The organism is Streptomyces sp. NPDC046727 (assembly GCF_040645635.1).
In the GTDB taxonomy this organism is placed as follows: Bacteria; Actinomycetota; Actinomycetes; order Streptomycetales; family Streptomycetaceae; genus Streptomyces.
Map to the genome: position 1 here is coordinate 1 of NZ_JBEYYR010000007.1, position 55,788 is coordinate 55,788.

The 55,788-nt window shown below is 71.7% G+C and carries 53 protein-coding genes and 3 pseudogenes (1 of these 56 only partly in view); 27 read left to right on the top strand and 29 right to left on the bottom strand.

All coding sequences use genetic code 11. The features are described 5' to 3' along the window. Nucleotides 1–116, top strand: a pseudogene (locus tag ABZ937_RS10445) (IS5/IS1182 family transposase); the annotation flags it as partial. 25 nt (nt 117–141) lie between these two features. Here the strand turns inward: ABZ937_RS10445 and ABZ937_RS10450 are convergent. Further along, nucleotides 142–489: a hypothetical protein gene (locus tag ABZ937_RS10450; protein WP_361688609.1), complete on the bottom strand. Its 348-nt coding sequence runs from the start codon at nt 487–489 to the stop codon at nt 142–144. 124 nt (nt 490–613) lie between these two features. Then, nucleotides 614–1,048, bottom strand: a complete 435-nt coding sequence (locus tag ABZ937_RS10455) for a hypothetical protein (protein WP_361688612.1) — start codon at nt 1,046–1,048, stop codon at nt 614–616. A gap of 256 nt (nt 1,049–1,304) precedes the next feature. Here ABZ937_RS10455 and ABZ937_RS10460 point away from each other — a divergent pair. Continuing rightward, a pseudogene (locus ABZ937_RS10460) lies at nt 1,305–2,054 on the top strand (slipin family protein); the annotation flags it as partial. Between the two features lie 22 nt (nt 2,055–2,076). Here the strand turns inward: ABZ937_RS10460 and ABZ937_RS10465 are convergent. Further along, nucleotides 2,077–3,342: an MFS transporter gene (locus ABZ937_RS10465; protein WP_361688615.1), complete on the bottom strand. Its 1,266-nt coding sequence runs from the start codon at nt 3,340–3,342 to the stop codon at nt 2,077–2,079. 78 nt (nt 3,343–3,420) lie between these two features. Between ABZ937_RS10465 and ABZ937_RS10470 the strand changes: the two genes are divergently transcribed. Further along, nucleotides 3,421–4,431 (top strand): DUF5937 family protein, encoded by a 1,011-nt coding sequence (locus ABZ937_RS10470; RefSeq protein WP_361688618.1) that lies wholly within the window; start codon nt 3,421–3,423, stop codon nt 4,429–4,431. Then, nucleotides 4,418–4,918: a glutathione peroxidase gene (locus tag ABZ937_RS10475; protein WP_361688621.1), complete on the top strand. Its 501-nt coding sequence runs from the start codon at nt 4,418–4,420 to the stop codon at nt 4,916–4,918. Before ABZ937_RS10470 ends, ABZ937_RS10475 begins: the two co-directional genes overlap by 14 nt. Nucleotides 4,919–5,036: 118 nt before the next feature. Here the strand turns inward: ABZ937_RS10475 and ABZ937_RS10480 are convergent, their stop codons facing one another. From ABZ937_RS10480 to ABZ937_RS10490, 3 genes are all read right to left on the bottom strand, one after another. Further along, entirely contained in the window at nt 5,037–5,228 is a 192-nt protein-coding gene (locus tag ABZ937_RS10480; RefSeq protein ID WP_201821208.1) for a DUF397 domain-containing protein, read from the bottom strand. Between the two features lie 189 nt (nt 5,229–5,417). Continuing rightward, nucleotides 5,418–6,275, bottom strand: a complete 858-nt coding sequence (locus ABZ937_RS10485) for a helix-turn-helix transcriptional regulator (protein WP_361688624.1) — start codon at nt 6,273–6,275, stop codon at nt 5,418–5,420. A 229-nt stretch (nt 6,276–6,504) separates the two neighbouring features. Next, nucleotides 6,505–7,260, bottom strand: a complete 756-nt coding sequence (locus ABZ937_RS10490; protein ID WP_361688627.1) for a GPP34 family phosphoprotein — start codon at nt 7,258–7,260, stop codon at nt 6,505–6,507. Nucleotides 7,261–7,441: 181 nt separating this feature from the next. Between ABZ937_RS10490 and ABZ937_RS10495 the strand changes: the two genes are divergently transcribed. Further along, nucleotides 7,442–10,054, top strand: a complete 2,613-nt coding sequence (locus tag ABZ937_RS10495; protein WP_361689433.1) for a D-alanyl-D-alanine carboxypeptidase — start codon at nt 7,442–7,444, stop codon at nt 10,052–10,054. A gap of 211 nt (nt 10,055–10,265) precedes the next feature. Beyond that, on the top strand, nt 10,266–12,170 hold the full coding sequence (locus ABZ937_RS10500; protein ID WP_361688630.1) for an MFS transporter: 1,905 nt from the start codon (nt 10,266–10,268) through the stop codon (nt 12,168–12,170). 34 nt (nt 12,171–12,204) lie between these two features. Here ABZ937_RS10500 and ABZ937_RS10505 read toward each other — a convergent pair whose 3' ends face one another. Beyond that, complete coding sequence (locus ABZ937_RS10505) at nt 12,205–13,047, bottom strand: hypothetical protein (RefSeq protein ID WP_361688633.1); 843 nt, start codon at nt 13,045–13,047, stop codon at nt 12,205–12,207. Nucleotides 13,048–13,137: 90 nt separating this feature from the next. Here ABZ937_RS10505 and ABZ937_RS10510 point away from each other — a divergent pair, with 90 nt between their 5' ends. Further along, entirely contained in the window at nt 13,138–13,926 is a 789-nt protein-coding gene (locus tag ABZ937_RS10510; RefSeq protein ID WP_361688636.1) for an SDR family oxidoreductase, read from the top strand. Nucleotides 13,927–14,037: 111 nt separating this feature from the next. Continuing rightward, nucleotides 14,038–15,603: a sodium:solute symporter family protein gene (locus tag ABZ937_RS10515; protein WP_361688639.1), complete on the top strand. Its 1,566-nt coding sequence runs from the start codon at nt 14,038–14,040 to the stop codon at nt 15,601–15,603. A gap of 16 nt (nt 15,604–15,619) precedes the next feature. Here the strand turns inward: ABZ937_RS10515 and ABZ937_RS10520 are convergent, their stop codons facing one another. Beyond that, a complete protein-coding gene (locus ABZ937_RS10520; protein ID WP_361688642.1) occupies nt 15,620–16,735 on the bottom strand; it encodes an ADP-ribosylglycohydrolase family protein in 1,116 nt (371 codons plus the stop codon). Nucleotides 16,736–16,934: 199 nt separating this feature from the next. Here ABZ937_RS10520 and ABZ937_RS10525 point away from each other — a divergent pair, with 199 nt between their 5' ends. Continuing rightward, a complete protein-coding gene (locus tag ABZ937_RS10525; protein WP_361688645.1) occupies nt 16,935–17,444 on the top strand; it encodes a DUF2165 domain-containing protein in 510 nt (169 codons plus the stop codon). Here ABZ937_RS10525 and ABZ937_RS10530 read toward each other — a convergent pair. The 3 genes from ABZ937_RS10530 to ABZ937_RS10540 are packed head-to-tail and all read right to left on the bottom strand — an operon-like array spanning nt 17,437 to nt 21,535. Continuing rightward, nucleotides 17,437–18,009 carry a hypothetical protein gene (locus ABZ937_RS10530; protein ID WP_361688648.1) on the bottom strand — a complete coding sequence of 191 codons (573 nt, stop codon included), beginning with the start codon at nt 18,007–18,009 and terminating at the stop codon, nt 17,437–17,439. The two genes, ABZ937_RS10525 and ABZ937_RS10530, sit on opposite strands and share 8 nt — an antisense overlap. Nucleotides 18,010–18,058: 49 nt before the next feature. Further along, a complete protein-coding gene (locus tag ABZ937_RS10535; protein WP_361688651.1) occupies nt 18,059–20,644 on the bottom strand; it encodes a bifunctional FO biosynthesis protein CofGH in 2,586 nt (861 codons plus the stop codon). 24 nt (nt 20,645–20,668) lie between these two features. Beyond that, on the bottom strand, nt 20,669–21,535 hold the full coding sequence (locus ABZ937_RS10540; RefSeq protein WP_361688653.1) for an LLM class F420-dependent oxidoreductase: 867 nt from the start codon (nt 21,533–21,535) through the stop codon (nt 20,669–20,671). A gap of 101 nt (nt 21,536–21,636) precedes the next feature. On the opposite strand from ABZ937_RS10540, the gene ABZ937_RS10545 reads away from it, so the two are divergent. Further along, entirely contained in the window at nt 21,637–23,043 is a 1,407-nt protein-coding gene (locus tag ABZ937_RS10545; RefSeq protein WP_361688656.1) for a CehA/McbA family metallohydrolase, read from the top strand. On the opposite strand, the gene ABZ937_RS10550 is transcribed toward ABZ937_RS10545, so the two are convergent. After that, entirely contained in the window at nt 23,036–23,548 is a 513-nt protein-coding gene (locus ABZ937_RS10550) for a PadR family transcriptional regulator (protein WP_361688660.1), read from the bottom strand. The two genes, ABZ937_RS10545 and ABZ937_RS10550, sit on opposite strands and share 8 nt — an antisense overlap. A gap of 111 nt (nt 23,549–23,659) precedes the next feature. Here ABZ937_RS10550 and ABZ937_RS10555 point away from each other — a divergent pair, with 111 nt between their 5' ends. Next, nucleotides 23,660–24,229, top strand: coding sequence for a hypothetical protein (locus ABZ937_RS10555; RefSeq protein ID WP_361688663.1), 570 nt, complete (start codon nt 23,660–23,662; stop codon nt 24,227–24,229). Between the two features lie 281 nt (nt 24,230–24,510). Then, entirely contained in the window at nt 24,511–24,906 is a 396-nt protein-coding gene (locus ABZ937_RS10560) for a nitroreductase/quinone reductase family protein (RefSeq protein ID WP_361688666.1), read from the top strand. 9 nt (nt 24,907–24,915) lie between these two features. Here the strand turns inward: ABZ937_RS10560 and ABZ937_RS10565 are convergent, their stop codons facing one another. From ABZ937_RS10565 to ABZ937_RS10590, 6 genes are all read right to left on the bottom strand, one after another. Beyond that, on the bottom strand, nt 24,916–26,367 hold the full coding sequence (locus ABZ937_RS10565; protein ID WP_361688669.1) for an aldehyde dehydrogenase family protein: 1,452 nt from the start codon (nt 26,365–26,367) through the stop codon (nt 24,916–24,918). Continuing rightward, nucleotides 26,364–28,094, bottom strand: a complete 1,731-nt coding sequence (locus ABZ937_RS10570) for a D-aminoacylase (protein ID WP_361688672.1) — start codon at nt 28,092–28,094, stop codon at nt 26,364–26,366. Before ABZ937_RS10570 ends, ABZ937_RS10565 begins: the two co-directional genes overlap by 4 nt. Nucleotides 28,095–28,106: 12 nt before the next feature. Further along, on the bottom strand, nt 28,107–29,225 hold the full coding sequence (locus ABZ937_RS10575; RefSeq protein ID WP_361688675.1) for an LLM class flavin-dependent oxidoreductase: 1,119 nt from the start codon (nt 29,223–29,225) through the stop codon (nt 28,107–28,109). 98 nt (nt 29,226–29,323) lie between these two features. Beyond that, nucleotides 29,324–30,094 (bottom strand): glucose 1-dehydrogenase, encoded by a 771-nt coding sequence (locus ABZ937_RS10580; protein ID WP_361688679.1) that lies wholly within the window; start codon nt 30,092–30,094, stop codon nt 29,324–29,326. 10 nt (nt 30,095–30,104) lie between these two features. Further along, on the bottom strand, nt 30,105–31,019 hold the full coding sequence (locus ABZ937_RS10585; RefSeq protein WP_361689436.1) for a TIGR03619 family F420-dependent LLM class oxidoreductase: 915 nt from the start codon (nt 31,017–31,019) through the stop codon (nt 30,105–30,107). Between the two features lie 5 nt (nt 31,020–31,024). After that, nucleotides 31,025–32,251: an amidohydrolase family protein gene (locus ABZ937_RS10590; protein WP_361688682.1), complete on the bottom strand. Its 1,227-nt coding sequence runs from the start codon at nt 32,249–32,251 to the stop codon at nt 31,025–31,027. A gap of 200 nt (nt 32,252–32,451) precedes the next feature. Between ABZ937_RS10590 and ABZ937_RS10595 the strand changes: the two genes are divergently transcribed. The 3 genes from ABZ937_RS10595 (at nt 32,452) to ABZ937_RS10605 (ending at nt 36,064) form a co-directional block, all read left to right on the top strand. After that, nucleotides 32,452–35,415, top strand: coding sequence for a BTAD domain-containing putative transcriptional regulator (locus ABZ937_RS10595; protein ID WP_361688685.1), 2,964 nt, complete (start codon nt 32,452–32,454; stop codon nt 35,413–35,415). A 207-nt stretch (nt 35,416–35,622) separates the two neighbouring features. Continuing rightward, entirely contained in the window at nt 35,623–35,811 is a 189-nt protein-coding gene (locus tag ABZ937_RS10600; protein ID WP_361688687.1) for a sigma-like protein, read from the top strand. Nucleotides 35,812–35,908: 97 nt separating this feature from the next. Further along, nucleotides 35,909–36,064: a hypothetical protein gene (locus ABZ937_RS10605; RefSeq protein ID WP_361688690.1), complete on the top strand. Its 156-nt coding sequence runs from the start codon at nt 35,909–35,911 to the stop codon at nt 36,062–36,064. A gap of 62 nt (nt 36,065–36,126) precedes the next feature. Here the strand turns inward: ABZ937_RS10605 and ABZ937_RS10610 are convergent, their stop codons facing one another. Both ABZ937_RS10610 and ABZ937_RS10615 read right to left on the bottom strand, forming a co-directional pair. Beyond that, on the bottom strand, nt 36,127–36,522 hold the full coding sequence (locus ABZ937_RS10610) for an ATP-binding protein (RefSeq protein ID WP_361689439.1): 396 nt from the start codon (nt 36,520–36,522) through the stop codon (nt 36,127–36,129). Next, nucleotides 36,520–36,678 (bottom strand): annotated as a pseudogene (locus ABZ937_RS10615) (ATP-binding protein); the annotation flags it as partial. The gene ABZ937_RS10610 and the pseudogene ABZ937_RS10615, both read right to left, overlap by 3 nt. A 183-nt stretch (nt 36,679–36,861) precedes the next feature. On the opposite strand from ABZ937_RS10615, the gene ABZ937_RS10620 reads away from it, so the two are divergent. The 3 genes from ABZ937_RS10620 to ABZ937_RS10630 are packed head-to-tail and all read left to right on the top strand — an operon-like array spanning nt 36,862 to nt 38,893. Further along, nucleotides 36,862–37,716 carry a helix-turn-helix transcriptional regulator gene (locus ABZ937_RS10620; protein WP_361688693.1) on the top strand — a complete coding sequence of 285 codons (855 nt, stop codon included), beginning with the start codon at nt 36,862–36,864 and terminating at the stop codon, nt 37,714–37,716. Then, nucleotides 37,694–37,900 (top strand): DUF397 domain-containing protein, encoded by a 207-nt coding sequence (locus tag ABZ937_RS10625; RefSeq protein WP_361688696.1) that lies wholly within the window; start codon nt 37,694–37,696, stop codon nt 37,898–37,900. The genes ABZ937_RS10620 and ABZ937_RS10625 overlap by 23 nt, the downstream gene beginning before the upstream one ends. Nucleotides 37,901–37,957: 57 nt before the next feature. Further along, nucleotides 37,958–38,893, top strand: coding sequence for a hypothetical protein (locus tag ABZ937_RS10630; protein WP_361688699.1), 936 nt, complete (start codon nt 37,958–37,960; stop codon nt 38,891–38,893). Nucleotides 38,894–40,282: 1,389 nt separating this feature from the next. Here the strand turns inward: ABZ937_RS10630 and ABZ937_RS10635 are convergent. Beyond that, nucleotides 40,283–41,893: a FadD3 family acyl-CoA ligase gene (locus ABZ937_RS10635; RefSeq protein ID WP_361688702.1), complete on the bottom strand. Its 1,611-nt coding sequence runs from the start codon at nt 41,891–41,893 to the stop codon at nt 40,283–40,285. A gap of 90 nt (nt 41,894–41,983) precedes the next feature. Between ABZ937_RS10635 and ABZ937_RS10640 the strand changes: the two genes are divergently transcribed. The 3 genes from ABZ937_RS10640 to ABZ937_RS10650 are packed head-to-tail and all read left to right on the top strand — an operon-like array spanning nt 41,984 to nt 44,321. After that, the gene (locus ABZ937_RS10640; protein WP_361688705.1) at nt 41,984–43,138 is read left to right on the top strand and encodes a lipid-transfer protein; all 1,155 of its coding nucleotides are present in this window, start codon (nt 41,984–41,986) and stop codon (nt 43,136–43,138) included. Nucleotides 43,139–43,143: 5 nt separating this feature from the next. After that, nucleotides 43,144–43,551, top strand: coding sequence for an OB-fold domain-containing protein (locus tag ABZ937_RS10645; protein ID WP_361688708.1), 408 nt, complete (start codon nt 43,144–43,146; stop codon nt 43,549–43,551). Next, entirely contained in the window at nt 43,548–44,321 is a 774-nt protein-coding gene (locus tag ABZ937_RS10650; RefSeq protein WP_361688711.1) for an enoyl-CoA hydratase/isomerase family protein, read from the top strand. Before ABZ937_RS10645 ends, ABZ937_RS10650 begins: the two co-directional genes overlap by 4 nt. Here ABZ937_RS10650 and ABZ937_RS10655 read toward each other — a convergent pair whose 3' ends face one another. From ABZ937_RS10655 to ABZ937_RS10665, 3 genes are all read right to left on the bottom strand, one after another. Then, nucleotides 44,322–44,873 (bottom strand): hypothetical protein, encoded by a 552-nt coding sequence (locus ABZ937_RS10655; protein WP_361688714.1) that lies wholly within the window; start codon nt 44,871–44,873, stop codon nt 44,322–44,324. A 134-nt stretch (nt 44,874–45,007) separates the two neighbouring features. Beyond that, nucleotides 45,008–47,374 carry a PQQ-binding-like beta-propeller repeat protein gene (locus ABZ937_RS10660; RefSeq protein WP_361688717.1) on the bottom strand — a complete coding sequence of 789 codons (2,367 nt, stop codon included), beginning with the start codon at nt 47,372–47,374 and terminating at the stop codon, nt 45,008–45,010. A gap of 179 nt (nt 47,375–47,553) precedes the next feature. After that, entirely contained in the window at nt 47,554–48,288 is a 735-nt protein-coding gene (locus ABZ937_RS10665; protein ID WP_361688720.1) for a VOC family protein, read from the bottom strand. Nucleotides 48,289–48,422: 134 nt separating this feature from the next. Here ABZ937_RS10665 and ABZ937_RS10670 point away from each other — a divergent pair, with 134 nt between their 5' ends. Further along, a complete protein-coding gene (locus ABZ937_RS10670) occupies nt 48,423–49,058 on the top strand; it encodes a TetR family transcriptional regulator (RefSeq protein WP_361689442.1) in 636 nt (211 codons plus the stop codon). 73 nt (nt 49,059–49,131) lie between these two features. On the opposite strand, the gene ABZ937_RS10675 is transcribed toward ABZ937_RS10670, so the two are convergent. After that, on the bottom strand, nt 49,132–49,584 hold the full coding sequence (locus tag ABZ937_RS10675) for an Lrp/AsnC family transcriptional regulator (RefSeq protein WP_361688723.1): 453 nt from the start codon (nt 49,582–49,584) through the stop codon (nt 49,132–49,134). A gap of 82 nt (nt 49,585–49,666) precedes the next feature. On the opposite strand from ABZ937_RS10675, the gene ABZ937_RS10680 reads away from it, so the two are divergent. Continuing rightward, a complete protein-coding gene (locus ABZ937_RS10680) occupies nt 49,667–50,284 on the top strand; it encodes a LysE family translocator (protein ID WP_361688726.1) in 618 nt (205 codons plus the stop codon). Nucleotides 50,285–50,526: 242 nt separating this feature from the next. On the opposite strand, the gene ABZ937_RS10685 is transcribed toward ABZ937_RS10680, so the two are convergent. Continuing rightward, nucleotides 50,527–51,006 carry a nitroreductase family deazaflavin-dependent oxidoreductase gene (locus ABZ937_RS10685; RefSeq protein WP_361688729.1) on the bottom strand — a complete coding sequence of 160 codons (480 nt, stop codon included), beginning with the start codon at nt 51,004–51,006 and terminating at the stop codon, nt 50,527–50,529. Then, on the bottom strand, nt 51,006–52,190 hold the full coding sequence (locus ABZ937_RS10690) for an acyl-CoA dehydrogenase family protein (protein ID WP_361688732.1): 1,185 nt from the start codon (nt 52,188–52,190) through the stop codon (nt 51,006–51,008). Before ABZ937_RS10690 ends, ABZ937_RS10685 begins: the two co-directional genes overlap by 1 nt. A gap of 75 nt (nt 52,191–52,265) precedes the next feature. Between ABZ937_RS10690 and ABZ937_RS10695 the strand changes: the two genes are divergently transcribed. From ABZ937_RS10695 to ABZ937_RS10705, 3 genes are all read left to right on the top strand, one after another. After that, entirely contained in the window at nt 52,266–53,438 is a 1,173-nt protein-coding gene (locus ABZ937_RS10695; RefSeq protein WP_361688735.1) for an acetyl-CoA acetyltransferase, read from the top strand. Nucleotides 53,439–53,466: 28 nt separating this feature from the next. After that, nucleotides 53,467–54,135 carry a pyridoxal 5'-phosphate synthase gene (locus ABZ937_RS10700; protein WP_361688738.1) on the top strand — a complete coding sequence of 223 codons (669 nt, stop codon included), beginning with the start codon at nt 53,467–53,469 and terminating at the stop codon, nt 54,133–54,135. Between the two features lie 97 nt (nt 54,136–54,232). Next, a complete protein-coding gene (locus ABZ937_RS10705; protein ID WP_361688741.1) occupies nt 54,233–54,739 on the top strand; it encodes a carboxymuconolactone decarboxylase family protein in 507 nt (168 codons plus the stop codon). Here the strand turns inward: ABZ937_RS10705 and ABZ937_RS10710 are convergent. Beyond that, the gene (locus ABZ937_RS10710) at nt 54,720–55,121 is read right to left on the bottom strand and encodes a Zn-ribbon domain-containing OB-fold protein (RefSeq protein ID WP_361688744.1); all 402 of its coding nucleotides are present in this window, start codon (nt 55,119–55,121) and stop codon (nt 54,720–54,722) included. The two genes, ABZ937_RS10705 and ABZ937_RS10710, sit on opposite strands and share 20 nt — an antisense overlap. Further along, nucleotides 55,121–55,570, bottom strand: coding sequence for a DoxX family membrane protein (locus ABZ937_RS10715; protein ID WP_361688747.1), 450 nt, complete (start codon nt 55,568–55,570; stop codon nt 55,121–55,123). Before ABZ937_RS10715 ends, ABZ937_RS10710 begins: the two co-directional genes overlap by 1 nt. 145 nt (nt 55,571–55,715) lie before the next feature. Between ABZ937_RS10715 and ABZ937_RS10720 the strand changes: the two genes are divergently transcribed. Continuing rightward, nucleotides 55,716–55,788: the 5' end (the start) of an NAD(P)/FAD-dependent oxidoreductase gene (locus ABZ937_RS10720; RefSeq protein WP_361688750.1), read on the top strand. The gene runs 1,115 nt beyond the window's last position; only the first 73 of its 1,188 coding nucleotides appear in the window; the start codon lies at nt 55,716–55,718; its stop codon lies beyond the right edge, outside the window.

Sequence of the window (55,788 nt, forward strand, 5' to 3'; positions counted from 1 at the left end):
GGTGCATCAACAAGCTCAAGCAGTGGCGCGGCCTGGCCACCCGCTACGACAAGACCGCCACCATCTACCTGGCCGGACTCCACCTCGCCGCCATCTTCATCTGGTCAGCGAGGTGATCCGAAGGAAACGGCCTAGTCCGTGTCACCACTCCCACAGTTGCCAGAACCACCAGCCCCGCATGACCCCGTTCCTGGCGTAAGCACCTACCTTGAACCCCAGGATCTGGCCGTAGGCCGCTGTTTCCCACGGGTCGAACGTCACATCCGGCCCAAGGCCCACCTTGGTTGCGGACATGATCCCTACCTCTGCGTGCTCAGCCTCGTGGCGAGCGAGCCCCACATGGACGGTGACCGTCCAGCCATCAGGCGGAGAGGGGATGGGGAGCTTGTTGATTTGGACGTTCACCGTCTGGGTGGGATACGCCGTGTAACCTCCGCCGGAGTGGCTGGCGTTTATCACTCCGCCTTGTTCCCAGGTGAGCGTGGACATGGCAGACCTCCCTGAGTAGGCACATGATGAGGCTGGCGTGACCAGGCCATGTGTGCCACTTGGTATCTGCCAAACGGGTGACCAAACGGGTGGCCAATCGGACGTCGCCCGTGTCCCGGAGCGGTCAGGCTGCCAGAGGCAGGGCCGCCGCTATCGCGTTGCGGTCCTTGCGGCCGACCAGCGGGAAGATGATCTTCAGGCCCTGTTCGCTGTCCGGCGAGGAGACGACGAAGGACGAGTTGAGCAGGCGCTCCTTGATCTCCGTGCGGACGAGGCCGGCGCGTGGAATCGTCATCAGGTGCTCTTCCGGCCGGGCGAACGTCGGGTTCGCCCGGAAGACGAAGATGCGACGGTCGGTCATGGCCAGATACATGGGCGCCGGTGCCGGGATGACGGCCATCGCGCCACCGCTCATGATCGCCGAGGCGGCCGCGAACACGGCGGTCCGGCGCACCGAGACCGAACTCAGGTTCACGATGGTCGCCACCTCGACCTGCTCCCCGGGCTCGAGCATGGGGTCGATGGCCGCCAGCAGCAATCGGCGGCGCTTTCCGTTCACGTGCGTAACTCCTGCGAGGTGCGTAAGGACCGGATGCCGCAGCAGGGCCGGTGTGAGCTGTGGCCACACCTTGCCACACGCGGTCCCGGGCACCTCAAGCCCCTCTTCGTCCGGGCGGACGGCTGAAGCGACGCCTCCCCCGCCGGCCCGCGGCCGCCGGTGTTTCTTTACGTTTCCCTGATGCGCGGGCCGGATCCGGCCGGCCTCCCCGCGGTGTCCTCCCCAGTGTCCGGATCGCGTCGGAGAGGGGAGTGCCGTGGAAGGCACCGTCGTGGCAGTGGTGGTCGTCGTCGTTCTCCTGCTGGTCGTGCTGAAGAGCGGAATGCGGGTCGTCAATCAGGTGGAGCGCGGGGTCGTGTTCCGGTGGGGGAAGGCGCTGCCCAGCCACCGGCAGCCGGGCATCACCTTCCTGATCCCGTTCGCCGACCGGATGCGCAAGGTGAACGTGCAGGTCGTGACCATGCCGGTGCCCACGCAGGAGGGCATCACCCGGGACAACGTGTCGGTGAAGGTCGACGCCGTCGTCTACTTCCGGGTGACCGATCCGGTGCGCGCGGCCATCGAGGTGCAGGACTACGTCTTCGCCGTCGGGCAGGTCGCCCAGTCCTCCCTGCGGTCCATCATCGGCAAGAGCGATCTCGACGACCTGCTGAGCGACCGGGAGCGGCTGCACGAGGGGCTGGCGCTGATGATCGACAGTCCGGCAGCGGGGTGGGGCATCCACATCGACCGGGTCGAGATCAAGGACGTACAGCTCCCGGAGTCGCTCAAGCGGTCCATGTCGCGGCAGGCCGAGGCCGAGCGGGAGCGGCGGGCCCGGGTCATCACCGCGGACGGTGAGTTCCAGGCCGCGCAGCAGCTCGCCAACGCCTCCCGGATCATGTCGGACACGCCCGAGGCGATGCAGCTGCGGCTGCTGCAGACGGTCGTCGAGGTGGCCGCCGAGAAGAACAGCACGCTGGTGATGCCGTTCCCGGTGGAGCTGCTGCGGTACTTCGACCGGGCCGTGCAGAAGATCGACGCCGATCTCAGCGTGCCTCGGCCGGGTTCCGAGCAGCACCCTCAGGCCCCGTCCCCGTCCCCGTCCCCGTCTCCCGACCCGGCTCCGGCTCCCGCTCCCGCTCCCGCTCCCGCTCCGGAGAACGTCGAGCGGCCGTAGCCAGCGCCAGCGTCACGCACGCCGAGCCCGCCGCCATCGCGGTCATCGCCGCGGCGGGCGAGGTGAACTGGGCCACCGCGCCGGCCAGTGCCGCGCTCGCCCCCTGCAGGGTGAGCATGCCCGCCGAGTGCAGGCCCAGGGCCTGGCCGGCCAGTTCGTCGGGGGTCAGGGCCATGAGCCGCTCCTGCTGGACCAGGCTCGCGCCGAAGCCCACGGAGGCCACCGTCACGCACACCGCCGCCACGGGCAGCGGCGGGTACACGCAGAACAGCACGAACGGCAGCGCCAGGAGCAACAGCAGCGGGGTCGCCAGGCGGGCGCGGACGGCGGGCGGGAGCAGGCGGCCCACCGTCACGTCCCCGGCGAGCATGCCGAGCGCCCCGCACGCGAACAGGGTGCCGGCCGCGTGCGGGGCGTACGACACGTAGAGCGACTCGCAGCCGACGACCATCCCGTTCGGCAGCCAGAGGCCCAGATAGGTGAGGCGGCGCGGACGGGACGACCACAGCAGGGCGTTGGTGCGCCAGGTCGCCGACGGCGAGGGGCGGCCCAGCGCGCGGGGCGGCCGGGCGGTCAGGCCGAGGCGCAGGACGAGCGCGGCCGTCAGGTACAAGCCCGCGGACAGGAGCAGACAGGCCCGCGGGGAGAGGGTGGCCAGCAGGGCGCCGCCGGTGGCGAAGCCGGCGATCTGCGTGAGCCCGCTCATCATGTTGAACAGCGAACGCCCGGGCAGATAGCCGTCCTTGGCGAGGATCTCGTTCAGCAGGCCCCAGCGGACCCCGCCGCCGAGCGAGGCGACCAGCCCCAGCAGGAGTACGACGGTGAAGAGCGCGCCGGTCGGGAGGCCGGGCAGCGCCTGGGCCGCCGTACCGGCCGCGAACGTCAGCGAGATCGCGGCCAGGGTCGTGCGCGGGGGCAGGCGGTCGGCGCCGGAGAGCAGGAAGGTCGCGCCCAGCACCTGGGCCAGCGACGGACCGAACATGCTCACCGCGGACAGCAGCGGGGAGCCGGTCGCCCGGTACACGAGCGTGGCGAGGGCGAGGCCGCCGACGGTCTGCGCGGCGGTCTGGGCGGCCGAGCCGAGGAAGAGCGGGGTGAACTCCGGGGTGCGGAACAGGGATCGGTAGCTGGGCATGGTCCGGAGTCTCGGCCGGACCGCAGGGGGCTCGTTATTGTTTCGCCGGCACGCGAAAGGTCGACCGGGGCGGGGCTCATGGGGTGGTGGCAGCTCAACGCGGACACTCTCGCCCGCAGCCGGTTCGTCATCTCGCCGCTCGCCGAGACCTTCGCCTGTCTGAAGCTGCTGCACGCGGGGCAGGGGGCGCATCCGGGTGAGCACGCGTGGCTGGGTGCCCATCGGCCCGCCTACCGGGCCCGGCTCGCGGCCGACCCCGTGACCGCCCTGCTGGTCCGGGCGGGGCTGGGGCGGGAGTGGATCGCCGACTTCCTCACCCCCACGCCCCGTGGCGGGGAGAGCCTCGCCGAGGAGGTCGCCCGCGTGCGCGCGGCCGCTCCCGGTGCCGCCCGCGCCCATCTGCGGACCTCCCTGGGCGGGCCGCTCCCGGACGAGCTGGACCGGGACGACCTGCCCGAGCGGGCGGCCGGGCTGCTGGAGTGGGTGTGGGAGGAGACCGTACGGCCGTCCTGGGAGCGGCGCCGGCGGGTGCTGGAGGCCGATGTGGTCGCGCGGACGGCGCGGGTGAGCGAGGGCGGCTGGGCGAGTGTGCTGGACGGGCTGCGGCCGGGCGGGACACGGTGGCTCGGGGACAGCCGGTTCCAGGTCAACCTGCACGAGTATCCGCCCCGCGAGATCTCCGGCGCCGAGCTGGTGTTCGTGCCGGTGACCGCGCAGCGCTCGGGGTGGGTGTCCTGGGAGGAACGGGAACGGTACGCCGTGGTCTTTCCCTGCTCCGGCGTCCTGGCCGGGGCCGGGGGCCGTGCGGTGCCCGCGGGGCTGGGCGCGCTGATCGGGGCGGCCCGGGCCGGGGTGCTCGTGCTGCTCGGCTCCCCCATGAGCACCAGCCAGCTGACCGCCGTGACCGGGCAGGGCCTCGGCTCGGTGGGGCGGCATCTGAAGGTGCTGCGGGAGGCGGGGCTGGTGGAGCGGCGGAGGTCCGGGCGGTCGGTGCTGTACGTGCGGACGGGCGCCGGTGACGCGCTGGTCGAGGCCGGGCGGCAACGGCGCGACCCGGCCGGGCTAGCATCCGGGCATGACGACTGCTGACCACAACGTGCTGAATGTCGAGATCGGGGCCCTCACCGGCGGCTCCGCGAACCTGCCGCAGTACGCCGGCAAGGCCGTGCTCCTCGTGAACGTGGCCTCCAAGTGCGGGCTGACCCCGCAGTACACGGGCCTGGAGAAGCTCCAGGAGCGGTACGCCGAGCAGGGCTTCACCGTCCTCGGCGTGCCCTGCAACCAGTTCCTCGGGCAGGAGCCCGGCACCGCCGAGGAGATCGCGGAGTTCTGCTCGGCGACGTACGGCGTGACCTTCCCGCTGACCGAGAAGGTGGAGGTGAACGGGGAGGGCCGGCACCCGCTGTACGAGCGGCTGGTCGGCTTCGCCGACGCCGAGGGGCACACCGGGGACATCCGCTGGAACTTCGAGAAGTTCCTGATCGGCCGGGACGGGCAGGTCGTCGCGCGGTTCTCGCCGCAGACCGAGCCTGAGTCGGCCGAGGTCGTCACCGCGATCGAGGCCCAGCTCGGCTGAGCGGGGCATCCGGAAAAGGGGAGAGCCCTCTCGGCTAGGACGGCGACTGGTCGAGAGGGCTCATCTGGTGGTGCCTGGTTCCTGTGCAGTTGGTACGGCCAGGGTCAGGGAGAACCCCTTACGCCTTGACCGAGGCCACGAAGGCGTTCCACGCGTCGGCGGGGAAGGCCAGGATCGGACCCTCGGAGATCTTGGAGTCGCGGACGGCGAGTTCGGCGGCGGTGGGCGACTTGACCTCGACGCAGGCGCCGTTGCCCGCGGAATAGGAGGACTTCATCCACGTCTCCGAAGCGCCCTGAATCAGTGCCATGTCCACTCCTGTTGCGAGTTGCAGTAGTGCGGTTCACGCCAACCATGTCGTCTGATTGGCGTGATCGACGCTACCGGGCAACTGCGGCCGACGGAGTAGTCGTTCACTCAACCGGATGGCATATTCCAGGTGTGCCTTCCACTGAAGCCGACCGACGGTGTACGATCCCGCGCCCTCTGTGACCTCGCCTCAGTCGGCGTACTTTTTTGCCACATCTGAGATGTATTGCCGGGATGCCTCCACATTGAGGGACTGTGCCCGCAGATGCTCGTACATCACGGCGTACTTCTGCACGTCCTGCGCCTTCTCCAGGTACAGGTCGCTGGTGACGCCCTCCAGGTACACCACGCTGGAGTCGGCGGCGTCGGCGAACTCCAGGATCGCGTACTGGCCGTTGAGCCCCGGGTGCGCGCCCACCTCGAAGGGCAGCACCTGCACGGTGACGTGCGGCAGCTGGGACATCTCGATCAGGTGCTCCAGCTGCTCCCGCATCACCAGCGGGCTCCCCACGACCCGGCGCAGGGACGCCTCGTCCAGCACCACCCAGAGCCGGAGCGGGTTGATTTCGGCGGTGATACGTTCCTGTCGGCGCATCCGCACCTGGACGCGCTTCTCGATCTCGGCCGTCGACGTCTCCGGCAACGCGCCCTGCACCAGGGCCTCGGCGTACGCGCGGGTCTGCAACAGGCCGGTCACCAGCTGGGGTTCGTACACCCGCAGCGACTCGGCGTCCGTCTCCAGACCGATGTACACGCTGTACGGGATGTCGCCGAAGGTGTGCCACCACCCCTGCTGCCGCGAGTCCCGCGCCATCTCCATCAGCGAATCGACGATCCGCTGGTCCTCGACCTCGTACACTCCGCACAGGTCGCGCACATCGCGCTGACTGATGCTTCTCCGGCCGTTCTCCAGCCGGCTGATCTTCGACTGCGACACGAGCAGCCGTTCTGCCACCTCTTCGGCCGTCATGCCCTTGAGCTCGCGGAGCCTGCGCAGCTCCTGGCCCAGCCGGCGCCGCCTGACGGTGGGATTGACATTGGACGCCACGGGACGTGCACCTCCGGCTGCCTGCCTGTCACTTAACACTTTGCGTATCTGCTGTTGAGCAGACTGCCACCAAGGTGCTTTCTACCGCTGGGAAACGGAGGATATGCGACGCCCGCTCGAACTCCTGTCCTCCCGCACGCAGTCGAGCGGGGCGGCGAGACCACAGGGTCTCGCCGCCCCGCTCGGACCAGCGGCTCCCGAACCGGGTCTGTGGGGACCGGGGTACGGCTCAGTGGGCCACGGCGCGTGCCATGGACCCGCGGTGCGGCTGCATCGGAACCCCGCGTACGGGTTCCGTCGCGGGCCTGGCGCCGGGCGCGGCCTGCCGGCCGGCCGAGGCCGGGCCCCGGCGCGGCTGGGCCGCCGCACCGTTCTGCACGTCCATGACGGCGTGGGCGACGAGCCCGCCCATGGGATCGTGCCGGATCAGATCCCGCAGCCGGGACCGGGACGACCGTCCCTCGTTCCCCGGATACAGGTGCTTGCCGAGCCCGACGGCGTGCGCCAGGGCGGCGAGCGCCGCGGTCCGCGGGTCCGGCGGCACGCCGGTGCGGATCGCGGAGTCCAACCGGGTGCGGATCTCCCGGCTGATGGCGGTGTCCGTCGCCTGGTAGCGCGTCGTCGGCAGCACCCCGCACATCTGACCGGCCACGGCGGCGACCATGCCGCACCGCTCCAGATGCGAGAGGTAGGTCTGCCTGAGCCCCAGCCGGGGCCCACCGATCCAGTGGACGGCACGCACGGGAGCGCCACGCCTTCGCAGCAACTCCAATGCGCAGTCCAGAGTCGGATCTCCTGTCGGCCGTGGCACCACCACGGCGATACGATCCCCGTCTGGGGCTATCCGTCCGGCCAGCGCCAGCTCCACTAGCTGTGCACCGGCCAGACCGAGGTCGAGCGACTGCGGCTGTGCAGTGGTACCCGTGGCCGGGTCCAGTGCCAGCAGCAGAAGCTCCTCCGGAAGTGTTCTGCGGCTCCTGCCCATCCATGCCTCCCCGCGTGGATGAATGACAGGGTGACCCCTCTCACATTGGTCTGTCGAGGGTGCGTGACCGGTTCGTGAGGGAACCGGCAGGTATGTCGTTCTCGTCTACCACAGGGGCCAAGCCCTCACACAGGACACTGGTACATGGTTCGGACAGGGCGCACACGTGGGCGTGCGACGCATGGAGGAGGCATCGGTGGCGGGCGAGTCCCCCGACAGGTCGAAGCAGCGCGAGTCGTCGGCGGAACCGACGTCGGGGAGCGCGGGTTCGGTTCCCGAGGCGCGCGATCCGCGCCTCGCGGTGTCCCGCGAAAAGGATTCCTCGGGCGGCGGCACGGACACGGCGACGAAGGTCCTGACGGTACGACCCGAGACCCCGGCCGAGCCGGAGGAGCCGGCCGACACCGACAACTCCGCGGACTCCGCCGAGGACACCGCCCTGCGCGCGGCGGTGTCGGCGTGGGTACGCGAGCCCCGAACCAACACAACTGCAAAGCCCTCCGGGAAGACCGAGGCGGCAACTGCGGGTGCCGGCAACGAGGCTGAGCAGACGTCTGACGCGGAGGCGGAGGCGGGGGCCGAGACTTCGTCCGGCGCGAGCACCGAGGCCGACACCGGCGCGGGCACGGGAGCCAAGTCCGAGGCGGACATAGACACGAAGTCCGATGCCGACGCGGACGCCAAGGACGGGGCCAAGTCCGACGCGCCCGCGAAGGAGCGGACTGGCGCCAAGAGCAAGGCGGGTGCCACCGCTGACGCGGGCACCGAGGACGAGGCGGACGCCAAGGCCGGCGCCGACACCGAGGGCACGGCCGACGCGGACGCGAAGGACGAGACGGACGCCGAGAGCAAGACGGGCGACAAGGCCGACGCGGACACCGAGGGCAAGGCCGGCGCCGACGCCAAGACCGGCGCGAGCGCCAAGGCCGGCGCCGGTTCCGAGGCCGACGTCGAGTCCAAGGCCAATGCGCATGCGAAGGACAAGACGGACGCCGAGAGCAAGACGGACGACAAGGCCGACGCAGGCACCCAGGACGAAGCCGACGCGGACGCCGAGGGCAAGGCCGACGCCGACGCCAAGGGCGACGCAGATGCCCAGGGCAAGGCGGGCGCGGGCGCCAAGGCCGGCGCCGGTTCCGAGGGCGACGCGGGCGATGGCGCAGCCGAGGCGGAGGACGAGGACGGGTCCGCGGACGCCGATGGCGGGGAAGGGCCGCAGGGGCCACCTGCGGGCGGAGCGGGTGGGAAGACGGGGGCCGACGGCGAAGCCGAGGCGCGGGTCGATCAGCCGACCGCCGTCTTCAAGGCCGTACAGCCGAAGAAGCCCGCCGTGGACCAGCCCACGACCATGCTCAAGCTCGGCGGCAAGCCCAAGCCCCCCGAGTCCGAGTCCGAGCGCACCAGCAAGTTCGTCGCGCTGAAGGACGACATGCGCCCGGCCGGCAAGGCCCCCGCACCGGACGCCACCACCCCCGTCCCCCAGGTCGGCCCCGAGCGCACGACGCAGCAGCCGCTCCCGCCCAAGCCCCCGCTGGACCTGCTGGCGGAGCTGACGAACACGCCGCCGCCCCCGGAGACCCCGGTCCGCACGATCGTGCGCCGGGTCAAGATCTGGACCCCCCTGGTCCTGCTCCTGGCGATCATCCTGGCGGTCGTACAGGCGGTGCGACCCCTGCCGGCCCCCGCGCTCGCGCTCACCGCGGAGGGCACCTACACGTTCGACGGCAGGACGAACCTGCCGTGGCCCGGCGAGGGTCAGGGCTGGATCGACGGCGACGGCATCGGCACGATGGGCAGCTTCGGCAAGCAGACCCCCGTGGCCATCGGCTCCGTCGCCAAGACCATGACCGCGTACATCATCCTGCGGGACCACCCGCTGAAGCCGGGCGAGGAAGGCCCGAAGATCAAGATCGACACGACGGCGGAGAAGGAGGGCGGCTACAACAAGGCCGGTGAGTCGACGCTCGACACCGTCCAGGCCGGTCAGTACCTCACCGAGAAGCAGGCCCTGTCGGCCGTCCTGATCCCCTCCGCCAACAACATCGCCCGGCTCCTCGCGCGCTGGGACGCGGGCTCGGAGGCGGCGTTCGTGAAGAAGATGAACGCCACCGCCAGGGAACTGGGGATGACCCGCACGACGTACACCGACCCCTCGGGTCTGAAGGAGACCACCGTCTCCACCGCCGAGGACCAGGTGAAGCTCGGCCGCGCGTTCGTGAAGGTCCCGGCCCTCGTCGCCATCAGCAGCGCGGCCAGCTGGACCGACCCCTCCGGCAAGTTCTGGCCCAACTACAACGAGCTGCCGTACAGGATCGGCGCGATCGGCATCAAGACCGGCAGCACCACCAAGGCCGGCGGCAACCTGCTCTTCGCCTCCCGCAAGAAGGTCGACGGGAAGACGGTGACCCTCGTCGGCGCGATCCTCGGCCAGCACAAGAAGGAGATCCTCAAGACGGTCAACACGGTCAGCCAGACCGCGCTGCTCGCTGCGCAGTCCGCGCTGACCTCGTCGAAGATCCTGAAGAAGGGCGACGTCGTCGGGTACGTGGACGACGGGCTCGGCGGACACACCCCGATCGTGGTCACCGAGGACGTCACCGCGGCCGGCTGGCCCGGGCTGAAGGTGGACCTGTCCTTCTCCTCCGGGACCGTGCCGCACACCGCGAAGGCCGGCACCAAGGTCGGCACGCTCACCGTGGGCGACGGTTCGTCCGGTGCGGTGAAGGTTCCGGTGGCCCTGCAGAAGGATCTGGCCGAGCCGGGTCTCGGCGCCAAGCTGACCCACCTGGGCTGACCCGTCCGGGCCGACCGCCCGCCCCGAGCCCACCGCGCACCCCGTCGTCGGAGCACCCACCCGGGAGCCCCACGGCGGGGTGCGTGCTAGCGTCACGAAACGGGGCAGGTCGCCGGTCCCGGGACAGGGCCGCGAAACTGGACGGGAAACGGCCGGGGACACCGAGGGACGCGGCCGAGAACAGAAGACGGGATACGGGGAGTGCCTTCAGGTGGCCACAGCGGAGCCGACACGCGCCGACGACGCCGATCCGGGCCTGGGATCCAGCCCGCGAATACGCCTGTCCACGACGGACACCGCGACTGAGCCGCGGGCCGGCGCGACGACCGGCACCACGGCGGGCCGGACGCGGACGACGACCGACACGGAGAGTCGCGATCCCGCGGCGGACAGCTCCGACGGACGGGCCGCCCGGCTGCTCACCGCCCTCGAACCGCTCCGGCAGCGGCTGCTGCGACACCCCGCGCTGTCGATCACGGCGCTCTCCGGAGTGCTGCACATCATCTGGTTCTTCACGTTCGCGAACAGCGGCGGCGATCTCGCGGCCCAGGACGCGTGGGCGGAGTTCGTCGGCCGGCACCCGGACTCGGCGTACAACCTCGCCTGGTACGGGGGCATGCACCCGGTGTCGTACAGCGTGGTGTCGCCGTATCTGATGTCGGTCCTCGGTGTCCGTACGACGATGATGATCGCCGGGACCCTGTCGGCGGGCCTGCTGACGATGGTGCTGATCCGCAGCCGCGCGGTGAAGAACCCGCTGTGGGCCTCGCTCGCCGGTGTCTTCGCGTTCCTGTGCAACGCGATCTCCGGCCGGGTGACCTTCGGGCTCGGCACGATGTTCGCGCTCGGCGCGGTCGCGGCGGTGTTCTGCTGGCCGCACCGGTGGCGGTTCAAACGCTGGGCGAAGGCCCTGGTCACCGCCCCGCTGGCCGCGCTCGCCACGATGGCCTCGCCGGTCGCGGGGCTGTTCGTCGGCCTGATCGCGGCCGCGCTGTTCCTGCAGAAGCGGCGGCCGGGCGCCTGGGCGCTGGGGCTCGCGCCGTCGGCGGTGGTCGCCGTCTCCGCCTGGCTGTTCCCGTTCTCGGGCACCCAGCCGATGGGGATCGGCTCGGTGATCATGCCGCTGCTGTACGGCCTGCTGTGCCTGTTCCTGGTGCCGAAGAAGTGGGTGACCGTCCGGCTGACGGCCGCCGTCTACAGCGTCGGTGTCGTCCTGGTGTGGCTGATCAGTTCGCAGATCGGGTCCAACATCTCGCGGCTGCCCATGCTGTTCGCGGGCGCCACCCTGATCGCGGCCCTGCCGTACACCGTGCCGAAGTCCCGCAAGTGGTACCTGACCGTGCTGGCCTTCCTCGGCTTCGTCGGCTGGATCGGCTTCAAGTCGGTGGACGACATCATCCACACCACCCCGGCCGCGTCCTGGGCGCGGGAGCTGGCCCCGCTCGTCCACGAGCTGCAGAAGGACGGTGCCGAGAAGGGCCGCGTCGAGGTCGTCCCGGCCCGCTCCCACCGCGAGGCCTCCGCGCTCGCGCCGTACGTCAACCTGGCCCGCGGCTGGAACCGGCAGGCCGACATGGAGCGCAACCCGCTCTTCTACGACGACACGCTCAACTCGGCGACGTACCACGAGTGGCTCCAGCGGTGGGCGGTGCACTTCGTGGTGCTGCCCAAGGACAACGTGGACGGGGACGGCGGCGAGCGCGAGCTGCTGCGGCGCGGTATGCCGTATCTGAAGCAGATCTGGGGCGACACCAACTGGCAGCTGTTCAAGGTGACCGATCCGGCGCCGCTCGCCGAGCCGAACACGGTGGTGGACAGCGCCGACCAGGGCGAGATGACGCTGCGGGTGCGCAAGGCCGGGCGGGTACTGATCCGCATCCCGTACTCGCCGTGGCTGAGCGTGGTCGACGAGCACGGCAAGAGCGTGAAGCCACCCCAGGCGTCGTCCGGTACGCCGAAGACGTACCGGAACGTCAACGGATGTCTGATGCAGACGGAGGAGGACGCGAACGGGGACAAGTGGACCGTGCTGCTCGCTCCGCGGGCCGGGACGTACCACCTGGCCTCGCCGTACCAGCTGCCCCGCGGCACCCCGTGCCCGGACGCGCTGAGGTGAGACCGCCGGGCACCCGCCCGCCGGCCCCGCACCGTCAGCCGCGCAGCTCGGTGACGTACGTGTCCGTGCCCGGCACCGTGGGAAGGAACGGTGCCACCAGTTCCACCCTGCCGAGGCCGGACTCGGCCACCTGCTCGTCCAGCCCGCGGAAGTGCTCCTCCCAGCACTCCCGCGGGTCCCGTTCCAGGAACCAGAGCAGTGTGAGCCGGGTGTCCACGCCCTCGACCTGCTTGACGTAGGTCATGCGGTCGCCGGGCAGGGGCGTGGGCCGGAAGACCGTCACCATCGCGGCCGGGGAGCCCGCCGCCCGCCCGGGCAGGTGGCGGGCCCGCAGCCACTCCAGCAACGGCGCCCGGTGCTCCGCCGACTCGGCGTCGATCACCTCCAGGACCAGGCCCGCGTACGGGTGGTCGAGGGCGTGGAAGTCCCGGGGACCCGCCGCGCCGTCCCGGTACACGGTCGCCTCGTGGTCCTGGAAGGCCGTGAAGACGTGGGTCCGGTCCTGGTACACGCGGGCGTCCCGGTTGAGGCGCTTGTTGATGGCGACCGTCCACTTCATGTGGTCGTCGTAGCGGCCGGCGGTGATCCAGTAGGTGGAGAGGTAGCAGCCGGCGGTGACCGGCTGGGCGATCGCCGACTTCTCCGGGTAGCGCAGGAGCTGCAGCTCCCTCGTCGCGACCCAGCGGCGGCCCGCGTACATCCAGGGCATGGCCATCGCGCCGGCGTAGTAGTGGTCGTCCTCGTACCAGCGGTTGTACGCGTACTCGTGGCCGGGGTGCGGCTCGACCATGGTGATCAGGGCGTGGCCGGGGCGGACGCCGTACGGTCCCACGGCGGCCAGCTCGGCGTACTGCTCGGTGCGGGTGTCCTCGCTCATGCGGTTCCCCTTCCGTCCCCTTCCGTCCTCCTGCCGACCGCCATACTCTGACGCTCCGTCAGACAATGCGCCAGAGCCGGGAGGAAGCCCATGTCACTGCTCGCGGGCAAGACCGTCGTCGTCTCGGGCGTCGGAGCGGGGCTCGGCCATCAGGTCGCGGCGGCCGTCGTACGGGACGGCGGGAACGCGGTGCTCGGGGCGCGCACCGAGGCGAACCTCGCCAAGAGCGCCGCCGGCATCGATCCCGGCGGCGCGCACACGGCCTACCGGGCGACCGACATCACCGACGAGGGGCAGTGCGAGGCGCTGGCGGCGCTGGCGCGGGAGCGGTTCGGCGCGATCGACGCGGTGGTGCAGGTGGCCGCCTGGGACTCGTACTTCGGCGGGCTGGAGGACGCCGACTTCACGACCTGGCAGGGGGTCCTGGACGTGAACCTGCTGGGGACGCTGCGGATGACCCGGGCGTGCCTGCCGGCGCTGAAGGCGCGCGGGGGCGGGTCGGTGGTGCTCATCGGGACCCAGTCGGCCGTGGCCGCGCCCTCCCAGGTGAAGCAGGCCGCTTACGCCGCGTCGAAGGGGGCGCTGACCAGCGCGATGTACTCGCTGGCGCGGGAGCTGGGGCCGTACCGGATCCGGGTCAACACCGTGCTGCCGGGGTGGATGTGGGGGCCGCCGGTGCAGGCGTACATCCAGTTCACCGCGCGGACGGAAGGGGTGCCGGAGGACGAGGTGCTGGCCCGGCTGAGCGAGCGGATGGCGCTGCCGGAGCTGGCCACCGACGGGGACGTGGCGGACGCGGCGGTGTTCCTGGCCTCGGACCGGGCGCGGGCGATCACGGGTCAGTCGCTGCTCGTGAACGCCGGGGAGCTGATGAGGTGACCTGATGCTGTTCATGGACATGAACAAGGGTCACCACAACGAACAATTTTACCGCGACTTGACCTTCCCCTTGCTTGTCGCGTTCATGTGGGCGCACTCACGATCGGGCACATGAACAGTCTCGACTGGGCCGTGCTCATCGGCTACTTCGGTGTGATGGTCGCGATCGGCGTCTGGTCGCACAAGCGCGTGGACAACGTCTCCGACTTCTTCACGGCCGGCGGCAAGATGCCCTGGTGGCTCTCCGGCATCTCGCACCACATGTCGGGCTACAGCGCCGTGATGTTCACCGGGTACGCGGGCATCGCCTACACCTACGGCGTCACCTCCTTCATCACCTGGTCCTTCCCCATCGCGCTCGGCATCGCCATCGGCTCGAAGCTCTTCGCGCCGCGCATCAACCGGCTGCGCTCCAGGCTCCATGTGGCCTCCCCCCTTGAGTACCTGAAGAACCGTTACAACCTGCCCACCCAGCAGGCGCTCGCGTGGTCCGGCATGCTGCTGAAGATCGTGGACGTGGGCGCCAAGTGGGCGGCGATCGCCACCCTGTTGTCGGTGTTCACCGGGATCTCGCTGAACCAGGGCATCCTCATCACCGGCGCGATCACCGCCGTCTACTGCACGATCGGCGGCCTGTGGGCGGACGCGCTGACCGAACTCGGGCAGTTCGTCATCCAGTTGCTGGCCGGCATCTCAATGTTCGTCGCGGTCGTGGTGAAGCTGAACGACAAGGACATCGGCTTCCTCGGCGCCTGGAACGAGCCCGCGCTGCACGGCCACGGCAAGCCGCTGGTCGGCCCCTACGGCACGGTGTTCCTGCTGGCGTTCCTGTTCATCAAGCTCTTCGAGTACAACGGCGGCATGCTGAACCAGGCCCAGCGCTACATGGCGACGGGCAGCGCCCACGCGGCCGAGCGCTCGGCCCGGCTGTCGGCGGTCCTGTGGCTGGTCTGGCCGGTCGTCCTGTTCTTCCCGATGTGGATGTCCCCGCTGCTGGTCCACGCGCAGAAGCCGGACGGCTCCGACTCCTACGCCCTGATGACCGAACAGCTGCTGCCGCACGGACTGCTGGGCCTGGTCATCGTCGGCTTCTTCTCCCACACCATGGCCATGTGCTCCTCCGACGCGAACGCCATCGCGGCGGTGTTCACGCGGGACGTGGCGCCGGTCCTGTCGGCGAAGGCACGCTCCTGGAGCGAGCGTTCCGGCCTGATCGCGGCCCGGGTCACGACGGTCGTCTTCCTCGGCCTGTCCATGGCGGTCGCGACCCAGGTCAACTCCCCCGCGTTCAAGGACATCATCACGGTCGTCATCAAGTGGGTGGCCGGACTGATGGGCCCGATCGCGATCCCGATGATGCTCGGACTGCTCCGCCCGTTCCGCCGTTCCGGCCCGACCGCTGCGCTCACCAGCTGGGCGGCGGGCCTGCTGGCCTTCTGGCTGGTCAACTACCCCATCAACGGGAACGTCGACGGTGGCGTCCCGCTCCAGTACCAGGTCTCGATCCCGCTCGCGGTCTCCCTGGTCCTGTACATCCTGATCGGCTGCCTCAAGCCCGAGGACACCCCGGAGCGGCTGGCGATCATCGAGAAGGTGAACACGGACGGAGACGCGGGCGCTGCGCGCGCTGTGCCGGTGACCGCGAGTGCCGGGGACGATGTGGTGGGAGCGCCGTAGGGGTTGCTGTCTCGGCTCAGGCCCGCGGATAGCGGGCCAGCCAGCCCGGTGACGAACCGGCCGGGCCGTGCAGTGCCGGGCCCTGGGTCATTTCCATCGCGAAGTCGTCGGCCAGTTCCAGGACCGTGGGGCGGCCCTCCAGTTCGGCCAGCCAGGCCGGCGGGAGGGCCGTCTCGCCGTGCAGGGCGCCCAGGAGGCCGCCGGTGAGGGCGCCCGCGGCGGCGGAGGGGCCGCTCTGGTTCACCGCCAGGCACAGTCCGTGCCGTACGTCCTCCCCCACCAGCGCGCAGTACACGGACGCGGCCAGCAGCCCGTCCGCCGTGCCGTCGCCGGCCAGCTCCTCCACCCGGGCCGGGGTGGGCATCCCCTGCCGTACGGCGCCGAGGGCGTGCTGGAGGGCGTCCGAGACCGGCTGGTGGCCGGGGCGGGCGGCGAGCAGGGCGAGGGCCCGCTGCACGGCGCCGTCCAGGCTCTCGCCGCGGGCGAGGCCGTGCACGATCACGGCGTACGCGCCCGCCGACAGGTAGGCGAGGGGGTGCCCGTGGGTCTGGGCGGCGCACTCCACGGCCAGCTGCACGACCAGCTGCGGCTCCCAGCCGACCAGCAGCCCGAAGGGCGCCGAGCGGGCGACCGCCTCCGGCCCCAGCTCCCCCGGGTTCTTCGGGGACTCCAGCGTGCCCATGGTCTCGTCGCCGAGCCCGATGAGCAGGGCGCGGCTCGGGTCCCGGCGGGCGTACAGCCACTCCTCACGGGCCAGCCAGCCGTCGTCCTTGCGGCGCTCGTCGGGCCCCCAGTCCCGCTGGGTGGCCGCCCAGCGCAGATACGCCCGGTGCAGATCGGTCGGCGGGTGCCAGGCGCCGGTGTCGCGGCGCACCTGGGCGCGTATCAGCCCGTCCACGGTGAACAGGGTCAGCTGGGTGTGATGGGTGACCGTGCCGCGCCGGCCGTGCCCGAAGGCCAGGTCGAGCAGCCCCTCGCCGCCGTACGCGGCCCGGATCTCCTCCAGGGCCAGCGGGTCGGCCGGCCCGCCCAGCGCGTCGCCCACCGCGACCCCGAGCAGTGTGCCGCGCACCCGGCTGCGGAAGTCCTGCTGCTCACTACGGCCCCAGACGGCGCCGGACGTCGCACTCACCAGACCTCCCCACGACACCGTCCGCCTGTACGACGTCCAGCACTGTAATCGACCGGGAACGGCCCGTTCAGTGGGACAAACCTGCCTCGACGGGGCATTGACGGCCGAGTGGGTCAGCCGTACGGGGTGACGTTGCGGACGTAGTCGCCTGCGGGGCGGGGTAGTTGCCCTCTCCGCACAAGCGGGAAGAATCGCAGGCATGACCACCACCCCCACACGTCACACCGGCCACAGCCTGGCCGCCGGTGTGCTCACCGGCATACTCGCCCTCTACATCGCCCTGGTCGCCCTCGGGAACATCACCGACTTCGGGACCAACCAGCAGTTCGTACGCCATGTGCTGGCGATGGACACGACGTTCAAGGACGACGACCTGATGTGGCGGGCCGTCACCAGTACGGGCCTTCAGGACACCGCCTACGTCGCGATCATCGCGTGGGAGACGGTGGCCGCGCTCGTGCTGATCTGGGGCACCTGGTTGTGGGTGCGGCGGGATCACGACCGGGCCCGGCGCATCTCCACCTACGGGCTGCTGATGCTGCTGCTGCTCTTCGGCGCCGGGTTCATCGCGATCGGCGGCGAGTGGTTCTCGATGTGGCAGTCGAAGACGTGGAACGGACTGGACGCGGCGACCCGGGTGTTCCTGCTCAGCGGGGTCGCCCTCATCGTGAATCACCTGCCGGGCGGCGGCCGGCGGGACGCTAGTTGACGACCGCCACCTTGGTGCCCTGATCGCCGAACGACCACAGCGCGGCTCCGTCCTCCTTGTGGAGGCGGATGCCGCCCAGCTTCTGGCCGTTCGCCGGTGGCGGCGAGGCGCCGTCCAGGGCGTTGGAGAAGGCGACGTTCACGCCGGACACCTTGGTGAAGTACATGACGTGCTCGATCTCCACGCCGTCCGAGCCCTTGAGGGACTGGGTGCGCAGGGTGATCGAGTAGCGGCCGGGCTGCGGGCTCACCGTGCCCGGCCACACCGTGAACGTGCGGGTCGCCCTGCCGGTCGCGTCGACCAGCCACACCCGCTTCTCGCCGAGCGAGTAGACGATCCGGCGGCCGTCGCCGGACGCGTCCGGCAGGGTGGCCGCGTCCGGCGCCTTCGGGGCCAGGGACGCGTGCGGGCTCGCCGACGCCGACGGGCGGGGGCTCGACACGGCGGCCGTGGGATGCGGCCCGTGGTCCGCCTGTACGGCGAGGGCGACGACGACCGCGGTCGCCCCCGCCGTCAGACCGGTGACCCAGGCCCACGAGGGCAGTAGGGCAGCCACGGGACGCATCTCCTCCGCTACGGGGCCCCGTCCAGGATCGGGGGTCGGATCATCGTACTCAGTCCAGGACCGGCAGCAGATCCGGCAGGTGCCCGTCGGACGTCTCGGCGGCCCGCCGCCGCTCCTCGGGGACCTCTCCGTAGAGCGTGGTGCGCGGCCTCGCGGGCCGGCCGGCCGCCTCCGCCACCGCGACCAGGTCGCGGACCGACTTGTACGAGCCGTAGGAGGAGCCCGCCATGCGGGAGATCGTCTCCTCCATCAGCGTCCCGCCGAGGTCGTTCGCGCCGGAGCGGAGCATCTCCGCCGCCCCCTCGGCGCCCAGTTTGACCCAGCTTGTCTGGATGTTGGGGATCCAGGGGTGGAGGAGCAGCCGGGCCATCGCCGTCACCGCCCGGTTGTCCCGCAGGGTCGGGCCGGGACGCGCGATGCCGGCCAGGTACACCGGCGCGTTCGTGTGGATGAACGGCAGCGTCACGAACTCGGTGAAACCGCCCGTCTCCCGCTGGATCCCCGCCAGCGTGCGCAGGTGGCCGAGCCAGTGCCGGGGCTGGTCCACATGCCCGTACATCATCGTGGAGGACGAGCGGATGCCCAGCTCGTGCGCGGTCCTGATCACCTCGATCCAGGTGGCCGTGGGCAGCTTGCCCTTGGTCAGCACCCAGCGGACCTCGTCGTCCAGGATCTCCGCCGCCGTGCCCGGGATGGAGTCCAGGCCCGCCTCCTTGGCGGCCGTCAGCCACTCCCGGATCGACATGCCCGTGCGGGTCGCGCCGTTCACCACCTCCATCGGGGAGAAGGCGTGCACATGCATGCCCGGGACGCGCTCCTTGACCGCCTTCGCGATGTCGAAGTACGCGGTGCCCGGCAGGTCCGGGTGGATGCCGCCCTGCATGCACACCTCGACCGCGCCCACGTCCCACGCCTGCTGGGCGCGGTCCGCCACCTGCTCCAGCGAGAGCGTGTACGCGTCGGCGTCCGTGCGCCGCTGCGCGAAGGCGCAGAAGCGGCAGCCGGTGTAACAGACGTTGGTGAAGTTGATGTTGCGGGTGACGATGTAGGTGACGTCGTCGCCGACCGCCGACCTGCGGACGTCGTCGGCCACCCGGCACAGCGCGTCCAGCGCCGGGCCGTCGGCGTGCAGGAGGGCCAGGGCCTCGGCGTCGGTCAGCTTCGTCGGGTCGTCGGCCGCCGTGCGCAGGGCCTGCCGGACGTCCGCGTCGATGCGCTCCGGGGCCATGCCGGGGGCCGCCGCCTCGCGCAGGGCCTCCCAGTCGCCGTACACCTCGTCGAAGTCGGCGCGCCGGTCGGACGTACGGCCCTCGGTGTCGATGGACGCGTGCAGGTCGGTGCGGCCGGTGGCGGTGAACATCTCCTCCGGCTCCTGCCAGGGGCGGCCCTCGACCGTCGCGTCCGGGCGGGCCAGGCCCGTCTCGGGGTCGGCGAGGGCGGACACGTGCGGGCGCAGCCGCGGGTCCAGCCAGGGCTCGCCGCGGCGCACGAACTCCGGGTACACGCAGAGCCGTTCGCGCAGCTCGAAGCCGGCGGCACGGGAGCGCTCGGCGAGCTCCTCGATCTGCGGCCAGGGGCGTTCCGGGTTGACGTGGTCGATGGTGAGGGGCGACACCCCGCCCCAGTCGTCGATGCCGGCGCCGATCAGCCGCTCGTACTCGGCGTCGACGAGGTTCGGCGGGGCCTGGAGGCAGGCGCTCGGCCCCATGATGTGCCGGGCGACAGCCACCGTCGCGACCAGCTCGTCCAGTTCGGCGTCCGGCATGCCGCGCATCGCCGTGTCCGGCTTGGCGCGGAAGTTCTGGATGATCAGCTCCTGGATGCCGTGGTAGGCCCGGGAGATCTTGCGGAGCGCGAACAGGGACTCGGCGCGCTCCTCGTACGTCTCGCCGATGCCGATCAGCAGGCCGGAGGTGAAGGGGACGGAGGAACGGCCGGCGTCCTCCAGGACGCGCAGACGGACGGCCGGTTCCTTGTCCGGGGAGCCGTGGTGCGGACCGCCGGGCTCGGACCACAGGCGGGTGGCCGTGGTCTCCAGCATCATGCCCATGGAAGGGGCGACGGGCTTGAGCCGCTGGAAGTCCGTCCACGTCATCACGCCCGGGTTGAGGTGGGGCAGCAGACCCGTCTCCTCCAGGATGCGGATGGAGATGGCGCGGACGTACGCGATCGTGTCGTCGTAGCCGTGCGCGTCGAGCCACTCGCGCGCCTCGGGCCAGCGGTCCTCCGGCTTGTCGCCGAGGGTGATCAGGGCTTCCTTGCAGCCGAGGGCGGCACCCTTGCGGGCGATGTCCAGCACCTCGTCCGGGGACATGAACATCCCGTGCCCCGAGCGGCGCAGCTTGCCGGGCACGGTGACGAACGTGCAGTAGTGGCATTTGTCCCGGCACAGCCGGGTGAGGGGGATGAAGACGCTCTTCGAGTACGTGATGACGCCGGGCCTGCCCGCCGCCTCCAGGCCCGCGTCCCGCACCCGGGCGGCGGAGGCGGCGAGGCCGGTCAGATCCTCACCGCGGGCCTGCAGGAGCACCGCCGCCTCGGCGACGTCGAGAGTGACGCCGTCCCGGGCGCGTTTGAGGGCGCGACGCATGGAGTTCTCGGTCGGGCCGGTTCCGGAGGTCGCGGAAGTCGTCATCTCTTGAGCATACGTTCGCGCTGATCACGACCGGGGCGTGCCGCCCGGCAGAAGGGGGGCGTAGGCGTCGAGCGCGCGCAGCACCTCCGCCTCCCCGGCCGGCGGCAGCTGCACCACCACCTCCTCGATGCCCAGTTCGGCGTAGTGGGCGAGCTTGCCGGGGGTGGGCTGCACGGCGTACGGGACGACCTGGAGGGCGGCCGGGTCGCGGCCTGCGTCCGCCCACACCGAGCGCAGCACGGGCAGCGACTCGCCGAGCCCGCGCCCGCCGATCGGCAGCCAGCCGTCGGTGTACTCGGCGATGTGCGCGAACAGCTTGGGTCCGGCGGCCCCGCCGAGGAGCGTGCGGGGGCCGACGACCGGGCCGCGCGGCTTCCGCACGGGCTTGGGGTGCGCGAGGCTGGCCCGTACGCTGCCGAACTCCCCCTCGTACGCCGTCGGTTCCTCGCTCCACAGCGCCCGCATCAGCGCCATCCGGTCCCGCACCAGCTCCCGCCGGGTCCGCCAGGCCACGCCGTGGTCGGCGGCCTCCTCCACGTTCCAGCCATAGCCGAGGCCGAGGGTGAAGCGCCCGCCGGACAGGTGGTCCAGCGTGGCGATCTGCTTGGCGAGGTCGATCGGGTCGTGCTGGGCGACCAGGGTGATACCGGTACCGAGGCCGAGGCGCTCGGTGACGGCGGCGGCCTGGCCGAGGGCGACGAAGGGGTCGAGGGTGCGGCCGTACTCGCGGGGCAGGTCGCCGCCGGCGGGGTACGGGGTGGTGCGCTCGGTGGGGATGTGGGTGTGTTCCGGGAGGTAGAGGCCGGAGAAGCCGCGTTGTTCCAGCTCGCGGGCGAGGCGGGTGGGGGTGATGGTCTCGTCGGTGAGGAAGATCGTGACGGAGATACGCATGGGGCATCATACCGACTGGTCGGTAGCCCGCCAGAGGGTCGTGCGCCGGAGTCGCGTTTTGATATGTCCCGAGCCCCTTCACGGCGCCTACCGTGGCCCTTGTGACGAGCTTGCGCGGCACTCTCGCACCGGGCTCCCCGGACTACGTCTACCTTCCCATCGAAGTCCCGCCGGGAACCGGCGAGTTGAAGGTCTCCTACACCTACGACAAACCCTCCGTCCCACCCGGCACCCTGGGCAACGCCCTCGACATCGGGCTCTTCGACGAGCGCGGCACCGAACCCGGCGGGCGGGGGTTCCGGGGATGGTCGGGAGGTGCCCGGAGCGAGTTCTTCGTGCGCGCGGACGAGGCGACACCCGGGTATCTCCCCGGTCCGCTGAACCCCGGCACCTGGTACATCGCGCTCGGGCCCTACACCGTGGCGCCGCAGGGCCTGTCGTACGAGGTGACCGTCACCCTGACGGAAGGGACGACCGGAAAGACGCCCGAGCCGGTGTATCCGCCCGACCGGGCCCGGGGGCGGGGGCGGGACTGGTACCGGGGCGACTGCCATCTGCACTCCTGGCACTCCGACGGCCGCCGCACCCCGGCCGAGATCGCGGACCTGGCCCGCGCGGCCGGCCTGGACTTCATCAACAGCTCCGACCACAACACGAACGCCTCGCACGCCCACTGGGCCGACGCGGCCGGCGACGACCTGCTGGTGCTGCTCGGCGAGGAGGTCACCACGAGGAACGGGCACGTCCTGGCGCTCGGCACCGACCCGGGCACCTTCGTCGACTGGCGCTACCGGGCCCGGGACGGCCGCTGGGCACACTTCGCGCGGGCGATCCGCCGGGCCGGCGGTCTGGTCGTACCGGCGCATCCGCACGCCGACTGCGTGGGCTGCGGCTGGCGGTTCGGGTTCGCGGAGGCGAACGTCGTGGAGGTGTGGAACGGGATGTGGACACCGGACGACGAGGTGGCCCTGGCCGCCTGGGACGCCCTGCTGGTCACCTCGGTGCGGGCCGGCCGGGGGTGGCTGCCGGCGATGGGCGACAGCGACGCCCATCGCGACCCGGACGTGGTCGGACATCCCCAGACGGTCGTGCTGGCCGAGGACCTGACCCGGCAGGCGGTCCTGGAGGGTCTGCGCGCCGGGCGGTCGTACGTGGCCGAGTCGAAGGCCGTCTCCCTCGCCCTCACCGCGACCGCCGACCGGGGCGGGGAGTACGGGGGCGGACAGGCGGGGATCGGCGAGCGGCTGACGGCCCCGGCCGGGACCCCGGTGACGGTCCGGCTGGAGGTCGCGGGCGCCCCGCGCTGCTCGGTCCGGCTCGTCACCGACCAGGGCGTGGTGTTCACCGGCGCACCGCTGCCCGTCTCGGGCAGCGGTGCGGTGGAGTGGCGCACGAGCATGGCCCACGCGGCCTACGTGCGGGCGGAGTTGCGGCACGAGACGGCCCTGGGGCCGGTGCCCGGCGCGATGGCCGCGTTCACCAACCCCGTGTTCCTCACCGCTACGTGATCTGTTCCGCCGCCCACTCGGCCCACTCCCGTCGCATCGCGTTGAAGCGCAGGCCGTACTCCAGGGCGATCCGGCCGTAGACCGAGAGGCTGTCGTCGTCCCAGTCGATGGAGTCGTGGAGCTGCCGCAGCCGCTCGTGGCTCTCCGCGGACATCTCGATCAGCTCGGTCAGATAGCCGCGCGCCTGCTCGGGCCGCAGCACGCCGAGGAAGAAGACGCGCAGCAGGATGTCGCTGCGGGTGTTGCGCTGGGGTGCGACCTCGGTGAGCCAGTGGCGCAGTTCCGCCATGCCCTCGCCGGTGATCTCGTACTCCTTGCGGCCGCGCGGGCCCTCGGCGGCCACCGTGATCAGCCCGGCGCCCGCCAGCTTGGTCAGCTCGGTGTAGATCTGGCTCTGGGTCGCCGGCCAGACGTTGACCAGCGAGGTCTCGAACGTCTTCAGCAGGTCGTAGCCGCTGGCGCGTCGTTCCGAGAGCAGGCCGAGCAGCGCGTGTCTGAGGCTCATGCTCCCACCTTACCTTCCACAGTTGACATGTCGAGCGTAGACCTTCTACTTTTGACATGTCGGAGGGGGAGTACAGACCGCCGACCCAGACTCAACCAACCGGGGGACCCCATGTCGTACCTGCGCACCTTCCTGCCGTGGATCGTCTTCGCCGTCATACCCTCGCGGGACTGGCAGTGGGGCGCCCTGGCCGCCCTGGTGGCGGCCGTCGCGATCATCGCCCTGGAGAAGCGGTCCGGCGCCGGCTTCGACGCGCTGATCATCGAGACGGGCTCGGCGGTCTTCTTCGCCGTCCTCGCCGCCGTCGCCTTCGCCGACCCGCACTCGGGCGTGCACGGCTACTCCGCCGCCCTCTCCTCCGGCACCCTCGCCGTCATCGCCGGCGTCTCGCTGGCCATCGGCCGGCCGTTCACCCTGGGCATCGCCAAGCGCACGACCCCGCGCGAGCACTGGGGCCTGAAGCCGTTCATCCGGACCAACGTCGTCATCACCGCCGTCTGGACCGCCGCGTTCGCCCTGACCGCCGTCGTCCTCGCCGCCCTGGCCCACGCCGGTGACGCCCACTCGACGCCCGCCACCCTCGTCCAGATCGCCGGCTTCGCCGTCCCGATGGTCTTCACCGTCCGCTACGTCACCCACGTCCAGGCGAAGTCCGGGGCCGCCGAGCAGGCGGCCCGGTAATCCCGCCCGCGCCCCGGCCTCCGGTGTGCCGGCGGCCGGGGCGGCGCCGCTCGGCCCGTCGCACAGCACGGCCGCCGGCCCGGACATACCGGACCTGACCGTGCAGCCGCCCGAAGACGCGCCCGTCAGGCTCCCCCGTTGCGCTGGATCACGGCCGCGCGGGAGGCTGACACGCGTCGGTCGTACGGCCGTCCACGCATCCCATGCCCCGCACGGGGCCGCCACACCATCCACGCGGGGCGCTCCCACCCGTGCCTGGAGAGAGCAGGAGAGCCGCAGACATGTCAGGCCGCGCAGACCGCAAGCACCGTCTCGTGACCCGCTTCCAGCGGTATGTCGCGAACCCGCTCAACCGGCGCCTGCCGTTCCAGACCCTGCTGGAGACCACCGGCCGGAAGTCCGGTCTGCCCCGGCAGACCCCGGTCGGCGGACGCCGGGTCGGGAACTCCTTCTGGCTGGTGTCCGAGTTCGGCCTCCGGTCGCAGTACGTGCGCAACATCCAGGCCGACCCCGCGGTCCGGGTCCGCCTCGCCGGCCGCTGGCACCACGGCACCGCCCACCTCCTCCCCGACGACGACGCCATGGCCCGGCTGCGCGCCCTGCCCCGCTTCAACAGCGCGGCGGTACGGGCGTTCGGCACCGACCTGCTGACGGTACGGGTGGACCTGACGGACTGAGTCCTCCGCTCACCCCGGCCACACGATCGCCTGCACCTCGCTGTACGCGTGCAGGGCGTAGGAGCCCACGTCCCGGCCGACTCCGCTCTTCTTGAAGCCGCCGAAGGGTGCCTCCATGTTGCGGCCGACCGTGTTGACGCCGACACCGCCGGCCCGCAGCCGCCGGGCCACCCGGAAGGCGCGGGCCACGTCGCCCGACCAGACGTAGTCGATGAGGCCGTAGTCCGAGTCGTTCGCGAGGGCCACGCCCTCGTCCTCGTCATCGAAGGGGATCACGGCCACCACCGGCCCGAAGATCTCCTCCCGGGCCACCCGCATGTCGTTCGCGCAGTCGGCCAGGAGGGCGGGAGCGACGTAGAACCCGTGCTCCAGAGCCGGGCGTTCACCGCCCACGACCACCGTCGCGCCTTCCTTGCGCCCCAGATCGACGTACGACTCCACGCGCGCCCGGTGCTCGGCGGAGATGAGCGGACCCACGACCGTGTCCGGCTCCCTCGGGTCCCCCACCTTCAACCGGCGCGCGTACCCGGCGAGCTGCTCCACCAGCTGTGCGTACACGCCCCGCTGGGCCAGCACCCGGGTCGGGGCGGTGCAGATCTGGCCGCTGTAGAAGGAGAACGTCGTACCGATCCCGGCCACGGCCGAGGCGAGGTCGGCGTCGTCGAAGACGACCGCCGCCCCCTTCCCGCCCAGCTCCATCAACTGGCGCTTCATGTCCCGCCCGCACACCTCGGCGATCCGCCGGCCGACGGCCGTGGAGCCGGTGAAGCTCACCATGTCGACGTCGTCCGACTCCACCGCCGCCTCGCCCACGGCCACCGAGCGCCCGGAGACGACGTTCACGACCCCCGGCGGCACCCCGGCCGCCTCCAGGGCCTCCGCCATCCGGTAGACGGAAAGGGGGTCCTGCGGGGCGGGCTTCACGACCACCGTGTTGCCCATGGCCAGGGCCGGGGCGATCTTTCCGGCCGGGTTGGCCCACGGGTTGTTGTACGAGGTGACGCAGGTGACGACCCCGACGGGCTGCCGTACCGCCAGCGCGCCCATCACGCCGGCCTTCCCCATCGGCCCGGCCTCGTTGATCTGCGGGGCGACGGCCCACTCCGCGGGCTCGACGCTCGCGTACCGGCGGAAGCGGGCGGCGGCCACCCCGACCTGCATCGCGCGGGCCGTCCCCGTCGTCGCGCCTGTCTCGGCCCGCGCCAGCTCGGCGTACGGGACGAGCCGGCCGCGGATGATCTCCGCGGCCCGCCCGAGCACCGCGGCCCGCTCCTCCGGACTGGTCCGCGACCACGCCCCGAACGCCTCCCGGGCCGCCGCACAGGCCGCGTGCACCTGCTCCACGGAGGCCTCCGGCGCCTGCCCCACCGTCTCCTCGGTGGCCGGGTCGGTCACCGGGTAGTACCCGCCGTCCGGCGCCACCCACTCCCCGCCGACGAACAGCGGCTGCCCCTCGCTCACCGCGTGCTCACCGTCCGCGTGTCCCGCCCGGAGCGCAGCACCCGGCCCGGTACGGCCCCGGTCACCACGTCGTCCCGGATCGCCTCCACCCCGTTGACCCACACGGCCCGCACCCCGATCGCCCGGGAGTCCAGCCGGGGACTGTCCCCCGGCAGGTCGTGCACCAGACGGGCCTGGCCGGCGTCGATCCGCTCCGGGTCGAAGAGGACGAGGTCCGCGTGCCAGCCCTCCTTCACCCGGCCCCGCTCGCGCAGCCCGAAGAGCCGCGCCGGGTCGTCGGTCAGCATCTTCACCGCCTGCTCCAGGCCGACCAGCTTCCGGACGCGCAGACAGTCCCCGAGGAACCGGGTGGTGTACGGGGCCCCGCACATCCGGTCCAGATGGGCGCCCGCGTCCGAGCCGCCGAGCAGGACGTCCTCGTGCTGCCAGGTCTCGGCGCGCAGCGCCCAGGAGGCCGGGTCGTTGTCGCTCGGCATGGGCCACAGCACCGTACGCAGCTCGTCGGCCGCGCAGATCTCCACCAGGCAGGCGAACGGGTCGAGGCCGCGCTCCTCGGCGATGTCCCGCACAACCCGCCCGGTGAGCCCCCGGTTGGCCTCGCTGTAGGTGTCCCCGATGACGTACCGCCCGAAGTCCGCGAGCCGCCGGAACACCCCGGCCTCCTTCGACCGGGCCCGCCGCAGCATCTCCTCCCGTACGCCGGGATCCCGCAGCCGGGCGATGCGCTCGGGCACCGGCAGCCCCAGGACCGGCCCCCATCCCGGTATCAGGTTGAGGGCGCAGAAGGTGCCCAGGGACATGTTCATCGGGGTGAGGATCGGCATGGTGAGCGCGACCACGCGCCCGCCCGCCTTCCGGGCCCGCTCGCTCGCGCTCAGCTGCCGGGGCACCCGCTCGGGGACGGCCGCGTCGACGGTCAGGACGTTCCAGTTGAGCGGCCGCCCGGCCACCGCGCTCATCTCCACCAGCAGATCGATCTCGTCGTCGCTGAACTGGTCCAGGCAGCCCGCGACGATGGCCTCGATCTGCGTCCCCTCGTGCTCCCCGACGGCCCGGGACAGCGCCAGCAGCTCCTCGGGCCGCGCGTGCCGGGAGGCCACGGGCTCCCCGTCCCCGTCGGAGTGCGTACTCGACTGGGTCGTGGACAGGCCCCAGGCGCCGGCCTCCATGGCCTCGTGGAGCAGCCGGAGCATCCGCTCCAGCTGCTCGCCGCTCGGCTGCCCGCCGACGGCCGCCGGCCCCATCACATACCGCCGCAGCGCGCAGTGCCCCACCATGAACCCGGCGTTCACGGCGATCCGCCCCTCCAGGGCGTCCAGGTACTCCCCGAACCCGTGCCAGCTCCAGGGCGCCCCCCGCTCCAGCGCGACCAGGGACATCCCCTCCACCTTGGACATCATCCGCCGCGTGTAGTCGGCGTCCTCGGGGCGGCCGGGGTTGAGGGGCGCGAGGGTGAACCCGCAGTTCCCGGCGGCGACGGTGGTGACGCCGTGGTTGAGCGAGGGCGTGGCGTACGGGTCCCAGAAGAGCTGGGCGTCGTAGTGGGTGTGGGGGTCGACGAAGCCGGGGGCGAGGACGAGACCGGCGGCGTCCTCGGTGGTGCGGGCCGCTTCGCCGGTCTTCCCGATGACGGCGACACGACCGTCCCGGATGCCGACGTCGGCGGTGTAGCCGGCGGCGCCGGTGCCGTCCACGACGGTGACGCCCTTGATCAGGTGGTCCAACACGCCAGGAACCCCCTACACAGCCTGCCGGAACCGGGACGTCCGGTGCACCGGATCCGTGTCGATCTTCGGGATCACCTGCTCACCGATGAGCCGGATCGTCTGCAGCGTCTCCTCCTTCGGCACGCCCACCGGCAGCCCGAAGCTCAGCTGATCGGCGCCGGCCTGCTCCCACCGCTTGCACTGCCGCAGCACCTCGTCCGGATCGCCGCAGATCAGCAGCTCCTCCTCGACGAGGAGTTCCACGAACTCGGGTGTGTACTGCGGCAGCGTCTCCGGCCAGACCGGGAAGCCCTCGGGCCGCGGGAACGTGTCGTGGTACCGGAAGACCAGCGAGGGCAGATAGTGCAGCCCGCCGTTGACGGCGATCTCGATCGCCTCGGCGTGCGTCGGCGCGCAGATGGCCGTGGTCGTGACCATCACGTTGTCGTTGACGAAGTCCCCGACCGGCTCGGCGTCCACGATCGCCGTCTTGTACTGCTCCAGCACCCACTCCATGTCGGAGACCTTCTGGATGCTGAAGCCGAGCACCCCGAGCCCCTTCTTCGCGGCCATGGCGTACGACGGCGGGGACCCGGCCGCGTACCACATCGCCGGGTGCGACTTCCCGTACGGCTTCGGCAGGACCTTCCGCGGCGGCAGCTGCCAGTGCTTGCCCTGGAAGCCGGCGTACTCGTCCTGGAGCCACATCTTCGGGAACTCGGCGATGGTCTCCTCCCAGATCTCCTTCGTGTGGTTCATGTCGGTGATGCCGGGCAGGAAGCCGAGGATCTCGTGCGACCCGGCTCCCCGCCCGCTGCCGAACTCGAAGCGCCCCTCGCTGAGGTGGTCCAGCATGGCGACCTTCTCGGCGACCTTCACCGGGTGGTTGACCTGGGCGAGCGGGTTGAAGATCCCCGACCCCAGATGGATCCGCTCCGTCGCGTGCGCCAAGTACCCGAGGAAGACGTCGTTGGCGGAGAGGTGCGAGTACTCCTCCAGGAAGTGGTGCTCGGAGGCCCAGGCGTACTTGAAGCCGGACTTGTCCGCCTGGATGACGTACTCGGTCTCCTCCATCAGCGCCTTGTGCTCGGCCAGCGGGTCGGTCTCGGCGCGCTTGCCCACGTACCCCTGTACAAAGAGCCCGAATTCCACGGCGGTTCACCATCCTCAGTTTTCTGACGCCCCGTCAGCTCTGCTCTGTCGGCCGACTGTCGCACCGGCCGCCGTGACCGTCAATAGCTGACGGCCAGTCAGATAACCGAGACCCCCGCCAGCCATCCGCCGTCGATCACGAACGGCTGCCCGGTGATGTACGAGGAGTCGTCCGAGGTCAGGAAGAGGGCGAGCCGGGCCACCTCCTCCGGCTGCCCGACCCGGCCGAGCGGCACGAGCTTGCGGTACAGCTCGTCCAGGGCCCGGCTCATCTCCTCCGGGTCGGCGTCCGGATCCAGCCGGGCCGGATTGGACATCGCGGTGTCGATGGCACCGGGGCAGACGGCGTTCACCCGGATCCGCCGGCCCGCCAGCTCCAGCGCGGCCACCCGGGTCAGCCCGAGCACGGCGTGCTTGGTCGCGGCGTACGTGCCCACGGCCGCCATCCCGGTGAGCGCGGTGTAGGAGGCGGTGTTGACGATGGTCCCGCCGTCCGCCATCTCCGGCACCACGGCCTTCATGCCCAGGAAGCAGCCGACCTGGTTGACCTGCACGACGTGCATGAACTCGTCCAGCGGGGTGTCCACCAGGGCGTTGAAGCGCAGGATGCCCGCGTTGTTGACCAGCCCGTCGATGTGCCCGTACGCCTGCTTGGCGGCGGCCACGGCGGCCCGCCAGCCGTCCTCCGTACCCACGTCCAGATGGACGTACAGCGCGCCTATCTCCTTCGCGAGCGCCTCCCCCTGCTCGTCCAGCACATCGGCGACGACGACCCGCGCGCCCTCCGCCCGGAAGAGCCGGGCCTCCTGCTCGCCCTGCCCGCGCGCCGCCCCGGTGACGATCACGACGCGTCCGTCCAGCTTGCCCATGCCGTACTCCTCAGAGGTCAGGGGCCACTTCGGCTCCGAAGGCCGCCATCTGGTCGGTGAGTTCGGCGCGGCTCCGGCTGCGGAACCGCACCTGGATCTGGTCCACGCCCAGCGCCCGGTAGGCGCGCAGCGACTCGGCGATCTCCTCCGGCGGCCCGGTGAGGGTGCGCCGGCCGGGGTTCCAGCCGGGCCGGCCGACGTACAGCGGCTCGGCGATGGCGCCGATGGTGCAGGGCGCCTCGATGCCCGCCTCCTCCCGCAGGGCCTTGAGGCGGGCGATCTGCGCGGGCAGCCGCTCCCGCGGATCCCCCTGCGGCAGCCAGCCGTCGCCCTTCAGCGCGGCCCGGCGGACGGCGGCGGGCGAGGAGCCGCCGACCCAGACGGGGACGTGCTCCTGCGCGGGCCGGGGCCGCTGCCCCAGGTCGGCGAAGTCGTACAGCTTGCCGTGGTGCTCGGGGAACTCCTCGGGCCCGAGGGCGGCCCGCAGCGCGTCCATCACCTCGTCGAGGACGGCCCCGCGCCGCTCGAAGTCGACGTGCAGCGCCTCGAACTCCTCCCGCACGTGCCCGGCCCCGACCCCGAGGACGAGGCGCCCGCCGGAGAGCTGGTCGAGGGTGGCGTACTGCTTGGCGGTGAGGAGCGGATGCCGGAGCCCGACGACGGCCACATGGCTGAGCAGCCGTACGCGCTCGGTGACGGCGGCGAGGTGGGCGAGGGTGGCCACCGGGTCGTACCAGACCGTGCTCATGACCGGGGCCAGCCGGCGCGGGACGGCGACGTGATCGCAGCAGGCGATGTACGCGAACCCCGCCGCGTCGGCCGCCCGCGCGACGGCGACCAGGTCCTCGGGCCCCGCCCCGGTCTCCCAGGCCTCGGTATACAGCGTGCTCTGCGACTGCACCGGCAGCTGGATGCCGTACGACAGGGCGCTCACGCCCGCCACAGCCCTTCCGCGGTGAGCCCGAGCAGCTCGATGGCGTTGCCCCGGACGATCCGCTCGACCACGTCCGCCGCCAGGTGCCCCATCTGCGCCTCGCCGACCTCGCGGGACTTGGGCCAGGTGGAGTCGGAGTGCGGGTAGTCGGTCTCGTACAGGACGTTGCCGACGCCGATGGCGTCCAGGTTCCTGAGCCCGAAGGCGTCGTCGAAGAAGCAGCCGTAGACGTGCTCGGCGAACAGCTCGGACGGCGGCCGGTGCACCTTGTCGGCGACCCCGCCCCACCCCCGGTTCTCCTCCCACACCACGTCCGCGCGCTCAAGGATGTAGGGAATCCACCCGATCTGCCCTTCCGCATACATGACCCGGAGGTTCGGGAAGCGCTCGAACTTCCCGCTCATCAGCCAGTCGACCATCGAGAAGCAGCAGTTGGCGAAGGTGATGGCGGAGCCGACGGCGGGCGGAGCGTCGGCGGAGGTGGACGGCATCCGGCTGGACGACCCGATGTGCATGGCGACGACCGTGCCGGTCTCGTCGCAGGCGGCGAGGAACGGGTCCCAGTCGTCGGTGTGGACGGACGGCAGCCCCAGGTGCGGCGGAATCTCGGAGAACGCGACGGCCCGGACGCCGCGCCCGGCGTTCCGCCGCACCTCCTGTGCGGCCAGGTGGGCGTCCCAGAGGGGTATGAGGGTGAGCGGTATGAGCCGCCCCCGCGCCTCGGGCCCGCACCACTCCTCCACCATCCAGTCGTTGTAGGCGCGGACGCAGAGCAGCGCGAGTTCCCTGTCGGCCGCCTCCGTGAACGTCTGCCCGCAGAACCGGGGGAAGGTGGGGAAACACAGCGCCGACTGCACATGGTTGACGTCCATGTCGGCGAGGCGGGCGGGCACGTCGTACGACCCGGCCCGCATCTGCTCGTACGTGATGACTTCGAGCTTCACCTCGTCCCGGGCGCAGCCGACGGCGGTGTCGAGACGGGTGAGGGGGCGTCGCAGGTCTTCATAGACCCACCAGTCGCCGAGGGGCCCGTCGGTGCTGCCGGGTTCGCCCATGACGGGCTTGAAGCGACCCCCCAGGAAGGTCATCTCCTTCAACGGCGCACGCACGATCCGCGGCGCCACGTCCCGGTACTTCCTCGGCAGCCGGTCCTGCCACACGCCGGCGGGCTCAACGGTGTGGTCGTCGACGGAGATGATCAGCGGGAACTGTGTGGTCTCCATGCGGTTCACGGTAGCGCCGATCTGACGGTGCGTCAGCTACTGGTGTAGGGCGACCGGCGTGCGGAGAGGTTGTGAGGGTCGTGTGGACCCAGGTGCGGCCCTCTGTGATCGGCTGTGATCGGCGTCTCGCACGGCTGACGCAACCGCCCGGAACAAGGCAAACTGACGGGGTTGTTCGTGACGCCGAGGGGGACGAACGCATGGACGGTGGACCGCGAGTGCCGGAACAGCGGCGCGCCGACTCCGTGACCATCGCGGAGCCGGCGGCGTTGCGCTTCGGCGTACTCGGTCCCGTGCGGGCCTGGCGCGGCGAGGAGGCGCTCCCCACGGGCTCCCCCCAGCAGCGCGCCCTGCTGGCCGCACTGCTGCTGCGGGAGGGCCGTACGGCCACCGCGGCGGAGCTGATCGACGCGCTGTGGGGGTCCGAGCCGCCGTCCCAGGCACTGGCTGCGGTCCGCACCTACGCCTCCCGGCTCCGCAAGATCCTCGACGCCGGGGTCCTGGTCAGCGAGTCCGGCGGCTACGCGGTGCGTGCACCGGGCGAGGGTGCGCTGGACCTGGCGGTGGCACAGGAGCTGGCGGCGGAGGCGGAGAAGGCGCGGGGGGCGGGTGATCTGGGCCGGGCCCGTTCCCTGCTCAACGAGGCCCTCGACCTGTGGGACGGCGAACCCCTGGCCGGCGTCCCCGGCCCGTACGCGGAGGGCCAGCGGGCCCGCCTGGAGGAGTGGCGCCTCGGCCTCCTGGAGTCCCGCCTGGACCTGGACCTGGAACAGGGCTGCCACGCGGAGGCGGTCTCGGAACTCACGGCTCTGACGGCGGCGCACCCGCTCCGGGAGCGGTTGCGGGAGTTGCTGATGCTGGCGCTGTACCGCAGCGGTCGCCAGGCGGAGGCGCTGGCGGTGTACGCCGACACCCGCCGCCTGCTGGCGGAGGAGCTGGGGGTGGATCCGCGACCGGGCCTTCGGGAGCTCCAGCAACGCATCCTCCAGGCGGACCCGGCCCTGGCGGAACCCTCGGCACCGGTGACGGAACCGTCAGTTGCACAGGTGCGCCCGGCGCAGCTCCCTGCGTCCGTTCCCGACTTCACGGGCCGCTCCTCCTTCGTGGCCGAGCTGAGCGAGGTGCTGTCCTCCGCGTCCGAGGCGGAGGGCCGGGTGATGGCGGTGTCGGCGCTGGCCGGGATCGGCGGGGTGGGCAAGACGACCCTGGCGGTGCACGTGGCGCATCGAGCGAGGCCGGCCTTCCCCGACGGCCAGCTGTACGTGGACCTCCAGGGGGCCGGGCCGCGCCCGGCCGAACCGGAGACGGTCCTCGGCTCCTTCCTGCGCGCACTGGGCACGGCGGACACGGCGATCCCGGACAGCCTGGAGGAACGGGCGGCGCTGTACCGCTCGGTCCTGGACGGCCGCCGGGTCCTGGTCCTGCTGGACAACGCGAAGGACGCGGCGCAGGTACGACCGCTGCTGCCGGGGACGGAAGGCTGCGCGGCGCTGGTCACCTCCCGGGTCCGCATGCTGGACCTGGCCGGAGCCCACCTGGTCGACCTGGACGTGATGTCCCCGGAGGAGGCGCTGGCCCTCTTCACGAAGATCGTGGGCGAGGAGCGGGTGGCGGCGGAGCGGGAGGCCGCGCTGGACGTGGTCGCGGCGTGCGGCTTCCTGCCGTTGGCGATCCGCATCGCGGCGTCCCGCCTGGCGGCACGGCGCACGTGGACGGTGTCGGTCCTGGCGGCGAAGCTGGCGGACGAACGGCGCCGGCTGGACGAGCTGCAGGCGGGCGACCTGGCGGTGAAGGCGACGTTCGAGCTGGGGTACGGGCAGCTGGAACCGGCGCAGGCCCGGGCGTTCCGGTTGCTGGGGCTGGCGGACGGGCCGGACATCTCCCTGGCGGCAGCGGCCGCGGTCCTGGACCTGCCTGCGGGGGAGACGGAGGACCTGCTGGAGCCCTTGGTCGACACGTCCCTGCTGGAGTCTGCGGCGCCTGGGCGGTACCGGTTCCATGACCTTGTCCGGCTTTATGCACGGGCTTGCGCGGAGAGGGATGAGTGGCCGCCTAGTGAGAGGGGGGCGGCTATGTCTCGGTTGCTGGACTTTTATTTGGGTACGGCGGCCAGAGTCTTCGCTATCGAGCGGCCAGGGGATCGGCTGGCCGATCATCTTGAGGCGACGGAGTACGCCGGGCTGGACTTCACTGATCGTCAATCTGCCCTCGACTGGCTCTACTCCGAGGCAAACTGTCTGCTTGCATGCGCGCGCCAGGCCCTCAGCGATGGTCGGCTCCGTCGGGGCGTGGATCTGCTCTGGGCAGCCAAGGACCTGAGTGAGTCCGGAGCCAACTCGAAGCAGTACGAGTCCGTCGCACTTGCCGCGAGAGACGCTGCCGCCATCGCCGGGGACGAGCGCGCGGAAGGACGCGCTCGTACGGTGCTGACCAACGTGCACCTGGTAGCCGGGCGCTACAACGACGCCGAGGACGAGGCGTGCCGAGCCGTGTCGCTCGCCGGGGAAATCGGTGATCTCATCCCGCTCTACTGGGCCAGCAACGACCGCGGGATCATCGCTCTCATCGAGGGCCGCTACGCGGATGCCGAACAGCACCTGCTCTCCGCTATCGAAGGCTCCGGGGCCGATGGCAACCACCCCCTGAAGGCAAGCGCGCTGTGCAACCTGTCCCGCGTGCATCTGGCAATGGGCCGCACCTCCCGTGCCATCGCACTCGCGCAGGAGGGGATCACCATCTATGACCGCCTGGGTCTGACGCTGCGGCTGGCCAACGCGCGCTACGCCCTCGGAATTGCCCTCACCGAGGCGGGGCGAACGGTTGACGCATTGAAGGAACTGACCGAGGCGCTCCAGATGTTCGAGACGAACCGACAGCGTCTCTGGGAGGGAACGACTCACTTCCGCATCGCCCAAGCCCACGTCGCCGGGCGGCAGCCCGCCAAGGCCGCACAACACGCCGAGCAGGCCCTCGCAATAGGGTGCATCGGGGGCGACCGGATCCGTGCCGAGGTTCTGACCACCCTCGGGCACTCGCTGCAAGGCCTCGGTCAGGTCGACCGGTCCCGTGTGTGCTGGCAGGAAGCTCTGACCCTCTACGAACAGGCCGGCGCCGCGGAGGCCGACGTCGTACGGCGTCTGTTGACTCCGGCATCCGTGGCCTGAGGTCACGGACCGCCCGCGACGTTCATCGATTGTTTATTCCGCACTGTCATGCTCAGCGCACCGATCCGTCGCGTCGGGGGGCACACGGATCAACGGGGGTTTCGCCGCCTAGGGTGAGATCCCGAACGGCCCTATCCGGCAGCCCGCGGGGGAGTTGCCGGATAGGGCCTCCCACAGATCCATTCGACCCAGGGGAGGGTCCGCACCATGAGCGACGCCAAGAAGAGCCAGGACGAAGAAATCGTCACCCTGGACAACCATGCGCCCGCACCGCCGGCCGGCGACACGATCACCACGCTCGACAACCACGCACCCGCGCCGCCGGCGGGCGACACGATCATCACGCTCGACAACCACGCACCGGTCCCGCCCGCCCTGGACCTGAACGGTAAGTAAGCCACACCTCCGAGCGGGGGGATCGGCCGCGGCGGCGCGGAGGGGGAGCCGTCGCGGCCGAGGTGTATCGGTACCGGTTCAACAACGGGAGGACGTTATGACGCTCACCAAGAAGATCGTGGCCACCGCCGCACTGATCCTCGGCGCCACCGCCGCTGCGGCGAGCCCGGCGCTGGCCGACAGCCACATGCCCGTGAGCCCGGAGAACAGCCACGCCACGGTCGTCTCCCCGCTGGACCAGCACACCCCCTGACAGGGCACATCTCCGACAAGGGGCCGGGCGGAAGCTCGGCCCCTTGTCGTGTCACTGGGCCCTCACTCCGACTGCGCCAGCTCGCACCACACCGTCTTCTCCACCCCCTGCTCCACACCCCACCGCACCGTCACCGCATCGATCAGGGCGAGGCCGCGGCCGGTCTCATCGTCGGCTGTGGCAGGCACAGGTACCGGGAGCGCCCCCGCCTCCGGGTCGGTGACCTCGATGCGGATGCGCCCGCCGTCCGTCCGTCCCACCCGTAGACGGACACAAACCCCCTCCCCCACATGCCGGATGACGTTGCCGACGAGTTCGGTGACGCACAGCTGGACGTCGGCACAGGGCGCGTCCAAGTAGCGGCGGACAGTGCGGCGCAGCCCCTGGAGTGCCTTCGGTACGGCGATGACCTCGACGTCCAGAGGCGGCCGGCTTCGCGCAAGTCCCGCGCCTCGCAAGGCCTTCGCCAGCCTGTATGCCGTCGCCGTGTTGCAGTTGCCGAGCGCGACCAGGCCGGCCGGCGGCTGGTACGTGCCCGCGAAGCTCGGCAGGTCCACCCGGAGGGACGGCAGCGTGATGCCGTGAGCGGAGAGGGCGTCGCGCAGGTCTTCCAGGCAGAGGGTGGTGTCGTAGAGGGAGTTGGCGGGGTGGGCGGAGGGGGGATTCGAGGACGACACGGTTGCGTACGCCTTCCTGTGCTCTCTGTGACGTAACAGTCACACAGTGCCGCCCTAGTCGGTACCTTGCGAAGAGGTTTCGGCTGCGCAAGCGCGACTGGCAAACGGCGGTGATGAGTTGTGCCCCCACGGAAAGACCCCGACGCGTCGGCGAACGTTCCCTCCTTCTACGGCGCTGAGTTGCGCTATCAGCGCGAGCGGGCCGGACTGACGCTGGAGCAACTGGCCGAGGGCAGCTTCCGGGGCATCTCCTTCCTCAGTCAGATCGAGCGCGGGGAACGGGGGATGCCGATGGATCTGGCCCGGCATGTGGACAAGCGGCTGGGCACGGACGGGTTTTTCGAGCGGCGATGTGAAGACGCCGCCAGGGCGCGGAGGGTGGGGCACCCGCTCTACTTCGCGGACGTGCCGGACCTGGAGAAGCAGGCGGACACGCTGGAGGAGTGGGCGCCCAACGTCATCCCCGGGCTTCTACAGATCGAGCCCTACATGCGGGTCCTTATGCGCCATGGCGAGCCGTCGCCGACACGGGACCTGATCGAGGAGCGTGTCCGCGCGCGATTGAAGCGTGCGGAGCTGTGGAACCGCGCGGACCGACCTGTCTACTGGGCGATCCTCCGCGAGGCGGTCTTTCGGAATCCGCTACTCCCCCCGGAGGAGATGGCCGAACAGTTGGAGCACATCCTCGACGTGGTCCAGTCCACGGATAGCGTTTTGCAGGTCGTCCCGCAAACGACCGCCGCGCACCCCCTCATGTACGGCATGGCCAAGATCATGACCTTCCCTGACGCACCGCCGCTGGTGTGGACGGAGGGCAACTTCGACGGGCAGATTGTCGACTATCCAGCCCTCGTGAAGGATTACCGCAGGTCCTACGATCTGCTCAGGGCCGTCGCACTTCCGCCTGAGGCGTCCCTGGCCTTGATCGAAAAAGCAGCGAGGGACTACAGACATGAAGCGCAGCAAGGGGATTGACCTGAGTTCTGTCACCTGGCGCAAGAGCAGCTACAGCAACGGACAAGGCGCCGACTGCGTCGAAGTCGCCGACAACGTCCCCGGCGTCATCCCCGTCCGCGACTCCAAGAAGCCCCAGGACGGACCCGTACTCCTCTTCCGCCCCCTCCCCTGGAGCACCTTCCTCAGCTCGCTGAAGGGCTGACCCACCCGGTTATCCACAGGGCAAGCGGCAGGTCACGAATTCTGCGATCTTGCGTGGGTGGAGCGAAGGGACTTGAGGGCGCTGGCGGACAGGGGCGTCCTGCTCACCGCACGTGCCGTCGAGGCCGGCTGGCCCCGGCGTAGCCTGACGCGTGCGCTGCGCGCGGAGGGGTGGACGCAGCTCCGACACGGCGCCTGGGCCGAGCCGGGGCGCGACCCGGACCTGTTCGCTCACCTCCGGGCCGTCCAGCTCCGCGTACCGCAGCTCGTTGTGAGCCACGGTTCGGCAGCCGCCCTCTGGCGGATCGAGCTGCTCGGCGGTAGCCGCAAGGCGTCGCTGGACTTCATCGACCCACACCTCGGTATCCACCGCCTGGGCAGCGGCGTGCGCGTGCACCGGATGCCGCTCAGCAGAGGTGACGTGCTGGAAAGGCAGGGGCTACGGCTCACCACTCCCACCCGCACGTGCGCCGACCTCCTCCGGCGCGGCCCCAGGGACCTGGCGGTCGTCGCCGTGGACTCGGCCCTGACCTACCGCAGGGTCGGACGAGTCCGGCGCGCGCCGCTGGTCCGGAAGGACGAGATCACCGCCGCGCTGGGGAAGGCCTCGCTGGGGTCGGTCCGGGCCCTGAACTGGCTCCGACTGACCGACCCACTCGCCGGCTCCCCCGCCGAGACGGTTGCCCGGCTGCGCATGTACGACGCCGATCTGCACCCCGAGAGCCAAGCCGAGCTGCGTACACCGGACGGCAGCCGCCGTGTCGTGGACTTCCTCTTCAGGGCGGCAGGGCTCGGCGTGGAGATCGAAGGGTACGCCTACCACGGCAGCCGTGAAGCCCATCGTCGCGACATCGCTCGGTACAACCAGCTCCTCCGCTGCCCCGAGATCCGCAGCCTCCTCCGCTTCAGCGCCGAGGACGTTTTCGGGCGGCCTGGGTACATGCTCGCGGAGATCAAGGCCACCCTGGCTTCTCTGACCGGCGATTCCAAGTGACCGTTGGGCCGCTCGCTTCTCGGCCAGTGTCGGGCTTCCGCGAGGTGAGTCAAGGGCGCTCCCGTTCCGCTGCGCTCCACTCCCGCGTCGGCTCCGCCGATGGCCCTCCGGGCCACCCTTGACACACCTCGCTCCAGCCCGGGTAAGAAGCGAGCGAGCGGCCCGGAAAGGCGGTGGCCCTGACCGGCACCGGGCCCTGGGGTGGGTCGAGTGCGTGGCGTCGGCTGGGGTACGCGACCGCGCCTCGCATGGACGCCGGGTGGGATCGGCGGCTGCGGGCGGCGGGTGGGTGCGCGGTCGCGTCTCGCCAGCACGCCGGGGCGGCTTAGCGGCGAGCGGTGGGCCGTGGGTGCGCGGTCTCGCCTCGCATGGACGCCGGGCCGGTTTGGCGGCGAGCGGCGGGTGGTGGGTGCGCGGTCTCGCCTCGCCTGCACGCCGGGTGGGATCGGCGGCTCTCCCTCGTCGTCATGGGGCCTCACTGGCGCCTTCCAAGGAGGGATTGGCGGATCTGGGCCAGCCAGAGGCGGCAATGCGCAAGGCAGGCGAGGAGGGATAGCCGATGAAGGTGGCCCAAGTCCGCCAATCACGGCTGTCGTGTGACGTGAGGGGCTGATGGGACGCCCGGCGGGCCGCCAAGCCCGCCCGGCATCCATGCGAGGCGCGGTGGCGCACCCGCCCAACCGCCGCAAGACGCCAAACCCACGCGGCCTCCATCCGAGGCCCGACCGCGCACTCCGCCACCCACCGCTCGCCGCCACGCCGACCCGGCGTGCAGGCCACACGCGACCGCGCCCCCACCCGCAGCCCGCAGCCGCCAACCCCACCCGGCGTCCATGCCACACCCGACCGCGCACCAGGCCACGGCCGCAAGACGCTAAGCCGACCCGGCGTCCATGCGAGGCGCGACCGCGCACCCACGGCCCACCGCTCGCCGCTGAGCCGACCCGGCGTGCAGGCGAGGCGCGACCGCGCACCACCCACCGGCCGCAAGACGCTGAGCCGACCCGGCGTGCAGGCCACCCGCGACCGCGCCCCACCCGCAGCCCGCAGCCGCCAAACCCACCCGGCGTCCATGCGAGACGCGCCCGCGCACCACCCACCGGCCGCAAGACGCTAAGCCGACCCGGCGTGCAGGCGAGACGCGACCGCGCCCCCCTCCCCACGATGCGAACGCAGCCGACCCAAGGGGCCAACGGACCTCAGCCGGCCACTTTCCCCGGGCTGCCCGCTCGCTTCTCACCCGGGCTGGAGCGAGGTGTGTCAAGGGTGGCCCGAAGGGCCATCGGCGGAGCCGACGCGGGAGTGGAGCGCAGCGGAACGGGAGCGCCCTTGACTCACCTCGCGGAAGCCCGACACTGACCGAGAAGCGGGCGGCCCCACGGTCACCTATCAGCGCCGGGGCAGGTCAGTTCCCCTCAACTCCCCCTTCAGTACCTTCCCGCTCGCGTTCCTCGGCAGCGTCGGCACGAACTCCACCGACCTCGGGACCTTGTAGTTCGCCATTTCTCGGCGGGACCAGGCGATCAGGTCGTCCGCGGTGAGGAGCGAGCCCGGTCTGCGGACCACGAACGCCTTGCCGACCTCCCCGAGCCGTGTGTCCGGTACGCCGATCACCGCGACGTCGGCCACGTCCGGGTGTACGCCCAGCAGTTGCTCTATCTCCGCCGGGTACGCGTTGAAGCCGCCGACTATGAACATGTCCTTGATGCGGTCCGTGATGCGCAAGTTGCCGGATGAGTCCAGGACGCCCACGTCACCCGTGCTCAGCCAGCCGTCCGCCGTCATCGCCTCGGCCGTCGCCGCGGGGTCGGCGTAGTAGCCCCGCATGACGTTGAAGCCGCGGACCTGGACCTCCCCGGGCGTGCCGGGCGGCACCCGCAAGCCCTCGGCGTCGACGACCCTCACCTCCGTACCCGGAATCGCGCGGCCCGAGGTGGACGCGATCAGGGTCGGGTCGTCGCCTCGGCGGCACATCGTGACGATGCCGGTCGCCTCCGAGAGGCCGTACGCCGTGAGGACCGTGGCGACTCCCAGTTCGGCCCGCAGGCGCTCCACCAGTCGCAACGGCACCACCGCTGCTCCCGTCACCACCAGGCGCAGGGCCGACAGGTCGTGGGAAGCCCGGGAAGGGTGGTCCAGCAGGGACTGGTGGAGTGTCGGGGGGCCCGGCAGGACCGAGATCCGTTCCGCCGCCATGTTCGCCAGGGCCGTGTCCACGTTGAACACCGGCTGCGGGATCATCGTCGCCCCGCGCATCAGGCAGGCGATCACCCCGGCCTTGTAGCCGAAGGTGTGGAAGAAGGGGTTGACGATGAGGTAGCGGTCGGTGTGGCGCAGGCCTGCCAGGTCGGCCCAGATGTCGTAGGCGCGCAGGGTCTGGCCGTGCGTGATCACCGCGCCCTTGGGGCGGCCCGTCGTACCCGAGGTGTAGGTGATGTCCGAGACGGATGCGCTCGACAGCTGGTCCGCCCGGGCGCGCACGTCCGCCGGCGGCACCGCGTCTCCCGCCGCCAGGAACTCCTTCCACGTGTGGAAGTGGGGTGGCGCGTCCTCCGACAGGACCACGACCTGCTCCAGCTCCGGCAGTCCGGGCAGGGGACTCCGGCCGGACGGTACGCCCTCGCCGGCCGCCCTCCGCAGGGACGCCACGTACGACGTGCCCAGGAAGGTGCCCGTCACGAACAGCAGCCTCGCCCCGCTCCGGTGCAGTACGTCCGCCGCCTCGCCGCCCTTGAAGCGCGTGTTCAGCGGTACCAGCACCGCCCCCGCCGTCACCGCTCCCAACGCCGCCGTGATCCAGTCCAGGGAGTTGGGGGCCCAGACCGCCACCCGGTCGCCCAGCTCCAGCCCGGCGGCCAGGCAGGATGCCGCCGCGCGTTCGACGCGGGCGCCCAGTTCCGCGTAGGTGATCCGGGTGCGGCCGTCCACCACGGCCTCCGTGTCCGCGTACCGGGCGGCCGCCGATCGCACCAGTTCCGGGATGGTCTCCCATGACGTCACGGCCCAGCCTCCCGCAAGAAGGAACCCAGTAGCTGACTCTCCGTCAGATTAGCTGTAATCTGACGACCTGTCAGGAGAGGGGGCAGCACCATGGCAGGATCGGGGATCACGGACGCCGCCGCCATCGTCGGGATCGGTCAGACCGATTTCGCCAGACAGCTCGCCGAGGACGAGAAGACGCTGGCCTGCCGGGCCGTGCTCGCCGCGCTCGACGACGCGGGGATCGCGCCCGGCGAGGTCGACGCCCTCGCCTCCTACACCATGGAGGAGACCGACGAGGTCGAGCTGGCGAAGGCCGTCGGGTTCGGGGATCTGACCTTCTTCAGCAAGGTGGGATACGGCGGAGGCGGCTCGTGCGCCACCGTCGCGCACCTCGCCGCCGCCATCGCGTCCGGGCAGGCTTCCGTGGGGGTCGCGTGGCGGTCGCGGAAGCGGGGCAGCGGGCCCCGGCCGTGGACCAGTACCGCCGTGCAGCTGCCGACTCCGGCGCAGTGGACCCGGCCGTTCGGGCTGCTCCGGCCCGCCGACGAGATCGCCATGCTGGCCCGGCGGTACATGCACGAGTACGGCGTCACCCGGGATCACCTCTTCAACGTCGCCCTCGCCTGCCGGAACCGGGCCAACCAGAATCCGGCGGCGATCATGTACGAACGGCCGCTGACCCGCGAGATGTACATGACCTCCCGGTGGATCAGCGAGCCGCTGTGCCTCTACGACAACTGTCTGGAGACGGACGGGGCCCTCGCCTGTGTGGTCGTCGGCAAGGAGCGGGCCCGGGACTGCGCCAGGAAACCCGTGTACGTCCACTCCGCCGCGCAGGGGCTGCCCGCCCAGCACCACGGCATGGTCAACTACTGGAACGACGACCCCCTCACCGGCCCCGCCTGGACCGCCGCCCGGCATCTGTGGAAGCACGCGGACTTCACGCCGGAGGATGTGGACGTCGCGCAGATCTACGACGCCTTCACCGCCCTGATCCCGCTCTCCCTGGAGGGCTACGGCTTCTGCGCGCGGGGAGAAGGGGGCGCCTTCACCGAGCAGGGCGCCCTGGAGATCGGCGGCCGGCTGCCGGTCAACACCGGCGGGGGCGGGCTCAGCGAGGCTTACGTGCACGGCTTCAACCTCGTCAACGAGGGGGTCAAGCAGCTGCGCGGGACCAGTACCGCGCAGGTCCCCGGCGCCTCCACCTGCCTGGTCACCGCCGGTGAAGGCGTGCCCACCTCCGCCCTTCTGCTGAGGAGCTGACCGTCATGCTGAGTCCCGTCACCGATCCCGACGGCGCGCCCTTCTGGGAGTACGCGGCCCGCGGCGAGCTGCGCGTCCAGGCGTGCGGCGACTGCGGGGAGTTCCGCTTCCCGCCCCGGCCCTGCTGCCCGCACTGCCAGTCGTTCGCGAGCGAGTGGCGTCCGGTGTCGGGGCGCGGGCGGGTGTGGTCGTACGTCGTGCCGCATCCGCCGCTGCTGCCCGACTACGCGGAGCAGGCCCCGTACAACGTGGTCGTCGTGGAGCTGGAGGAAGCTCCGCGGATACGGCTCGTGGGGAACGTGGTCGCGCGGGTCGGGGCGTCGCTGGGCTCCCTCGATCCGGCGCGCCTCAGGATCGGCGCGCGGGTGCAGGCCGTGTTCTCCGGCGGGCTGCCGCAGTGGGTGCTCGCGTGAGCACCGTCCGCCTCGACGTCGACAAGGGCACGGGGGTCGCCGTCGTCACGCTGGACCGGCCCGAGCGGCTCAACGCCATCGACCTCGCCATGGTCCGGGAACTGGCCGACGTCTGGCGGGCGTTGCGGTTCGACGACTCGGTGCGGGCCGTCGTGCTCACCGGGAGCGGGGAGCGGGCGTTCTGCACGGGGATCGACCGGGACGCCGTCGTACCGCAACCCTCCTCGCCGTACATGCAGGACGATCCGCTGCTGGATGTCGGCCCGAAGGCGAACGATCTGTGGAAGCCGGTCGTCGGGGCGGTGGAGGGGATGGCCTGCGGGGGCGCCTTCTATCTGCTCGGGGAGTGCGACTTCCTCATCGCCGGCGCGGGCGCCACCTTCTTCGACCCGCACACCACCTACGGCATGGTCAGCGCCTACGAGTCGATGCTGATGGCGCAGCGCATGCCGTACGGGGAGGTCGCGCGGATGGTGCTCATGGGCGGCGCCGAGCGGCTCTCGGCGCGGCGGGCGTACGAGATCGGTCTGGTCTGCGAACTCACCGAGTCCGGCGGGGCGTCGGCGGCGGCGACGGAGTGCGCCGCGGTGATCGCCGGGTGTCCGGCGGAGGCCGTGCAGGGGACGGTGCGGGCGCTGTGGGCGGCCCGGGAGGCCGCTCTGGCGCAGGCGTTCGCGCAGGCCCCGCATCTGATCTCGCTGGGGAATCTGCCGGGCGCGCGGCAGGCGGAGCTGTTCGCCGCCCGCCGCGCGGGGTTCAGGACGCGGTGATCACCAGTTGTAGGAGGCGACCGGGTCCAGGTCGCAGTGGTCGACCTGCGGGGCGCTCTCCTTGGCGTTGTCCACCGGCACCTGGATGGTCTTCGTGCCGCTCGCGGGCACGGTGACCTCCTCGATGGTGCCGTTGACCGTCATGTCGTCCGCGTCCTCGAAGACGATGTGGACGTCGAAGCTGCTCTCGGCGGCGTTCGGGTTGGTGACCTCGATGGTCGCGTAGGGCTTCTTCACCGTCGCGCAGCTCACCAGCCGGGCCGTGCCGTCCTGATGCTCGGAGGGGGTCGATCCGCCGGACGAGCCGCCGCCGGAGGTGTCGTAGTCGTCATCGTCGTCGTAGTCGTCGTAGTCGTGGTGCGTGCCGGAGCCGTAGCCGCCGCCCGACGTCGTGGTCGAGGAGCTGTCGTGGTCCTGGCTGGAGCTGCTGCAGCCGCCCCCGCCGCCGTGGCCGCTGCTGTGACCGTGGCCGCGGCCCTTGAAGCCGGTCAGCGCCAGGACGACCAGGACCGATACCGCCGTGAGTCTGAGCATGTGTCCCCGTCGATGCATGCCCAGCACCCTAGGGGATGCCTGTCACGGTCATGCCACTGCGTGGCGACCGCCGGGTACCCGGCGTAGCGTCAGCCGTGGACGGCCGCCGTCCGAGGCCCTTCCGTGTAACCGGTGCGACGGCCGTCACGCACTCACGAGGTCCGTGCCGTGCCCGTGCCCTTCTCCGCGTCCAGCGCGTACACGCACCGGTCCTTGCTGCACGCGTACACCACGCCGTCCTTGACCACCGGGGAGCCGGTGATCTCGCCGCCCGTGGCGAGCTTCCAGCGCAGCCGGCCGTCGTCCGCCTTGAGGGTGTAGAGGAGATGGTCGGTGGAGCCGAAGTGGATACGGCCCTCCGCCACGGCGGGCGCGCCCACGACGTCGCCGCCCGCCTGGAAGCGCCACTTGGGCGTGCCGGTGACCGCGTCCAGGGTGTACAGGCCCTTGCCGCTGCCGACGTGCACGTGCCCGGCGGCGACGAGGACCGGCTCGACGGAGGAGCGCGCCTCGGTGGCGATGCGCCAGCGGTCGCGGCCGTCGGCGGCGTCGAGGGCGTAGACCGTGCCGAGGTAGTCGGCGAGGTAGATGCCGCCGCCGGTGACGGCCGGGCCCGGGGCGAAGGCTGGCGGGCACAGGAAGACCGCCGGGGCCTCGAAGTGCCAGCGGACCATGCCGCTGACCGCCTCGACGGCGAGGACGCGGGTGCCGGCGGAGACGTAGACACAACCGTCGTCGGCCGGGGTGAGGCGGACCGGGACGCCGCCGCAGGAGGCCGCATCGCCGATGGGGTACGACCAGCGCTCCTCGCCGGTGCGGGCCTCGAGGGCGCGCAGCCGGGCGTCCTGCCAGACGTAGACCGTGCCGTCGTGGACGACCGGGCCGGCCTCGGGGGACTCGAAGTCGGTCTGGCAGCCGGTGATCTCCCACAGCTTCTGCCCGCTCACGGCCTCCCATGCCTGGACGCCGCCGCCGCGGGTGCCGGTGACGACCGTGCCGCGGTCGGCCTTGAGGGAGTACACCCAGGCGTCCGTGGACAGCCGCCACAGGTCGGTGCCCTCGCGGGCGTCCAGGGCGAACAGGGTGGGGCCGTCGGAGGCGTGGATACGGCCGTCCGCCACCGCCATCGACCAGGCGACGTCCCGCGTCTTGAAGCGGCGGCGGCCGGTGCCGACGTCCAGGGCGTGCACCTCGAAGGAGGTGACGTAGACGAGGTCGCCGTCGACGGAGGGGGTGCCCCACACGTCGTTGGACATGCGGAACCGCCAGGGGCGCCAGCCCGCCGCCGTCTCCGGGGGCGGGGGCGGCACCGGCGGTACGGCGGGGTCGGCGCCGGCGACTCCGGTGCGCGGGCGGGACCAGCTGGCGACCAGGCCGGCCTCGGGCGGGGGTGCCTTGACGGCGGCGGCGCGGGCGTCGGCGACCCGGGGGCCGGGGCCGATCGGCACCTGGGCGCCGGCCAGCCGGACCGGGCCGGTGTCGGGCGCGCCGACCGGGACGGGGACGGGCGCGGACGGGTGGGCCGGGGGGACCGGCGGGTCGTACGGCGGGGGCGGGGGCACCGCCTGCCGGCCGCCGCTGCGCGGGCCGCCGGTCGTGACCGGGGCGGGCTTGGCGGCGGGGCGTCCGCCGCGGCGGGACTCGATGAGGCCGACGGCCTTCTCGGGCAGCCAGGCGGAGGCGGTGCCGCTGTCGTCGGAGCCGGAGCCGAAGAGATGGGGGGCGAGCTGGGCCTGGAGGTCGGCCGGGCTGGGCCGGCCGGGGGCCTCCATCTGCATGCAGGCCTCGATCAACGGGCGCAGCTCGTCCGGGAGGCCGGTGAGGTCCGGGCCCTCGCGCAGCAGCATGAAGACGGTCTCGACCGGGTTGGCGCCGTGGAAGGGCGGGTGGCCGGTGGCCGCGAAGACGAGGGTGGAGCCGAGGGAGAAGACGTCGCTGGCGCCGGTGACGCTGCGGGAGTCCTTGGCCTGCTCGGGGGACATGTAGGCGGGGGTGCCGACGGCGACGTTGGTCATCGTCAGCCGGGTGTTGGAGACGCCGGAGGCGATACCGAAGTCGATCACCCGGGGGCCGTCCTCGACCACGAGCACGTTGGAGGGCTTCAGGTCGCGGTGGACCAGGCCCGCGCCGTGGATGGACTGCAGGGCCTCCGCCACGCCCGCCGCGAGCCAGCGCACGGCCTGCGCCGGGAGCGGTCCGCACTCGTTCACTATCTCTTCCAGCGAGGGCGCCGGGACGTAGGCGGTGGCCAGCCACGGCACGGCGGCGCGCGGGTCGGCGTCGACCACGGCCGCGGTGTAGAAGCCGGAGACCGCGCGGGCCGCCTCCACCTCGCGGGTGAAGCGGACCCGGAAGAGCTGGTCCTCGGCGAGTTCGGTGCGCACCGTCTTGATCGCCACGCGCCGGCCGGACGCCGAGCGCGCGAGATAGACCAGCCCCATGCCGCCGGCTCCCAGCCGGCCCAGCACCTCGAACGGCCCGATCCGCCGCGGATCGTGCTGCGTCAGCTGATCCACCACTTGCCTGCCACCTCCCCGTACGAGCCGCGTCACTTTCCCTGTGTACGCGGCCGAAGTGCAGCGTCTCACCACCGCACCGCCATGGCGGCACGCACCCCGATTCTTCCTGGCCGGGCGGCTGGTTGCGAACCCGGTGACAATCGGGGTGTCTCATACTGAAACGCCCTAAAACGGACGTATCACCGCTGCAGCAGTGCGAACGACGCCCCTTGATTGTCGATGACGACGGCCACTCGTCCGTACGACGTCTCAAAAGGTGGCGCCTGTACCCGCCCGCCGAGCCGCTGTACGGCACCGAGGGCGTCGTCCAGGGCGGCGACCCGGAAGTGGGTGAGGAAGTGCGGGGGCATCTCGGCCGGGAACACCTCGGTGATCTCGGCGCGGCCGAAGTCGGGCTCGGCGTCCGAGCCGAACAGGGCGTCGTGGAAGAGGCCGCCGTAGAAGGCGTTGGCCGCGGCGGTGTCCCGCGTGTACAGCTGGGCCCAGACGAAGGTGTTCGGCTCGTGCCGCCGGCCGAAGCCGGGGTGGGTGCCGGCCTGCCACAGGCCGAAGACGGCGCCGTCGGGGTCGGTGGCCAGGGCGGCGATGCCGAGGTCGCCCACCGGGAACGGGGCCATGACCACCCGCCCGCCGGCCGCCGTGATCCGCCGGCCGAGGGCCTCGGCGTCCGAGGTCGCGAAGGAGACCGTCCAGACGGTGGGCATGCGGCCGTCCGTCTTGGGGGCCAGCGAGGCGACCCGGTCGCCGGCCAGCCGGGCCCACACGGAGGAGCCGTACGCCTCCTCGAAGGTCCACCCGAAAAGCTCACCGTAGAACCGCTTGCCCGCCTCGACGTCGGGCAGCTGGGCGTCCACCCAGCAGGGGACGCCCTCCTGGTACGTCTCTTCGTTCGCGGATGCCCTGTTTTCGGCCATGCCGTCAAAGTAACCGTGCCGCGCACACCCCGCAGACCAGGCACACCATCCCCGATACCCCCGCGCACCCCATTTGCAGTCGGCCGAATCGCGCTCCGATCACCCCTCGGTAAGCTGACGGCATGACAGGACAAGTGCGTACCGTCGACGGCCGCGTGGCCGGCCGGCGTGGGCAGGCGACCCGGCAGAAGCTGCTCGACTGCCTCAGCGAGATGCTCAGCTCCTCCCCCTACCGGGACGTCAAGGTCATCGATGTCGCCCGGAAGGCGGGCACGTCGCCCGCGACCTTCTATCAGTACTTCCCGGACGTCGAAGGTGCCGTCCTGGAGATCGCCGAGCAGATGGCGGCCGAGGGCGCGGGACTGACCGAACTCCTCGAAGGACGCACCTGGGCCGGCAAGTCGGGCTGGCAGACGGCACAGGAACTCGTCGACGGATTCCTGGAGTTCTGGCGCAGGAACGACGCGATCCTGCGGGTCGTCGACCTGGGCGCGGCCGAGGGGGACAAACGGTTCTACAAGATCCGCATGAAGATCCTGAACTCGGTCAACAACTCCCTCGCGGACTCGATCGCGGAACTGCAGGCCAAGGGCCGGGTCGACAAGGACGTGAACCCGGCGGCGGTGGCCGGTTCGCTGGTCGCGATGCTCGCGGCGGTGGCGGCGCACCAGAAGGGCTTCCAGTCCTGGGGCGTGAAGCAGGCCGAACTCAAGCCGAATCTCGCACTGTTGGTGCATCTGGGCGTGACCGGCAGGAAGCCGGCGAAGTAGCCCCCTACCCCTTGTCAGGGTTCAAGTCCTGTCTGTCAGGCGGTGGTTCACCCGGTGAGCCACCGCCTGCCGTCTACGCGGGCAGCGGCCGGTCCCGCACCACGTGCTTCATCACCAGCGTCGACGTCAGCCGCTGCACTCCCGGCAGGGTCGCCAGCCGCTCGTCGTACAGCCGCTGGAAGGCGGCGAGGTCGGCGGTGGCCACCCGGAGCAGATAGTCCGGCTCCCCGAACAGCCGCTGCGCGTCCAGTACATGATCCAGTTCGCTGACCGCCCGCTCGAACTCGGCGACCGTGTCCCGGTCCTCCTGGCGCATGGACACGAAGACCAGCGCCTCGAAGTTCAGGCCGAGCGACGCCGGATCCACCACCGCGCGGTAGCCCTGGATGGCGCCGGACCGCTCCAGCTCGCGCAGCCGGCGGTGGCAGGGCGAGACGCTGAGCCGCACCCGGGCGGCCAGCTCCGTCACGGTCAGCCGCCCGTCCTGTTGCAGCTCGGCAAGGATTTTCCGGTCCATGTCGTCCATGAAGAAGATATTTGCTCAGAATATATGATCATGGGCAAATTCCGGGAACACTTTCGGGCCAATCGCGCCTAATGTCCCCAGCATGGACTCGGGACTGCTCTTCTCCTTCCTCGCGGTGGACCTGCTGCTGGTGTGCGTACCGGGCGCCGACTGGGCGTACGTCATCGCGACCGCCCTGCGCGGCAGCCGGGTACCGCGCGCGGTGGCGGGCCTGGTCTGCGGCTACGCCCTGCACACGGCCCTGGCGACGGCGGGCCTCGCGGTGCTGGTGGCGGGCTCGCCCGGGCTGCTCACAGCCCTCACCGTGGCGGGCGCGGGCTATCTGCTGTGGCTGGGCTGGGGCGTCCTGCGCCGCCCGGTGGTCCCGGAGGCGGACGGCACGGCGGCGGGCGACGGCCGGCTGTTCCTGCGGGGCGCCACGATCAGCGGCCTGAACCCCAAGGGGCTGCTCCTCTACCTCTCCGTGCTGCCCCAGTTCCTCACCCTCCGGGGCACCCACCTGCCGGTGCCCGCGCAGACGGCGGCGCTCGGCCTGCTGCACATGGCGTGCTGCGCGGCCGTCTACCTCACCGTCGGCACGTTGTCGCGTGCGCTGCTGGCCGCGAGGCCGGCCGCGGCTCGGGCGGTGACGCGTACGTCGGGGGCGGCGATGCTGGGAATCGGCGCGTTCTTGCTGGTGGAGCGGCTGGCGACGCTCTAGGCCCTGTCGTTTGGATCATCCCGGCGTCGCGGGGCCTGGCACGCACATCTGCGGCGTTGTCGTCGGTTGCCAACTCCCCCACGCTCGGCTGCGCTCGCGCGGGGGGACCACCATCGCGTTGGCGCCCTCCTCCGCCTTGCAGCTGCACGCACCAGACCCCGCTCGGGTCGGCCAGAAGGCGCCGCACCTCACGGCCGGCCTGATCCAAACGACAGGACCTAGTTCCACCGGAGGCGGGCGCGCTACCGGCGCGTCAGCCGGAAGAGGCGGATCTCCCGTGTCACCCGCGCCTGGTAGGTGGCGTACGGCGGCCAGAACGCCAGCAGCGCCTGCCAGGCGGCGGCTCGCTCCTCCCCGGTGAGCAGCCGGGCGGTGACCGCGATGTCCCGCCCCTTCCAGTTCACCGAGGCCTCCGGGCGGGCGAGCAGGTTGTGGGTCCAGGCCGGGTGGCCGGTGCGGCCGAAGTTGGAGCCGACGAGGATCCAGCTGTGGCCGCCTTCCTCCGGCATGCAGGCCAGCGGCGTCCGGCGGGGCAGGCCGCTCCTCGCTCCCGTCGAGGTGAGGATCACCCCTGGCAGCATCCGCGCGCTGAGCAGCACGCGCCCCCGGGTGAGCCGGTGCACGCCCCGGTCGAGGGCCGGGATGACATGCGGGGCGATCTTCGCGAACGTCCGGGTGGAGGACACCTTCTGCACGAGCCGCACGCCCAGGGTCGCGCCCATCAGACGGCCACCTCCCCGCCCTCGAACAGTCCCGCCGTCCGGGCGGCCCGGTCCCGCAGCCGGTGCACGGGCCCGAACAGCAGCTCGTCCCCGGCCGCCCGCTTGAAGTACAGGTGGGCGTCGTGCTCCCAGGTGAACCCGATCCCGCCGTGCAGCTGGATCGCCTCACCGGCGGCGCGGCGGAGGGCCTCAAGGCCCTGGGCGAGCGCGAGACCGCCGGCGCACTCGCCATGGCCGGTGGCCCAGGCGGCGTAGTACGCGGCCGACCGCGCCGCCTGCACCCCCACGTACACGTCCGCCAGCCGGTGCTTCACGGCCTGGAAGGATCCGATGGGCCGCCCGAACTGCACCCGCTGCCCGGCGTACTCCACGGTCCGCTCCAGCACCCGGTCGGCCGCCCCCACGGCCTCGGCGGCGAGCACGGCGGCGACGGCGTCCCCGGCCCCGGCGAACGCGGACAGCACGTCCGCGTCCTCGGTGCCCAGCAACTCCGCCCGTACGTCCCGCAGTTGCACGCGCCCCTGCGGCCGGGTGGCGTCCAGGGCGGTCTGCCGTACCCGTACGAGCCCCGCCGCGTCGCCCGGCACCAGGAACAGCAGCGTCCGCGAGCGGGCGAAGCCGCCGGTGTGCGCGGCGACGAGCAGCATCCCCGCGCTGTGCCCGTCCAGCACCTGGTCGACCTCGCCGTACAGCCGCCAGCCGCCCTCCACGCGCCGCGCCTGCACCCCGCCGGCCCGTCCGCCGCCGGCGCTGTACCCGCCGTTGTGCCCGGTCAGGGTGAGGGCGGTGGCGAGGGCGGGCCCGGCGACGGCGAGGGCGGCGGTGAGGGTGCCGGCGGCGATGCGCGGCAGCAGCTCGGCGCGCTGGGCGCCGGTGCCGAGGGCGAGGATCAGCGGGGCGGCGAGGACGGCGGTGGCGAGCAGGGGTGAGGGCGCGAGGAACCGGCCCGTCTCCTCGCCGGCGAGGGCCAGCTCGGTGACCGAGCAGCCGACCCCGCCGTACGCCTCCGGGAGGGCGAGGCCGGGCAGCCCGAGCCGGTCGGCCAGGGCGGGCCACAGGAGTGGGTCGTACCCGGCGGGTGTGCCGGCGGCGGCCCGCAGCTCGGCCGGACCGCAGCGCTTGCGCAGCAGCTCGCGCAGGGTCCGGCGGATCTCGTCCTGCTCGGCGGTGAGGCGCGTGTCCATGCCCTTCCCTCCCCATCTGACGGGGCGTCATATTAGGAGGGCCGGAGCGAGATGCCCAGAGGGAGGAGCCCTCGCATGAGTCGCGGGAGCAGGAAAGTCGCCGTGGTCGGCGTGGCCCTGTCCGACTGCGGGCGGGTGGACGGGGCGACGCCGTACGCCCTGCACGCCCAGGCCGCCCGCCGGGCCCTCGCCGACGCGGGCCTGGACCGGGCGGTGGTCGACGGCTTCGCCTCCGCCGGCCTCGGCACGCTGGCCCCGGTGGAGGTGGCCGAGTACCTGGGCCTGCGCCCGACCTGGGTGGACTCCACCTCGGTCGGCGGCTCGACCTGGGAGGTCATGGCGGCGCACGCGGCGGACGCGATAGCGGCGGGGCACGCGAACGCCGTCCTGCTGGTGTACGGCTCTACGGCGCGGGCGGACATCAGGGCGGGCCGCAGGACGGGGAACCTGTCCTTCGGCGCCCGCGGGCCCCTCCAGTTCGAGGTGCCGTACGGCCACACGCTGATCGCCAAGTACGCGATGGCAGCCCGCCGGCACATGATCGAGTACGGCACGACGATCGAGCAGCTGGCACAGGTGGCGGTCCAGGCGCGGGCGAACGCGGCCCTGAACCCGGAGGCGATGTTCCGGGCCCCGATCACCGTCGACGACGTGCTGTCCGGCCCGCCGATCGCCGACCCGTTCACCAAGCTGCACTGCTGCCTGCGTTCGGACGGCGGCGCGGCGGTGCTGCTGGCGGCCGAGGAGTACGTACGGGACTGCCGTACGTCCCCCGTCTGGATCCTCGGCACCGGCGAGCACGTCTCGCACGCGGCCATGTCCGAGTGGGAGGACTTCACGGTCTCCCCGGCGGCGGTCAGCGGCCGGCTGGCCTTCGGGCGGGCCGGCGTGACCCCGGCCGACATCGACTTCGCGGAGATCTACGACGCCTTCACGTACATGACCCTGGTGACCCTGGAGGACCTGGGCTTCTGCGGCAAGGGCGAGGGCGGGGCGTTCGTGGAGAAGGGCCGGCTGCTGGTGCGGGGCGGGGAGCTGCCGGTGAACACGGACGGCGGCGGCCTGTCGGCCCAGCATCCGGGGATGCGGGGGCTGTTCCTTCTGGTGGAGGCGGTACGGCAGCTGCGGGGGGAGGCCGGGCAGCGGCAGGTGCGGGCGCGGGACGGGGGGTTGCCGCGACTCGGGGTCGCCTCGGGGACGGGCGGCTGGTTCTGCTCCGCGGGCACGGTGGTGTTGGGTCGGGACTGAGAGCGGGGCCGGCGGTGATACTCGGCCCATGGCACAGCACGATCTTCACGAGTTGCTCCGGTCGCAGCGGGTCTGGGACTCCCGGGTCACCCAGCTGCCACCGTTCGATCCGGACACGGCGCCGCCCACGCCCCTGGCCCTGTTCACCAACTGGTTCGCCGAGGCGGTGGCGGCGGGGCAGCCGGAGCCGCACACCATGTCGCTGGCGACCGTGGACGAGGAGGGGAGGCCGGACGTACGGATCGTGATGCTGCACGGCGCCGACGCCGACGGCTGGTCCTTCGCCACGCACGCCACCAGCCGCAAGGGCCGCGCGCTGAGCGCCCGGCCGTACGCGGCCCTCGCCTTCTACTGGCCGGTGCTGGGCCGCCAGGTGCGGGTACGGGGGCCGGTCGGGTCGGCGCCCTCCGAGGAGAGCCAGGCCGATCTGCACGCGCGGTCCACCGGCGCGCTGGCCGCCGCGCTGACCGGGCGGCAGAGCGAGGAGCTGGCGTCGGTGGCGGAGCTGCGGCGGGCCTCGGAGGCGGCCTGGGAGCGGGCCCGGGCGAACCCCGAGGAGCCGTCGCCGACCTGGACCCTGTACCGGGTGCGCCCTCGGACCGTGGAGTTCTTCCAGGGGGACGCGGAGCGGCGGCATGTGCGCCTGGAGTACCGGAGCACGGAGTTCGGCTGGAGCAAGGCGCTGCTGTGGCCGTGAGGGATTTCCTTCGTCCGCCGGTCACGTTCCTCCGTCGCCGTCCGTCAGTGCGGTGAAAGCAACTCACGAGCGATGACCGAGCACTGAGGAGACGGCGATGGAAACGCGTTCGATCACGGCGGAGATCCCGATGGCCCCGCGGATGTCCGAGGACCCCGCCGAACTGGTCCCCGAGCTGGCGGAGGTGTCGGCGGCGCTGTTCAAGGTCACCGGCAACGGTTCGGTGCCGCGCTCCACGATCAGCCTGGTGCAGCTGCGGGCCGGTCAGATCGTCGGCAGCACCTACCTGACCGTGCTGCACACGGGTTTCCTGCGCAAGGCCGGGGAGTCGGAGGAGCGGATCACGTCGGTGGCGTCGTGGCAGGACTCGCCGTACTTCACCGCGGCCGAGCGTGCCGCGCTGGCGCTCGTGGAGGCCGTGCTGCGGCCGTCCACGGCCGGCGAGCGGGTCTCCGACGAGCTGTACGCGCTGGCGGCCGAGCACTACGAGGGCAAGGCGCTGGCCACGCTGATGTTCGCGATCGGCCAGGTCAACTTCTTCGTCCCGGTGGCGCTCATCGCCAAGCCGGTGCCCGGCCGGTCGTTCAACGCGCCCTGGAAGTGAACACCGGGATTCCGTCCCGGAAGGTCACCTCCAGCGGCATTCCGGCGCGCACGGTGCCGTCCGGGCAGTCCACCAGTTCCGTCATCATGCGGGGCCCCTCGGCCAGGTCGACCACCGCGGCCCGGTAGGGGGTGCGGTCGGTGAACGGGGGGAGGTCGTTGCGGTGGACCGTGGACCACGTGTAGAGCGTGGCCCGGCCGCTCGCCTCCTCCCAGGTCACCTCCTCGCTCCAGCAGTGCGGGCAGAACTCACGGGGGTAGTGGTGGGCCCGGCCGCAGGCCCCGCAGCGGCGGATCAGCAGGCGCCCCCGGGCCGCCGCCGCCCAGTAGGGGCGGGTGAGGGCGTCGGGTTCCGGGACGTCGTGGCGCGGCGCGGCGTCCATCAGAACCACCCCAGCCACGCGTCGAGCGACCAGGTCTGCCAGGCCATGCCGAAGAAGCCGACCAGGGAGATCAGCGCCATCATCGAGTTCTGGCCCTGCTCCGCCCAGTCGTGGATCATGAGGACGAAGTAGATCGCGTTGAGGAGCAGGCCGGCCACGAGCGCGATCGGGGTCAGGAAGCCGAGGACCAGGCCGAGCCCCAGGGACAGTTCGGCGTAGGCCACGACGTACGCCATCAGCTTCGGGTGGGGCCTGACCACCGTGTCGAAGCCCGACCGCACCGCCGTCCAGCGGTGTTCCGCCGCCACGTCCGCGGCCCAGGCGATGCCGCTCCCGCCCTCGAACCAGGCCTTCTTGTCCTTGTGCCGCCAGCTCTCCAGCCACCACAGGCCGAGGCCGATGCGCAGCACCGCCAGCCACTGGGCGCCGTCCATCGCTATCGCATCCATGGATCTGACGGTACGTCAGATATCGGGCGAAGCCCACCCGTGCTTCACCGCCGGCGCACTCTTTCCGTACACCCGTGATCAATCCGCAACCAATTCCGGTCTTGACCGAGACCCATCAACCGGGTGTGTGATTACGCTCCCGCTCATGGCCGTCTCCCGTCCCACTCCCGTACACCTCTCGCCGACCCCCGCGGACCGCCCGGTCTATGTGATCGGCG

Coding starts and splice junctions, on each gene's coding strand:
- ABZ937_RS10450 (WP_361688609.1), bottom strand. CDS start 489: ATGTCCACGCTCACCTGGGAACAAGGCGGAGTGATAAACGCCAGCCAC.
- ABZ937_RS10465 (WP_361688615.1), bottom strand. CDS start 3,342: ATGCCCAGCTACCGATCCCTGTTCCGCACCCCGGAGTTCACCCCGCTC.
- ABZ937_RS10470 (WP_361688618.1), top strand. CDS start 3,421: ATGGGGTGGTGGCAGCTCAACGCGGACACTCTCGCCCGCAGCCGGTTC.
- ABZ937_RS10475 (WP_361688621.1), top strand. CDS start 4,418: ATGACGACTGCTGACCACAACGTGCTGAATGTCGAGATCGGGGCCCTC.
- ABZ937_RS10480 (WP_201821208.1), bottom strand. CDS start 5,228: ATGGCACTGATTCAGGGCGCTTCGGAGACGTGGATGAAGTCCTCCTAT.
- ABZ937_RS10490 (WP_361688627.1), bottom strand. CDS start 7,260: ATGGGCAGGAGCCGCAGAACACTTCCGGAGGAGCTTCTGCTGCTGGCA.
- ABZ937_RS10495 (WP_361689433.1), top strand. CDS start 7,442: ATGGAGGAGGCATCGGTGGCGGGCGAGTCCCCCGACAGGTCGAAGCAG.
- ABZ937_RS10505 (WP_361688633.1), bottom strand. CDS start 13,047: ATGAGCGAGGACACCCGCACCGAGCAGTACGCCGAGCTGGCCGCCGTG.
- ABZ937_RS10510 (WP_361688636.1), top strand. CDS start 13,138: ATGTCACTGCTCGCGGGCAAGACCGTCGTCGTCTCGGGCGTCGGAGCG.
- ABZ937_RS10515 (WP_361688639.1), top strand. CDS start 14,038: ATGAACAGTCTCGACTGGGCCGTGCTCATCGGCTACTTCGGTGTGATG.
- ABZ937_RS10525 (WP_361688645.1), top strand. CDS start 16,935: ATGACCACCACCCCCACACGTCACACCGGCCACAGCCTGGCCGCCGGT.
- ABZ937_RS10530 (WP_361688648.1), bottom strand. CDS start 18,009: ATGCGTCCCGTGGCTGCCCTACTGCCCTCGTGGGCCTGGGTCACCGGT.
- ABZ937_RS10535 (WP_361688651.1), bottom strand. CDS start 20,644: ATGACGACTTCCGCGACCTCCGGAACCGGCCCGACCGAGAACTCCATG.
- ABZ937_RS10540 (WP_361688653.1), bottom strand. CDS start 21,535: ATGCGTATCTCCGTCACGATCTTCCTCACCGACGAGACCATCACCCCC.
- ABZ937_RS10550 (WP_361688660.1), bottom strand. CDS start 23,548: ATGAGCCTCAGACACGCGCTGCTCGGCCTGCTCTCGGAACGACGCGCC.
- ABZ937_RS10555 (WP_361688663.1), top strand. CDS start 23,660: ATGTCGTACCTGCGCACCTTCCTGCCGTGGATCGTCTTCGCCGTCATA.
- ABZ937_RS10560 (WP_361688666.1), top strand. CDS start 24,511: ATGTCAGGCCGCGCAGACCGCAAGCACCGTCTCGTGACCCGCTTCCAG.
- ABZ937_RS10580 (WP_361688679.1), bottom strand. CDS start 30,094: ATGGGCAAGCTGGACGGACGCGTCGTGATCGTCACCGGGGCGGCGCGC.
- ABZ937_RS10590 (WP_361688682.1), bottom strand. CDS start 32,251: ATGGAGACCACACAGTTCCCGCTGATCATCTCCGTCGACGACCACACC.
- ABZ937_RS10595 (WP_361688685.1), top strand. CDS start 32,452: ATGGACGGTGGACCGCGAGTGCCGGAACAGCGGCGCGCCGACTCCGTG.
- ABZ937_RS10600 (WP_361688687.1), top strand. CDS start 35,623: ATGAGCGACGCCAAGAAGAGCCAGGACGAAGAAATCGTCACCCTGGAC.
- ABZ937_RS10605 (WP_361688690.1), top strand. CDS start 35,909: ATGACGCTCACCAAGAAGATCGTGGCCACCGCCGCACTGATCCTCGGC.
- ABZ937_RS10625 (WP_361688696.1), top strand. CDS start 37,694: ATGAAGCGCAGCAAGGGGATTGACCTGAGTTCTGTCACCTGGCGCAAG.
- ABZ937_RS10640 (WP_361688705.1), top strand. CDS start 41,984: ATGGCAGGATCGGGGATCACGGACGCCGCCGCCATCGTCGGGATCGGT.
- ABZ937_RS10645 (WP_361688708.1), top strand. CDS start 43,144: ATGCTGAGTCCCGTCACCGATCCCGACGGCGCGCCCTTCTGGGAGTAC.
- ABZ937_RS10655 (WP_361688714.1), bottom strand. CDS start 44,873: ATGCATCGACGGGGACACATGCTCAGACTCACGGCGGTATCGGTCCTG.
- ABZ937_RS10665 (WP_361688720.1), bottom strand. CDS start 48,288: ATGGCCGAAAACAGGGCATCCGCGAACGAAGAGACGTACCAGGAGGGC.
- ABZ937_RS10675 (WP_361688723.1), bottom strand. CDS start 49,584: ATGGACGACATGGACCGGAAAATCCTTGCCGAGCTGCAACAGGACGGG.
- ABZ937_RS10680 (WP_361688726.1), top strand. CDS start 49,667: ATGGACTCGGGACTGCTCTTCTCCTTCCTCGCGGTGGACCTGCTGCTG.
- ABZ937_RS10685 (WP_361688729.1), bottom strand. CDS start 51,006: ATGGGCGCGACCCTGGGCGTGCGGCTCGTGCAGAAGGTGTCCTCCACC.
- ABZ937_RS10690 (WP_361688732.1), bottom strand. CDS start 52,190: ATGGACACGCGCCTCACCGCCGAGCAGGACGAGATCCGCCGGACCCTG.
- ABZ937_RS10695 (WP_361688735.1), top strand. CDS start 52,266: ATGAGTCGCGGGAGCAGGAAAGTCGCCGTGGTCGGCGTGGCCCTGTCC.
- ABZ937_RS10700 (WP_361688738.1), top strand. CDS start 53,467: ATGGCACAGCACGATCTTCACGAGTTGCTCCGGTCGCAGCGGGTCTGG.
- ABZ937_RS10705 (WP_361688741.1), top strand. CDS start 54,233: ATGGAAACGCGTTCGATCACGGCGGAGATCCCGATGGCCCCGCGGATG.
- ABZ937_RS10710 (WP_361688744.1), bottom strand. CDS start 55,121: ATGGACGCCGCGCCGCGCCACGACGTCCCGGAACCCGACGCCCTCACC.
- ABZ937_RS10715 (WP_361688747.1), bottom strand. CDS start 55,570: ATGGATGCGATAGCGATGGACGGCGCCCAGTGGCTGGCGGTGCTGCGC.